We start from the raw sequence: 56064 nt of genomic DNA on the forward strand, positions 1-56064 counted from the left end.
TTCAGCATGTTATGCCCGAACACAAAATTTCTGACAGTCCCACTGGCCGACGTGCCCGAACTCATCCAGGTACGCGACGTAATGCGTCATAGTGACCGGACTCCTTGTCATAGAAACACGAAAGCCCGCAGAGATTTCTCTCAAGCGGGCCTCGGAAGGTAGGCACGAGAGTTAAACCCTCATGCGTTGGGGACAATTATTATTGCGGAACAAACACTATGTCAATCAAGTTTGATGAATGCCCATGATCTTGAGGGCCTTTCCGTAACGCCGTATTTCCGAGCAAAAAAACGGGCCTGCATTCCCACGCAGCCCCGTTTTTTCACCACCTGATCAGCTCAAAACGCCGGCAAAACCGCCCCTTTGTACTTCTCAAGAATAAAAGCCTTCACTTCCGGCGTATGCAACGCCGCCACCAGCTTCTTCATCGCCTCACTGTCCTTATCATCCTCACGAGCCACCAGGATGTTCACATACGGCGAGTCGTTCCCTTCAATCACCAACGCATCCTTGGACGGATCAAGCTTGGCCTCCAACGCATAGTTGGTATTGATCAACGCCAGATCTACCTGAGTCAGCACCCGTGGAATGGTCGCGGCTTCCAGCTCACGGAACTTCAAATCCTTCGGGTTCTCAACAATGTCCTTGGTCGTCGACAGGATGTTGTTGGAATCCTTCAGCTTGATCACCCCGTGCTTCGCCAGCAGCAACAGCGCACGGCCGCCGTTGGTGGCGTCGTTAGGGATGACCACGTTGGCACCGCCTGGCACTTCTGCCAGTGTCTTGAACTTGCTGGAGTACGCGCCCAAAGGTTCCAGGTGCACGCCGGTCACGCTCACCAGGTGGGTGCCCTTGGCTTTGTTGAACTCATCCAGGTACGGCTGGTGCTGGAAGAAGTTGGCGTCCAGGCGCTTTTCCGCGACCTGTACGTTCGGTTGGATGTAGTCGGTGAAGACTTTGACCTTGAGGTCCACGCCTTCTTTGGCCAGGGCCGGTTTGACGAATTCGAGGATTTCCGCGTGCGGCACCGGTGTCGCCGCGACGGTCAGGGTCTCGGCGGCGTGGGCGGAAAATGCTGCGGCGGCAGCGAAGGCAACCAGTAGTTTTTTCATTCAGCTAACTCCTTGTGGGGCGCCCGCTCTTGGCGCCTGCCAGCGAATGGCCGGCTCATGGTTTATTGGCCGCGAGGCCTTACTTTCTAGAGAAATGCACAACCAGTTTGTCGCCCACGGTTTGCAGGACCTGGACCAGCACCAGCAGCAACACCACCGTGACTACCATCACATCGGTCTGGAAGCGCTGGTAACCGAAACGGATCGCCAGGTCACCCAAACCACCGGCACCGACCACACCGGCCATGGCCGTGTAGGACACCAGCGTAATCGCTGTCACCGTAATCGCGGCAAAAATGCCTGGACGGGCTTCCGGCAGCAAGGCGTTGACGATGATCTGCCGCGTGGTCGCGCCCATGGCCTGGGTCGCTTCGATGATGCCGCGATCGACTTCGCGCAAGGCGGTTTCCACCAAGCGGGCGAAGAACGGTGTTGCGCCGACCACCAGTGGCGGGATTGCGCCGGCCACGCCCAGGGATGTGCCGGTGATCAATACCGTGAACGGAATCATCACGATCAACAGGATGATGAACGGCAGCGAGCGCAAGATGTTGACGATCAGCGACAGCAGCGCATAAACGCCGCGGGCTTCGAGCAACTGGCGCGGGCTGCAGAGGAATAACAACACGCCCAGCGGCAGGCCGAGTAGCACGGTGAAAAGCAGCGAGCCAAAGAGCATCAGCAGGGTGTCGCCGGTCGCCAGCCAGATTTCCAGCCAATCGATGTTGGCGAAGAATGAATTCAACAGTTCCATCAGCGCAGCACCTCCATGTGGACGTCAGCCGCGGTGAAGCGGGCGAATGCCGCCTCCATGTCACCGCCGGTGACGGCGAGGGTCAGTTGCCCGTAGGGGGTGTCTTTGATGCGGTCGATACGACCGGCCAGAATGCTGTAGTCCACGCCGGTTTCCCGGGCGACGGTGCCGAGCAATGGCGCGTAGGTCGCTTCGCCCTGGAACGTCAGACGCACGATGCGCCCTGGTACGTGGGCAAAGTCGTCGCGCTGTTCGCTTTCGTCGATCTGCTCGTCTTCCTGGACGAAACGCTTGGTGGTCGGGTGCTTGGGATGCAAGAAGACCTCGGCCACGGGTCCTTGCTCGACGATCACGCCGGCGTCCATCACCGCCACTTCATCGCAGACGCGGCGGATCACGTCCATTTCATGGGTGATCAGCACGATGGTCAGCTTCAGCTCGCGGTTGATTTCCGCCAGCAGTTGCAACACCGATGCGGTGGTTTGTGGGTCCAGTGCGCTGGTGGCTTCGTCGCACAGCAGGATCTTGGGCTTGGTCGCCAGGGCGCGGGCGATGCCGACGCGCTGCTTCTGGCCACCGGACAACTGCGCCGGGTATTTTTTGGCGTGGTCGGACAAGCCCACCCGCGCCAGCAATTCGGCGACGCGCTGGTCGATTTCGCTGCGGGACAATTCACCCGCCAGCGTCAGTGGCAGCGCCACGTTGTCGGCCACGGTCTTGGACGCCAGCAAATTGAAGTGCTGGAAAATCATCCCGACCTGCTGACGGAAACGCCGCAAGCCGCCGGCGTCCAGGGCAGTGACTTCCTCGCCGTCGACGATGATCTTGCCGCCGCTGGAGTCTTCCAGGCGATTGATCAGGCGCAACAGGGTACTTTTTCCCGCACCGGAATGGCCAATCAGGCCGAAGACCTGACCGTTCTCAATCGTCAGACTGGTCGGGTGCAGGGCGGGGATATCCCTACCGGCGACCCGGTAGGTTTTATGGACGTTTTGAAACTCGATCACGTAGCGAACCTTGTGGGGCGCGTTGGAAAAGGATCAGCGGTTAGCCGGGCGCGCATTTTAGCCTGTCCGTATAGAGGTTCTTAGCATTTATTTGCGATTGAACCAGCCATTTGGCAATAAGGCGATCAAAGGACATAAAAAAGGAACGCGGCGAACCGGTATCGGTCACTCACTAAGCAACTCGAAAATGCCCGGGTACCGTGCCTGCGGCATCGAACTCAAGAGTCCTGGCCACGGCGGGGATCGCAACGAGGAGTTATGTCTGATGAGTACCAACAAGCCCACCGGCACCGAAAGCCAACTGGCCGGGACCGACACGCTGGATCGCGGCAACACCAACGCCAAGCTTGAAAGCCTGGAACAGTTTCGCTCCGACGCCACCGAGCAGGCGCTGCGCACCAATCAGGGCGTGAAGATTGCCGACAACCAGAACACCCTCCGGGTCGGGGCGCGCGGGCCTTCATTGCTGGAAGACTTCATCATGCGTGAGAAGATCACGCACTTTGACCATGAGCGCATCCCGGAGCGTATTGTCCACGCCCGCGGCACCGGCGCCCATGGCTACTTTCAGAGCTATGAAGCGCATTCGGCGCTGACCAAGGCCGGTTTCCTACAGGACCCGAGCAAAAAAACGCCGGTATTCGTGCGCTTTTCCACGGTGCAAGGTCCACGAGGATCTGGCGACACCGTGCGAGATGTGCGTGGCTTTGCGGTGAAGTTCTTTACCGACGAAGGCAACTTCGACCTGGTGGGCAACAACATGCCGGTGTTTTTCATCCAGGATGCGGTGAAGTTTCCAGACTTCGTCCATGCGGTGAAACCCGAACCCCATAATGAAATTCCCACGGGCGGTTCGGCCCACGACACCTTCTGGGATTTTGTCTCGCTGGTGCCGGAGTCGGCCCATATGGTGATTTGGGCCATGTCTGACAGGGCCATTCCCAAGAGCCTGCGGTCCATGCAGGGTTTCGGCGTACACACCTTCCGGATGATCAACGCCGAGGGCCGGAGCAGCTTCGTCAAATTCCACTGGCGCCCCACAGTCGGCACCTGTTCGCTGGTGTGGGACGAAGCGCAGAAGCTCGCCGGTAAAGATACCGACTACCACCGTCGCGATCTTTGGGAATCTATCGAGATGGGGGACTACCCGGAATGGGAATTTGGCGTACAAATTGTCCCCGAGGAAGACGAGCATAAGTTCGACTTCGACCTCCTCGACCCCACCAAGCTCATTCCCGAAGAGCTCGTTCCTATCACGCCCCTGGGCAAGATGGTATTGAACCGCAACCCGGATAACTTCTTTGCCGAGGTCGAGCAAGTCGCGTTCTGCCCTGGGCATATCGTGCCGGGCATCGACTTCACCAATGATCCGCTGCTGCAAGGCCGGCTGTTTTCCTACACCGATACGCAAATCAGCCGACTCGGTGGGCCGAATTTTCATGAGCTGCCGATCAACCGGGCGATTACCCCGGTGCACAACGGCCAGCGTGACGCCATGCACCGCACCACCATCGACAAGGGCCGCGCTTCCTACGAGCCGAACTCCATCGATGGCGGCTGGCCGAAGGAAACCCCGCCCGGCCCGCAGGACGGCGGCTTCGAAAGTTATCCAGAGCGCATCGATGCCCACAAGATTCGTCAACGCAGCGAGTCGTTTGGCGATCACTTTTCCCAAGCGCGGCTGTTCTACAACAGCATGAGCCCCCACGAGCAGGAACACATCATCGCCGCCTACAGTTTCGAACTGGGCAAGGTGGAGCGGGAGTTCATTCGGGCACGACAGGTCAATGAAATCCTCGCCAACATTGATCTGAAGTTGGCCGAGCGGGTGGCAATAAACCTCGGGCTGCCAGCACCGACCGCCTGCACCGTGGACGTACCGAAACCTTCGTTGGAACAATCCCCCGCCTTGAGTCAGGCGAACCTGCTGTCCGGGGACATCAAGACCCGCAAGGTGGCTGTGCTGGTGGCCAACGGTGTCGATGGGGCGATTATCGATGCGCTCAAGCAAGCCTTGGAAGCCAAGGGTGCTCACGCCAAAGTGCTGGGGCCGACCTCCGCCCCCGTCACCACAGCCGCTGGGCAAAAACTGCCGGTGGATGCGTCCATGGAAGGTATGCCGTCCATTGCCTTTGACGCGGTGTTCGTCCCAGGTGGCGCTGAATCGATCAAAGCCTTGAGTGCGGACGGCGTGGCGTTGCATTACGTACTGGAAGCCTACAAGCACCTGAAAGCCATCGCGCTCAACGGCGAGGCCCGGCAATTGCTGGTGCTATTGAAGCTGGAGGCGGATGCGGGGCTGATTCCCGACGCGGATGCCAGCCAGTTCCCGGCATTCTTCGACGCTATTGCCCAACATCGGGTGTGGGCGCGGGAGCCTAAGGCCAAGGCGATTCCGGCTTGATGGGCGGCTGACAGAGCTTTTGTTGGTAGGACGCAATCGCGAGCAGGCTCGCTCCCACAGTGGTTTTGTGTCGATCACAAAACCTCATGTGGGAGCGAGCCTGCTCGCGATGCTTTTTAGGGATTGCGCGGTGTCAGCACCATTTGCGCCGGTACGTTGCGCAGAATCTGCTTCTGCAGTTTCAAATCAAACCCCGGGTCCAGTTTCTGGACCCGCTTGGTCAGCAAAGTCGCCAACCACGGATAATCGTCGGTGCGCGGCGCCTGGATGCTGACGTCACATTGAAAATTCACCACGTCGGCGGCAATGGCATCCAGTTGTCGACGCATTTTCTGTATATCGCCGATATTCAGCGCAACTGTCGTGCTTTCAGCACTCGGGTCGATCACTTTGGCGACCGGTTTGGCTTCGGCGGCCTTGAGGGCGGCCTCGGCTTTTTCCAGCTCGACCTTGCGGGCCTCGGCAATGGCGCTGTTGACCTCACCGGAGAGCGCTGGCGCCTTGGGCATCAAGGCTCGGGCTCGGCTCAGGGCGGTGGCGGCGGCGTTTACATCGCCTTTTTGCAGGTCAATTTGGCTGCGGCGCAGATACGCCTCGGCCAGTTGCCGTTGGTAGGGTTCCAGCGCCGGGTCTTCCGGCGACTGGGCCTGCAAGGCGGCCAGTTGGTCTTCAGCAGTGGCCAGCTCATTGCCGGCCAGACTTTGTTCAAACTGCGCGAGGGCCGGGCCCCGGGTGTCGGGGGCTTCGGCGACTGGCGGCGAACTCTGGCAGGCGCCCAGCAGCAGGGAAAATGCGACAAGGAGCAGATAACGGGAGGCGAACGGCTTCATTCCTGCGACTCTCTATTTGCGCAAAAAGCGAGCAAGTCTACACCCCTCGGCGGGGCAGGACAAAACTCAGCAGAAATAGCGCGGCGGCGCTGACCACAATCGACGGCCCGGCCGGGGTGTCCTTGAACCACGATAGCGCCAGCCCACCGCACACTGCGAGCATGCCCAGCAGGCTGGCGCCCAGGGCCATCTGCTCCGGGGAGCGGGCGTGCCGCTGTGCTGCGGCCGCCGGGATAATCAGCAAAGAAGTAATCAGCAATACACCGACGATTTTCATCGCCACGGCAATGACCACCGCAATCAACAGCATCAACGCCAGCCGCAAACCCACCACGGGCAAGCCTTCGACCCGCGCCAGTTCCTCATGCACAGTAACCGCCAGCAACGGGCGCCAGAGCGCTACCAGCAGCAGCAGGACGGCCGCGCTGCCACCCAGGATCCACGAAAGATCCATGGGGCTGATGGCAAGCAGATCACCAAACAGGTAGGCCATCAGATCAATCCGCACGTCATGCATGAAGCTTAGTACCACCAGCCCGAGAGACAGGGTGCTGGGCGCCAGAATGCCCAGCAGCGTGTCGGACGCCAGCGGTTGACGCTGTTGCAGCGTCACCAGTAGCACCGCCAGCAACAGGCAGCCGACGGTCACCGCCACTGCGGGGCTGACGTCCAGCAAAAAGCCCAGGGCCACGCCCAGCAAGGCCGCGTGGGACAAGGTATCGCCGAAATAGGCCATGCGCCGCCAGACCACGAACGAGCCCAGGGGGCCGGCCACCATCGCGAGGGCCAAGCCTGCGAGCAGGGCGTACAACAGAAAATCAGCCATGCTTGCAGCCATCTCCATGAACATGGGTAGAAACAGACGAGCCGCTGACCACCGAACCATGCAGGTCATGGGCGTGGTCGTGATGGTGGTGATAAATCGCCAGGCTTTGTGCGTTCTTTCCGAACAGTTCGACGAATGCCGGATCGCCGCTGACCTGCTCGGGATGCCCGGAACAGCAGACGTGGCGATTGAGGCAGACCACCTGGTCAGTGGTGCTCATGACCAGGTGAAGGTCATGGGAAACCATCAGCACGCCGCAGCGGTGACGGTCGCGCAGGCGGGTGATCAGGCTGTACAGCTCGGCCTGACCGGCCACGTCGACCCCTTGTACGGGCTCGTCGAGCACCAGCAGCTCGGGTTCGCGCAGCAGAGCGCGAGCCAGCAACACGCGCTGCATTTCACCGCCGGAAACACTTTGTACCGGACTGTCGATCACCTGTTCGGCACCGACTTCGTTGAGCGCCGCCAGGGCCCGTGCGCGATCCACGCCAGGCACCAGGCGCAAGAAGCGCAGGACCGACAGGGGCAGCGTCGGGTCCACATGAAGCTTTTGCGGCATGTAGCCGACCCGCAGCTTCGGCTTGCGCCAGACGCTGCCGCTGTCGGGTTTGAGCAACCCCAGCACGGCACGCACCAGGGTCGTCTTGCCGGCGCCGTTGGGGCCGATCAGGGTGACGATCTGCCCCGGCTCGACGCTCAGGTGGATGTTATCCAGCACGCTCTGGCCGGCGAACGTCACGCCTACGTGCTCGAGACGGATCAACGCATTGCTCATCAGGCCCCCTGGCAACCGGAGCAGAGCCCGACCACTTCGACGGTCTGGGTATCAACCACGAAACCCACTTCTTTGGCGCTGGCAACGATGGCATCGCTGATGGACTTCTGCTCCAGCTCGATGGCTGCGTGGCATTCGCGACAGATCAGGAACTGGCCCTGGTGCGCATGTTCCGGATGATTGCAGCCAACAAAGGCATTCAACGACGAGATGCGATGCACCAGGCCGTTTTCCAGCAGGAAATCCAGCGCCCGATAAACCGTGGGCGGCGCGGCGCGGCGGCCGTCCTGCTCACTGAGCACCGCGAGTATGTCGTAGGCGCCCAGCGGCTTGTGGCTTTGCCAGACCAGCTCCAGCACGCGTCGACGCAAAGCGGTCAGGCGTAACCCTTGGCGCGCACAGATGGCGTCGGCCTCGGACAGCGCGGTGTGCACGCAGTGAGAATGGTCATGGGGACGACTGGCAAGGGGCGTAATAGGCATGGGCAGCGACGATTTTAGTGAGAGACGTTATTATGTTACCCGTTCTCGCCTCTTCGAGTGGTCATCGTGTCCCGAAATTTTTCGATCTTTGTCGCTTTTGTCGCCAGTTTTCTGCTGATCGGCCCGGCCCAGGCCGAAGTCAAAGTGCTTACCAGCATCAAGCCATTGCAACTGATTGCCGCCGCGGTGCAGGACGGCGTGGCGGTTCCTGAGGTCCTGCTGCCGCCCGGCGCTTCACCTCACCATTACGCCCTGCGGCCTTCCGACGTACGGAAGGTGCAGTCGGTGGATTTGCTCTACTGGATTGGCCCCGACATGGAAAGTTTCCTGCCGCGCGTGCTGAACGGTCGTACGTTGCCGTCCGTCGCGGTGCAGGATGTGCCGGGGCTCAAGTTGCGTCACTTCGCCCAGGACAGTCATTCCCACGCCGAAGATGAGCATGGCGCCGATGAGCATGATCACGACCATCGCCCCGGCACCATCGATGCCCATCTGTGGCTCTCGCCAACCAATGCCCGGGTGATTGCCGCCAAGATGGCTGCCGACCTGAGCGCGGCCGATCCGGCCAATGCCAGCCGCTATCAAAGCAACCTCAAGGGTTTCAACCAGCGTCTCGATGCGCTGGATGCGCGTTTGAAGACCCGTCTGGCCGGCGTCGCGGGCAAGCCGTATTTCGTGTTCCACGAAGCGTTCGACTATTTCGAAGACCACTACGGCCTCAAGCACGCCGGAGTTTTTGCCGTGGCCACCGAAGTCCAGCCCGGCGCCCAACACGTGGCGGCGATGCGCAATCGCTTGCAGGCCGTGGGCAAGACGTGCGTCTTCAGCGAACCGCCCCTGCGCCCGCGCCTGGCCGAAACCCTGGTGGCCGGGTTACCGGTGAAATTGGCGGAGCTGGATGCGCTGGGCGGCTATACCCCTGCGACGGCGCAAGGGTATGAGCAGTTGCTGGAGAAGTTGGGGAATGACTTGGCTGGGTGCCTGGAGTCGCTATAACTGCCGAGCGCAAACCCTGTGGCGAGGGAGCTTGCTCCCGCTCGGTTGCGCAGCGACCGCAAAATCTTAGGGCTGCTGCGCACCCCAGCGGGAGCAAGCTCCCTCGCCACAGAGGCATTCAGTTGCGTCAGAGGGCGAACGGCAACATCGCACTGACCGTCTGCCGCTGCGCCAACCGCTGCTGAAACTCCATCGGATCGTGGATCAGTACATCCTGCCCGGCAAAAGACTCGGCGGCGATCAGCCGCGACAGCCAGAAGCGCACGCATGCCACGCGCAGCATCGTCGGCCATGACTCGGCCTCGGCGGCCGTGAATGGGCGCAGCGCCGCATAAGCCCCCAACAAGGCCCGCGTCCGTGGGCCATCGAGCACACCGTTGTCATCCGAACACCAGTCGTTCAGGGCGATGGCAACGTCATACAGCATTGGCCCGGAGCAGGCGTTATAGAAGTCGATCAGCCCGGTCAGGTGTGTGCCCTCGAACATCGCATTGTCGCGGAACAGGTCCGCGTGGATGTTGGCCCGGGGCAGCGCCAGAATTTTTAACTTCTGTTGGGCGATTTCATCCAGCGCAGCCTCCAGCAACCGACGGGGTTCGGTATCCAGGTGCGACAACAGCTTCGCGCCCTCCTCCTGCATCCAGTCCAGGCCGCGATCAGTCTTGCGCTTGATCATGTTGTCCTTGGTCGCCAGGTGCAGATGGGCCAGCAACTCCCCCACCTGGGCGCAATGCTGTGCGTTGGCCTGCTTGATGTGCTTGCCGGCCAGGCGCGGTTGCAGCAGCGCCGGCTTGCCAGCCAGTTCTCGCAGCGCAATGCCGTCGGTGGTACGCAAGGCGTAAGGCACCGGCAGGTCGGCGTCATGCAGCACATCCAACAGCTCGATGAAGAACGGCATTTCCTGCACCGGGCCGCGTTCCACCAGGGTCAGGACAAATTCACCCTGCTCCAGGCTGATAAAAAAATTGGTGTTTTCGCTGCCGGCGGCGATCCCCTGGAAATCAAGCAGGCGGCCGAGCCCATAAGGGGCGAGAAAGGTTTCCAGCTCGGGCCGAGCCAGGGGAGTGAACACAGACATGGTTAAAAACTGCCAGTACGGGCGCCCATCAGCGAGCGCCGGTTGAAGTCGAGAGCGGTATTACCACTCAAAGATTTTCCACGATGGAATCAGCATATCCGGCTGATCCGAGCGGATGAAATTCCCGTCGCTGCCATCGGCACGGACCAGGAAATAAGGCTTGCCGTTTTTGGGCGTGACCTTGATCGCGTACAAAAAGCCGTTTTGCCGGTACTCCTGAATGGTTCTATCGCCTTCGGTGCGGATGGTGACATCCGGGTCCGCCGAGGGGGCGTCGTCCGCCGCCATGACGGCCAGCGGGGTGATTGCAAACAAGCCAGCCAGTAACAGGCGATTTAGTGTACGCATGATAACCTTGTCCCTTTGTCGTCAACGGTCCCGCTATTCTAGCCCCGGACCCGCCGAAAAGGTTGATCCTGCTCATGAGCCAAGCCCCCCTCGTCCTGGTGGACGGTTCTTCTTATCTTTATCGCGCCTTTCACGCGCTACCACCGTTGACCACCTCCAAAGGCCTGCCGACAGGCGCGGTCAAGGGCGTGCTGAACATGCTCAAGAGCCTGCGCAAACAGTATCCGGACAGCCCGTTCGCCGTGGTGTTCGATGCCAAGGGTGGGACCTTTCGCGATGAGCTGTACGCCGAATACAAGGCCAACCGCCCCAGCATGCCCGACGACATGCGCGTGCAGATTGAGCCGCTGCATGCCAGCGTCAAGGCCCTGGGCTTCCCGCTGCTGTGCGTGGACAACGTCGAAGCCGATGACGTGATTGGCACCCTGGCCCGCAGCAGCGCCGCAGCCGACCGTCCGGTGGTGATCTCCACCGGCGACAAAGACATGGCGCAACTGGTTGACGGGCACATTACCTTGGTCAACACCATGACCGGTAGCGCCCTGGACGTGGCTGGCGTGAAGGAGAAGTTTGGCGTCGCTCCGGAGCAGATCATCGATTATCTGGCATTGATGGGCGATTCTTCCGACAACATTCCCGGTGTTCCGGGCATCGGTCCGAAGACCGCCTCGGGCCTGCTGGTGGGCGTCAATGGCGGCCTGACCGAGCTGTATGCGCAACTGGAGATCGTCGCCACCTTGCCGATTCGTGGCGCCAAGACCCTGGCCGCCAAACTCGAAGAACACAAGGAAATGGCCCTCCTCTCCTACGAGCTGGCGACCATCAAGACCGACGTGCCGTTGGATGTCGGTCTCGACGACCTGCAAATGGGCCAGCCGGATCACGAGAAACTCGCCGAGCTGTATACCCTGCTGGAGTTCAAGAGCTGGTTCGAAGAAAACCAGCGCGATGCCAAGCGTGCCGGTCAGGAGATCGTCGAAGCTGCCGACGAACAACCCGGCGCCGCTGAGGCCAAGTACGAGATCATTCTCGACCAGGCACGTTTCGACGCCTGGCTCGCCAAGCTTGAACAGGCGCCGCTGTTTGCTTTCGTCACCGAAACCAATGGTAACGACGCCCAGCATGCGCAACTCGTAGGGTTGTCGTTTGCCGTCGCGTCCTTTGAGGCGGCCTACGTTCCCTTGACCCATTCCTACATGGGCGTGCCGGAGCAACTGGATCGCGACACGGTGCTCAAGGCGCTCAAGCCATTGCTGGAGAACCCGAACAAGCTCAAGGTCGGCCAGCATGCCAAATTCGAAACCAACATCCTGGCCAACTGCGCCATCGGTGGTGATCAAAACAACGGCATTCTTGTGCAAGGCATTGCCTTCGACACCATGCTTGAGTCCTACGTACTGGACTCCACAGCAACCCGTCACGACATGGACAGCCTGGCGCTCAAGTACCTGGGACAAAGCAAGACCGATATCCAGGACATCGCCGGCAAAGGCGTCAAACAGCTGACCTTTGACCAGATTGCCCTGGAACTGGCCGGCCCTTACGCCGCCGAAGACGCGGACGTGACTTTCCGCCTGCACCAGGCCTTGCAGGAAAAACTGGCTGCCACGCCAAGTCTGGGCAAGGTGCTCAACGAAATCGAAATGCCGTTGATGCCGGTCCTGGCACGCATTGAGCGCCAGGGTGCGCTGGTCGATGCCAACCTGCTGGGGGTGCAGAGCGTTGAGTTGGGCGAGAAGCTCGTGGCCCTGGAGCGCGAGGCATTTGCCATCGCCGGGGAGGAATTCAACCTGGGTTCACCCAAGCAACTGGGGGTGATCCTCTACGAAAAACTTGGCTTACCGGTGCTCAGCAAAACCGCCAAGGGCCAGGCGTCTACCGCCGAAGCGGTGCTGGCCGAGCTGGCCGAGCAGGATTATCCGCTGCCCAAGGTATTGATGCAGTACCGCTCGCTGAGCAAGCTCAAGAGCACCTACACCGACCGCCTGCCAGAGCAGATCAACAGCCGCACGGGCCGCGTCCATACCAATTATCAGCAAGCCGTCGCCGCTACCGGGCGGCTGTCCTCGATCGACCCCAACCTGCAGAACATTCCGATTCGCACCGCCGAAGGCCGCAGGATTCGTCAGGCGTTCGTTGCGCCGAAAGGCTACAAGCTGCTGGCGGCGGACTACTCGCAGATCGAACTGCGGATCATGGCGCACCTGGCCAAGGATGAAGGCCTGCTCCACGCCTTCCGCAATAATCTGGATGTGCACCGGGCCACCGCCGCCGAGGTTTTCGGCGTAGAGCTGGACGCCGTCACTCATGACCAGCGCCGCAGCGCCAAGGCGATCAACTTCGGCCTGATCTACGGCATGAGTGCTTTCGGTCTGGCCAAGCAGATCGGTGTGGATCGCAAGCAGTCCCAGGCTTACATCGACCGCTACTTTGCCCGCTACCCAGGCGTACTGGCCTACATGGAGCGCACCCGTGCCCAGGCAGCCGAGCAAGGTTACGTCGAAACCATTTTCGGGCGTCGGTTGTACCTGCCGGATATCAACGCGAAAAATCCGGCTTTGCGCAAAGGCGCAGAACGCACGGCCATCAACGCGCCGATGCAGGGCACTGCGGCAGATATCATCAAGAAAGCCATGGTGGCGGTGGATCGCTGGCTGACTGCGTCGGGGCTGGATGCCAAGGTCATCCTGCAGGTCCACGACGAATTGGTGCTGGAGGTGCGCGAGGATCTGGTCGACCAGGTGCGCGAGGAAATACGCCAGCACATGAGCGCCGCCGCCATGCTGGATGTGCCGCTCCTGGTGGAAGTGGGCGTGGGCAATAACTGGGATGAGGCGCACTGAGTCTCAACTGCTGAAATTGCGGGGACCTGTGTGGGTCAGGGGGATATGGTAGGCCCTGTGGCGAGGGAAATCCCCTCGCCAAATCGAATCCTGGCCTCATTAGTTCGGAAAATTCCTAAGGTTATTTCCAAAAATAATCTGAACTAAAACCGTGAATTGCTACTCAGAGTTTCTGAAAGGCTGGTGAAGCCCTTCAATGCTCCTATGTTGTGTTAAGTGTTGGCAGATATCTGGACCCCGCCCTAGCGGTCCGGAACTTGGACCCCGAACTTCCCCCTCCCCATACGAAGTCCGGGGTTTTTTTTGCCCGCGATTTGGCTTATTCCGCCTCTTCGCTGCCCTTGTCTGCCAATTCCATCCAGTCGGCCAATACAGTGTAGGCCTCTTCCAGGCCCATGCGCTTGGGCGCCGAGAACAACTGGATGGTGATCGTCTCGCCCCACCCCTTGCGGATTTCCGACTGCACTTTGAGCAGGGTGTTCTTGGCTGCGCCGTAGGTGAGCTTGTCTGCCTTGGTCAGCAGGATGTGCATCGGCATACCGCTGGCGACAGCCCAGTCGAGCATCAGCAGATCGAAGTCGGTCATCGGATGGCGGATGTCCATCATCAGAATCAAGCCTTTCAAACTCTCGCGGCTGCCCAGGTAGGCTTCCAGATGGCGCTGCCAGTGTTGTTTGAGCGGGATGGGGACTTTCGCGTAGCCGTAACCGGGCAGGTCGACCAAACGGCGTTCATCGTCTAGCTTGAAGAAGTTCAAGAGCTGCGTGCGACCCGGGGTTTTCGAGGTGCGCGCCAGGCTTGCATGGGTCAGGGTGTTCAGTGCGCTGGATTTACCGGCGTTGGAACGCCCGGCGAAAGCCACTTCAAAGCCTTCATCGTCGGGGCATTGATCGACTTTGGCGGCGCTAAGCATGAAGGTGGACTGTTGGCACAGGCCGAGGATGGGGTTCTTCAGTTGCATGGGATTTCCGATGTGGGTGGCGTCGGGAATGGACGCGGCAAGCTGTGTCGTTTCCGTTTCAGTGACGCCAGTATATAATGCCGCAGATTTTGTGTGCGCTTTGTCCCAGCGTAGGATGAAGCTCACGGGAGCGACCGACTGAAATTGCGCACTAGAACGCAGCTCGCTCTCAACCCTGAAAAGGTCGTTTTATGACGAAATGGCTGCTAGCTGCCGGTGTCTTGATGCCGCTTTACAGCGCTCAGGCTACACAGGATCCGGAAGCTGTGTACAACCGTGTTTGTGGTGCCTGTCATTCCGGCCAACTCCCCATGGCACCCCGCAAGGGTGATCAGGAAGCTTGGACGCCGAGGTTGGCGAAAGGTATGGAGACGCTGGTGCAACACGTGACCCAGGGTTTCAAGGCGATGCCGCCGCGTGGTTTGTGCATGGACTGCAGTGCCGAGGATTACCGAGCCATCATCCAGTGGATGAGCGAGTAAACCCGGTCCATAACTCTTTAACCCTTAGCCGTAGTTGGATTAGCTGATGAACAAACTGATCGTGAGTCTGCTGTTGACATTGGGGATATCCGGCGTAGCCCATGCCGCTGGCGATGCCGCCGCCGGCCAGGCGAAAGCCGCCGTATGTGGGGCCTGCCATGGTCCGGATGGCAACAGCATGGCACCAAACTTTCCAAAACTGGCGGGCCAGGGTGAGCGTTACCTGACCAAGCAGTTGAAGGACATCAAGGACGGCAAGCGTGTCGTGCTGGAAATGACCGGCCTGCTGACCAACCTGAACGATCAGGACCTGGCGGACATGGCGGCTTATTTCGCCAGCCAGAAGGGCAGCGTTGGCGCCGCCGATCCAAAACTGGTCGCACGTGGTGAAGCGCTGTTTCGCGGAGGCAACCTGGAAAAGGGGCTTCCAGCTTGCACCGGTTGCCACTCGCCTGACGGCAAAGGTAACGCAGCGGCCGGCTTCCCGCACCTTGGGGGCCAGCACGCTCAGTACATTGCCAAGCAGCTGACTGACTTCCGCAAGGAAGCAGACGGTCGTAACAATGATGGCGAGGCGATGATGCGCACCATTGCCCGCAAGCTGAGCGACGAAGAGATCGCGGCGGTGGCCAGCTACATTCAGGGCCTGCACTAAGACCGTTGGCCGGGCGTTGTGAGGGTTTACATCTCTTGCAACGTTAACGCTCGATTAATCTGTCGATGCGAACATCAAAAGGGTGGCTTTGGCCGCCCTTTTTTGTGGCCGCTACCGTTACACTAGCGAACTTGAACCCGTCACGGCCTGTCTGAAAAACACGCCTCGCGAGGTCACCTCATTGTCCAGGAGTAAAGCATGCGTAATCTGATCATCAGCGCCGCGCTCGCCGCTGTCAGCCTGTTCGGCATGGCCGCCCAAGCCAACGCCGAGGAATCGAAAGCCCCTTACGTCGAATTGAGCAATCCCGTTCCGGTGGCCGTGCCTGGCAAGATCGAAGTGGTGGAACTGTTCTGGTACGGCTGCCCGCATTGCTACGCGTTCGAGCCGGTCATCAACCCATGGGTCGAGAAACTGCCTTCGGACGTTAACTTCGTACGCATTCCGGCCATGTTCGGCGGCCCATGGGACGCCCACGGCCAGATGTTCCTGACCCTCGAAGCCATGGGCGTCGAGCACAAGGTTCACGCTGCAGTGTTCAATGAGATCCAGGTTGAGAAGAAGCGTCTGACCGATCCTGAAGAAATGGCTGAATTCCTCGCCACCCAAGGTGTGGACAAGGACAAGTTTCTGGCGACGTTCAACTCCTTCGCCATCAAGGGCCAGATCAACAAAGCCAAAGAACTTGCCAAGAAATACGAGATCACTGGCGTACCCACCATGGTCGTCAACGGCAAATACCGCTTTGATATCGGTTCGGCCGGTGGTGCTAACCAGGCGCTGGAGCTGGCCGACCAGTTGATTGCCAAAGAGCGAGCGGCAACCAAGGCCGCCGCCAACTAAGCGCGGCGCTGACCATGGCCCGCTGGAGCACCGAACGCGTCGTTGGCCTGCATGAACCGCGGGTCAATGAGCATCATATCGCCTCCACGGGCCTGCCTGCCGACAACTGCCTGCGGCTGCTCAGTTTCAATATTCAGGTGGGCATCAGCACAGAGCGTTACCGGCATTACCTGACCCGTGGCTGGCAACATCTGCTGCCGCACACCGGACGCGCCGTCAACCTGCAGAAGATCGGCGACCTACTGAAAGATTTCGACCTGGTGGCCTTGCAAGAGGCCGACGGTGGGAGCCTGAGATCGGGCTACGTCAATCAGGTGGAGCATCTGGCTCAACTGGGTGCTTTCCCCTACTGGTACCAACAACTCAATCGCAACCTCGGACGCCTGGGCCAGCACAGCAATGGTGTGTTGAGCCGCCTGCGGCCGTGGGCGATAGAAGATCACCCGTTACCCGGTCCCAAGGGGCGCGGAGCGATCCTGGCGCGCTTTGGCGAAGGTCCGGAGGCGTTGATCGTGGTCATGATGCACCTGGCCCTTGGGGCTCGTACCCGAACGATGCAACTGGCCTACATCCGCGAGCTGATTGGTGACTACAAGCACCAGGTATTGATGGGCGACATGAATACCCATGCCAACGACTTGCTGCAAAATTCGCCGTTGCGTGATCTTGGGCTGCTCGCCCCACAACTCGAAGCCACATTCCCCAGCTGGCGCCCCCAGCGCTGTCTGGACCATATTCTGCTGAGCCCCACCTTGACCCTCGAACGGTTCGAGGTGCTGGCTCACCCCATTTCCGACCACCTGCCTGTCGCGGTCGAAATTCGTCTGCCGGGTTCGCTCACGGCGGATGCATTCCCCGCACTGAGTCCTGCCCCTCGCGGATCCCATGAATGAGCGACGAAGCCGAACGCTGGAGAGAGAAGTACTTCAAGAGCATCGAACAGCAAGAAAAGCTCGAGCGCCGCTGGGCGGCTCGGCTCGACTTGCTGCGTCGCGGCCTGGTGCGCAGTACGCTGGCCGCCGAAGGCACTGACCGGGCGGTCGATCAGTGCATGAAAGAAATGCGCGAAGTGGTGCGCAGCGATGACATGGATGCCGCCCTCGCCGCTCTTTTGCCCCGCCTGGAAAAAGCTGTGCTTGATTCCGAGCAGCGTCGCGAGACTCGAGTCGAACAGGTGAGCGCTGCATTGACTTCCCTGGTCGCTCAGTTGCAAACCTTGCCGCTGCCAAAGGAAGTCAGCCGGCCCTTGAAAAAGTTTTCCAAGCAGTTGGAAGACCGGGTGGACCAGGCTCGGGAGATTCCTTTGCTGCTCAGTGAACTGAGCAGCTTGCAGGGCCAGGCGCTGAGTGTGCTGGAAGCGCCCACTGAACCGAATCGTCCCGGCCTGCTGCAACGGTTGTTTGGTGGCCACGGCCAGGAAGAAGCGGCGCCTCCGTCGCACGAACCTGCCCAGCGCAGCGCGGTAACGGTTTTGGAAGCGACACCGCCGGCACCGGCACAGTTAGCGACTGACGCTGCGCCTGTCATAACTCCAGTTCCAGCCCCGGCAGTGTTAGCCGGACCCGCGGCAACGGTCGATGAAGCGCCTGAACCGGTCGCGTTCATTCCGCCAATGGTCGATCCCGATCCAGAACGCTCTCCGTCGCCGGTATCCGAAGCTGCCGAGCCGACTCTGGAACGAGATGAAGCTACCGAGCAGGAGGAGGCAACCGAGCCGGCGCCGATTCCCACGGAACAGGCGGTGCCGGTAGCCGCCCTTGGGAACCCTGATGAGCTGATGCCCGAGGAGCCGCCGCAAGCGCTGGACGAGTCGCTGCCCCTCCCGGAAGAGCCCGTCGAACCCTCGGCCGCGGTCGAGCCGGCAGCGTCTGAGCCGGAGGACGACCATTATGAACTGCCCGACTCACCGGAGCCGTCCTACAGTTCGGTGGCCAGGCATATAGAAGACACCCTGTTGGGCCTGCTGGGCGATCTAACCCTGCCCGAGCGTCATCGTCCCCAGGCCGAGGCCATGCGCGAACGGCTGCAAAATGGCTTGAACTGGTATGAATTACTGCCAATTCTCGACGATCTTGCCGTGCTCATGCTGGCAATTACCGACACCGGCCAACATGAATTCGAAGCGTACCTGCAGCGCCTCAATGATCGGCTTGAGTCCTTCCAGAGCAGTTTACGGGCAGCCAGTGAAGACCATGCCGATAACCAGTCGGCCTCCCGGGAAATGGACACGCAGATTCGCGAGCAGGTGGATGGCTTGCAAAGCAGCGTGCAGGAAGCTGATGACCTGGAAGGTCTCAAGCAAGTGCTGGAGAACCACCTCGAAGGCCTGCTTGGCACGATGGACCTGCACCAGAAGCAGCGCGATCAGCGCGAGCAGGAAGTGTCGGCTCGCCTCAAAAGCCTGGCCGAGCGCGTCGCGCTGATGGAGCAGGATGCCCAGGTTGTCCGGGATAATCTTGAAGAGCAGCGGCAAAAAGCGCTTATCGATCCGCTCACTGGGCTGCCTAACCGCGCCGCCTGGTCCGAGCGTCTCGAACAGGAAGTTGCCCAATGGCAGCGGCACGGCAACAGTCTGCTGCTGGCCATGCTCGATCTGGATCACTTCAAGCGCATCAACGATAACTACGGCCACCTGGCAGGTGATCGGGTGCTGAAGATCATCGCTTCGGTGCTGCGCAGACGTTTGCGTGGCAGCGATTTTATCGCCCGCTTTGGCGGTGAGGAATTTGTCCTGCTGGTGCCCGACACGCCGCTGGCGGCCGGAGCAAGACTGGCCGAGTCCCTGCGCGCAGCCATCGAGGCCTGCCCGTTTCACTTCAAGGGTGAGCCGGTCACGATCACCGTGTCTGTGGGCATGACCGCGTTCAAAAGCGGGGAGCACAGCGATTCGGTGCTTAAAAGAGCCGATCAGGCGCTATATAGAGCCAAAAATGCCGGGCGCAACCGAGTGGAATGGGGCTGAAGGCAATTGTTCCATTTTGTGAATCCCGTTATGCGAGCCAGATCATCGCAACGCGATACGTTACACTGTTGCATTACCCCAGCGCGTAATGCACCTGCCATGAAATTTTTTTCGCTCATTGCCTTCTTACTGGTTCTGGCCGGTTGCGCCAGCGGCCCCAGGCTCGATACCAGCCACCCTTCAGTCAATCATGACAACCGTATCCAGTTCGTGGTGCTGCATTACACTTCCGCTTCCCTGGAGCGGTCCCTGGCTCTGCTCACCCACGGCGAAGTCAGTGCGCATTACCTGATCGGCGATGATAAAAGCGCGACCGTCTACAAGCTGGTAGATGAAGGCCGGCGCGCCTGGCACGCCGGAGACAGTGAATGGGATGGCCGGACCTGGCTCAATTCCAGCTCCATCGGCATTGAGATCGTCAATCCCGGTTTCGTCGATACGCCCACCGGGCGCCTCTGGTATCCCTACAGCGAAGCTCAGGTCCAGGCCTTGATCGCCTTGCTCAAGGACATCTCCCAGCGTAATGGGATCAACCCGCGCAACATCATTGGGCATAGCGATATTGCCCCGATGCGCAAGCTTGACCCTGGGCCGCTGTTTCCCTGGAAGCGCCTGGCGCAAGCTGGGGTGGGGATTTGGCCAGACGAGCAGGCGGTAATCCGCCAGCAGGCGGTTTTCGCGGCGCAGGTACCGAACGCCAGTTGGTTCCAGGCCGAGCTGGCCCGTTTCGGTTACCCGACGCCCCGCACCGGCGAATGGGATGTGGCCACTCATCATGTGCTCGCTGCCTTCCAGATGCGCTTCCGGCCGACCCGGTTCGACGGCATGCCGGATGCGCAAAGTGCGGCTATCCTGCAGGTGCTCAACCAGACAAAATAATGACGCCCGTCCGACGGTCAGGGCTAAATCCAAATCAGAAGCTATAACTCATTGGTAACTTTCGGATTACCAATGATGACGCCTGCCCGCGAAACCCTGCAAAGCTGGCTCCATCGCCCGTTTCTCCTGGCGATGATGGCGGCTGTCCTGAGTACCGTGCTATTGCTGGGCGCCAGTCTGTTCGTGGTGATGCAGCAAATCCAGCAGCGCGAAAGCGACCAGATGAATGCTCAGGGCGAGCGCTTTCTGCAGCGACTCGAGCAGCTTTTCGGACAGTTGCGCGAAAGCCTCGACGATCTGCAAAACCAGCCTTTGCGCAGATGCGACGACGACATGATCGCGACGTTGCAGCAGGTCAGCTTCAATTACCGTTTCGTCTACGAAGCGGCGTATATCGATAGCAGCGGGGTTTGTTCCAATCGTCCACGCCGCAGCGGGTTATCGGTGATCCGACCGCCTGACATCCGGGGCCCGACCTACAGCTACTGGCTCAATACCACCACCGAGCCGGATGAAAACCGTGCTGCATTGATGCTGGGGCGTGGCAATTTTCGCGTTGCGACTTCCCGCGGGCATCTGACCGACGTGGTCGACCTGCCCCCCGGCAGTAGCCTGCTTGTGGTGCTCGATCATGGCGAGCGGGCGATACCGGTGCTGGGCACCGATCAGTACTGGCCGCCCACGGAGCCTTGGCCCTCGAAAAGCCGCAATGCATTGCAAGTGACGCAGAACCGCCTGATCTATCGGATGCAGACCGACAGCCCGGAATATCAACTGGTGCTGATTGCTCAACGCAATGGTTTCAATATTCCCTCCAACGCCTGGTGGTTGCTGCCCATCAGCCTGATGCTGGGCCTGGGGATTGGTTTCCAGGTATTCCTGCTGGCGCGTCAGCGCCAATCGATGGACGCCGAGCTGCACGGGGCCATCCGGCGCGGGGAATTGCAGGTGCTGTACCAGCCGATCTTCGACCTGCGCAGTCGCAATTGCGTCGGTGCTGAAGCCCTGTTGCGCTGGCGGCGCCCGGACGGCACCCTCACCAGCCCGGATCTGTTCATTCCGATGGCAGAGAACACCGGGCAGATCCGTCAGATCACAGACTTCGTGCTGCAACGCCTGTTCGACCAGTTGGGTCAGCTGCTGCGGGCCAATCCGCAGCTCTACATCTCGGTGAACCTGGCAGCGTGCGACGTCATGGTGCCACGTATCGGCGAAGTGATCGCCCGCCTGCTGGCGTTGCATCGGGTGTCGGCGCACCAGATAGCCTTTGAAGTGACCGAACGCGGATTGGTCGATGTCCTGGTCGCCCGGGATAATCTGCAATCGCTGCGCGATGTCGGGCATCAGGTGTTGATCGATGATTTTGGCACAGGCTATTGCAGCCTCGCCTATCTGCAAACCTTGCCGGTGGACTGCTTGAAAATCGACAAAGCCTTCATTGACGCCCTGGGGCACGATGCCGCCAGCAGCGGTGTGGCCCCGCATATTATCCGCATGGCCCACGCGTTAGAGCTCAAGGTGATTGCCGAGGGCATCGAGCATGAAGCCCAGGCGTCTTACCTGAGCAGCGAAGGCGTGACTTTCGGGCAGGGTTGGCTGTTTGCCCATGCGCTCAGTGCCGTGCAGTTGATCGAGCTGATTACCCGCGGCCGGCGCCTGTTGGGGCGACGCCTGGACGATGAGGCCTGAGCCGACTCAGACCGCCAGCGCCATATAGAACTGGGTGCCCTGCCCCGGCCGTGAATAAACGCCCATGCGCCCACCGTGGAGCTGGACGATTTCCTTGCACAGCGCCAGCCCCAGCCCTGCGCCGCCCTTTTTGCGACCGACCTGGACGAAAGGTTCGAAGATCCGTCCCTGCTGGCCGTAGGGAATGCCCTCTCCATTGTCCTCGACGCTGATGATCACCCGCTCGCCGTGACGACGGGCCTGCAGGCGGATCTGACCGTGGTCGCCCGTGTGACGCATGGCATTGTCGATCAGGTTATCCAGCACCCGGTCCAGTTGCGCAGCGTCGGCATGCAGGCGCGGTAAGGGTCCCTGGATCGCCACGAGCAATTGGATGCCCTTGGCCTGGGCCTGTGCGGCAAACCGCAGCCGGGCCGACTCCAGCAGTTCTTCGATGGAACAAGGTGCCAGCGTCAGCTTTTGCAGGCCGTTCTGGTAGCGGGAGAAGTTCAGCAGGTCATTGATGAGCTGCATCAGGCGCTGCATTTCTTCGTTGACGGTGTTGAGCAGATCGGCTTCGCGCGATTCCTCAGGAAAATGCACGCGCTCCTGCAACAGGCCGAACGCCATGTGCATGCCGGTCACTGGGGTACGCAGCTCGTGGGACGCGCGCAACACGAATTCACTGCGCACCCTTTCGAAAGCGCGTTGTTCTGTGACATCGTGCAACACCATCACCGCCCCGAGGATGTGCCCCTGGGTATGGCTTACGGGGGTGAGGCTATACGTCAGCAACCGCGACTCGCCATCCACTTCGATGCTCAAGTCGTCCGGCGCCCGCTCCAGCGTTCCCCCGCGCAGCACCAGTTGCAGTTCCTCATCCAAATCCTTGCGTTCCAGCGCCTCGCCCAATCCCTGGCCCAGGCGCTCCTCGTCCCAGCCCAATTGACGCTGGGCCACCGGGTTGAGGTGCTCCAGGCGACCCTGGCGATCGATCATCAGCAAGCCGTCGTCGATGCTGTCGAGTACCGCTTGCAAGCGTTGCTGGCCGGCGAGCAGCTCATCGACGTTGGTGGCCTGATGCTCGCGCAGAGCCTGGGCCATGATGCCGAAACGACGGGTCAGCAAGTTCAGTTCCGAGGCCGAGGAGATCGGCAGCGTCACCTCGAAGTTGCCCTGGCCGATATTGTCCGCCGCCGCCGCCAGCGCCTCGATCGGCGCCCCGAAACGTCGGGCGATACCGTGGGCTGTGATGAAGCCGATGATCAGCACTGCCAACCCTACCAGCCCCAGTAATCCGGAAATCAGCAACGCGCGCTCGCGAGCTTTGTTCTGGGTGTCGCTGATGTTGTTCAGCGCCTGCCGATACGCGTCGATCAAGCCCGTGCGCAGCACGTTGAATTTTTCGGTGAGGTTCTGGATACCGGACAGTTGGGCCGGTAGCTGGCGAGAGGCTGAAAAAGCCTCCAGAAAACTGATGTAATCGGCTTTGGCCCTGCTGAAGCTGTCGGCTGAATCGTCCAGCACCTGTTCGTGGGCGATGCCCTCGTCGAGCAACTCGAAGTATTGCCGTTTGGATGCTTCCAGTGCCACCAGGTCGGGCTTCTCATCGAGCATGATCATCAACTGGTCGCCCAGGGTCTGACGCAGCTTGAGGCCCAGGTCGAGCAGGATGAAGTTGTCGCGCACCGATTGTTCTTGGGTATTGGCCATCTGCACCACGCTGACCAGGCCAAGCAACAGCCCCAGCAATGCCACGGTAATCAGCGCCGAGATACTCAGAAACAGCCGTGTGCGCAGCTTCATCGCCAGTTTCATAAGATGACGCTCACAGGTTGTACTGCTTGCGTTTGCGATACAGCGTGGAGGCATCGATTCCCAGAGTCTTGGCGGCCTGATCCAGCGTGTCGGCCGTGGCCAGCACTGCGCCAATATGCGCCTTTTCCAATTCGTCGAGGCTTAGCGCAGCCCCGATTCGCGGTGCATTGTTGACGGGTTGCTCGGCCATGCCCAAGTGGCTGATTTCGACTTTTTCCTGCGCGCAGATGATGCTGGCGCGCTCGACCACGTTGCGCAGCTCCCGGATGTTGCCAGGCCAGCGATAGCCTAGCAGCGCTTCACGAGCCTCGTCGCTGAAGCCGCGCGCCGGGCGGGCGTATTCCTTGACGAAGCGCGCCAGGAAGCGGTCGGCCAACGTCAGAATGTCTTCGGCCCGCTCGCGCAGTGGTGGCAGATGCAGGGTAATCACATTCAGGCGGTACAGCAGGTCTTCGCGAAAGCGCCCGTCGCGCACCATGTCCTCAAGGTTGAGGTTGGTCGCCGCGAGGATCCGCACATCGGCACGACGGGTCACCGGATCGCCGACCCGTTCGTATTCCTTGTCCTGAATGAAACGCAGCAACTTGGGCTGCAATGTCAGGGGAAAATCGCCGATTTCGTCGAGAAAAAGCGTACCACCGTCGGCCTGGTTAACCCGTCCCAGCGTGCTTTCACTGGCACCGGTAAATGCACCGCGGCTGTGGCCGAACAGTTCGCTTTCCATCAATTCAGCGGTCAACGACGGGCAGTTGATCGTGACGCAGGACTTCTTCGCGCGTTTGCTCCAGCCATGGATGGCTCGGGCCAGTTCGCCCTTACCGGTGCCGGACTCGCCAAGGATCAGAATGTTGGCGTCAGTGCTGGCGACCTGGCGAGCGGTTTCGAGCACGACTTTCATCGCCGGGCTGTGGGAGTCGAGGCCGTCATTGGGTTTGCGCACTTCCCCTTCCAGGGCTTCCAGTCGCGCCGATAACTGGCGCACCTCTAACTGTTTGGCGGTCGCCAGGCGCAGTTGATCGGGGCTGCAAGGCTTGACCAGATAATCGGCGGCGCCCGCCTGGATCGCATCAACGGCGGTGTCGACCGCCGAGTGGGCGGTGACAATCACCACCCGCATCCAGGGTGCCTGGATGCGCATTTGCGCCAGGACATCAAGGCCGTTGTCTTCTCCCAGGCGCAAGTCCAGAAAGCACAGGTCAAACACCTGCCGCTGCAGCAGGGTGTCCGCCTGGGCGGCGCTGTTGGCGGTGGCGACGCTGTAGCCTTCGTCTTCCAGGCAATAACGGAATGTACGCAGGATGGCGGACTCGTCGTCTACCAGCAGAATGCGGCCTTGATGCTCAGTGGCGGATTCCATTTTTCCTACGCTCCTTTAATGAATGATGTTGGTTAGTGTCAGAAAAATCGGGCAAGTTGCATGGTCGTTTCTGAGGGGATATTACCCACCGACAGCGTACTTGCGAGTGTCTGACTCCTAAAAGGTTGATTTAGGTCCCTTTTTTGCGCCCGCGGCCGCCTCGTACGGTATGGCTTGCCCATTCCGACATCTATTTCCGACGGGCAATTCAAAAAGATTCTATCGCGTCTATCTCCGCCGTTCGTGCATTACGCACGACCTTTGTCGTGGCCATCGTGCAGGATGCGCTCCGGCTGGCTCGCAAGTCATCCATAACTAATTGATTTTAAAGATATTTATATCGCCAAAAATTCTGGCATGCCGAGTGCAATGGTTAGCTCAACGTGGCGTCAAGGCGCCTCAACCAGGTCACCACTCGGGGTGGGGAGGAATTTCAGGATGAATCGTCAACGTGCCGCTCAGTTTCGAATCTCTGCCCTGCATGTTCAGCAGGGTTTGTGGGCAGCAGTGGCCCTGCTGATCACGCTTGTGGCTGGCCAGCAGTTGATGCTTTGGCATCAGAGCCAACAGCCTGAAGCGCCTCTGTTGTCAATTCAGCGCGCCCCGCAAACTCATTTCAGCGCTGTCAGCAGCCTCTCGGATATTTCCGCCTCGATGCGAATGATGGAAGTCGATCAGGCTGAGAGCGGCATGCCCCGCGAGGAGCGCTGGGTGTTTTAACTCGATGAACCGGTCGTCCACTGCACCGGAACCATCACTGCAAGACCCTAACTAAATAGAAAAGCGTAAGGAGAATCACCATGTTGAGCTGGGCAATTACTTTCCTGATCATTGCCATCATCGCCGCAGTACTGGGCTTCGGTGGTATCGCAGGCACCGCCACGGGCATCGCCAAGATTCTCTTTGTCGTGTTCCTGGTGATGTTCATCGCTTCCTTCTTCTTTGGCCGCCGCGGCCGAGGCTGACCATGAGCGTCGCACTCAAAGGATTGGTCGCTGCCCTGCTGCTGGGCGGCGGCACCATGGCCATGGCTGCCAACGACGGACAGATGCGGGTCAATCAGTTGCTCAAGGCCGACCCGCAATATGTCGAGACTTGGCAGCAAGTGGTTAAAAAGGAAGAACGCCTGCCGGAATGGGTGATGAACCTGTCAGGCGATTCGCAGTAGATGAATGCTGTCGAGGAAGATGGCGACAAATACTTGGTCGGTCCGTTGTGCGAAACCCAGGCGACATGCCGCAGCAAGCGCTTGTTCGTCGCTTTCAGTTTCGACAAGGACGAGGCTTATGCATTGCTGGTTGAAGTCCCTGCCGGACTTCCGGCCGACAAGTCGCCGACACGTCATGCTGATTACCGGTTCCTCGGCAATCCTGATGAAGGTATGCAAGAACTGTTAATGGAGCAACTCAAGAAAGATCCGAACTGGTACTGATTCTGAAAGCGAGAAAAGCACGTTGTTTTTCTCCTCTGCACAGTCCGAAGAGGGCCGATGCATGACCAGGGGGCCGGGACGCTCTGCCCGTCTAAGGGCGCAGTGACCTACGGGCACAAGGGGTGCCTGCGAAAGGGCCGGGTCAGGAAAAAGCTTCCACGCAGGCTCGCACAGTCATGACGACTGGCGAACTTGCGTGGAGCTTCGTGCGTTGTAAAGTTCATGCCAGAGCGGTTGGCTATCCTGGCGTCTGCGCCACCCCTGCGTACCACCATCGTTTTTCCACACTGCTCCACTCCCCCGCATCCGACCGTATATCGGAGATTTATCCGCCCGGTCCGCTCTTTCAAGTGTGCTTCATTCTTCCGTCCTTTGAGCGCTTTTTACGAGGCCGGACAAAACCCCGTTGCGCGGAAAATGGCCGGTTCACGGCATTTTTGCCTGCCGAAATGGCGTATTCGAACCGATGGGTACGCACGTTTTATTTCAAAGACATCATGCCGATTCGGCATAGGGTAGGCGTTTACGGCATTAGACGCCCCTCCTTTGCATCGCAATAGTTGCGCCTTTTTTCGCCTGCCAGTGCGCCTTTGGCGCGTACTCGGGGTGACCTTATATGGGGGCAGCGGCACGCATTCGTATCGCCATCGGGTGGTTCGGTTTGTGGCCAGTTGCCCGAGTCCAACTGAAGTAAGGGTAAAGATATGAAGAAGGCAAGACTAAGCCTCGCCTGGCAGATCCTCATCGGTCTGGTGCTCGGGATTGCAATTGGCGCGCTGCTCAACCATTTCAGTACCGAGAAGGCCTGGTGGATCAGCAACGTGCTGCAACCGGCAGGCGATATCTTTATCCGTCTGATCAAGATGATCGTGATCCCGATCGTGATTTCTTCGCTGATCGTCGGTATTGCCGGGGTCGGTGACGCCAAGAAACTCGGGCGTATCGGCCTCAAGACCATCCTCTACTTCGAAATCGTCACCACTGTCGCCATCGTCGTCGGTTTGCTGTTGGCCAATTTCTTCCAGCCGGGCAGCGGCATCGACATGAGCACCTTGGGTACGGTGGATATTTCCAAGTACCAGGCCACGGCCGCCGAGGTTCAGCATGAACATGCGTTCATCCAGACCATTCTCAACCTGATCCCGTCGAACATCTTCGCGGCGGTGGCGCGTGGCGAGATGCTGCCGATCATTTTCTTCTCCGTATTGTTTGGCCTGGGTCTGTCCAGCCTGCAATCGGATCTGCGCGACCCTCTGGTGAAAATGTTCCAGGGCGTCTCGGAAAGCATGTTCAAGGTCACCCACATGATCATGCAATACGCCCCGATCGGCGTGTTCGCCCTGATCGCGGTGACGGTTGCCAACTTCGGCTTCGCTTCGCTGTTGCCATTGGCGAAGCTGGTGATCCTGGTTTACGTCGCCATCGCGTTCTTCGCCTTCGTGGTGCTGGGGTTGATTGCACGTCTGTTCGGCTTCTCCGTGGTCAAACTGATGCGCATCTTCAAGGATGAGCTGGTGCTGGCCTACTCCACCGCCAGCTCCGAAACCGTGTTGCCACGCGTGATCGAGAAGATGGAAGCCTACGGTGCACCCAAGGCGATTTGCAGCTTCGTGGTGCCGACCGGTTATTCGTTCAACCTCGACGGTTCGACCCTTTACCAGAGCATCGCGGCGATTTTCATCGCTCAGTTGTACGGCATCGATCTGTCCATCAGCCAGCAATTGCTGTTGGTGCTGACCTTGATGGTGACCTCCAAAGGCATCGCCGGCGTACCGGGTGTCTCTTTCGTGGTGTTGTTGGCAACCCTTGGCAGTGTCGGTATTCCGCTGGAAGGTCTGGCGTTCATTGCCGGTGTCGACCGCATCATGGACATGGCCCGCACCGCGCTGAACGTGATCGGCAATGCCCTGGCCGTGCTGGTCATTTCCCGCTGGGAAGGCATGTACGACGATGCCAAGGGCCAGCGCTACTGGAATTCCCTGCCCCACTGGCGCAGCAAAGAGCCGATGCCGGCGGGAGAAACTGCCAGCCGTTGAGGCGCATGATCCCTGTGGGAGCCGAGCTTGCTCGCGATTGCGGTGTGTCAGCCAACATCAATGCTGACTGATCCGGCCCCATCGCGAGCAAGCTCGGCTCCCACAGGATCTGCCATAGGATTTTTGTAGCCCCTGCGCAGTGCCAAGCAAACCCCGGAGAAATCCGGGGTTTGTCGTTTCTGCCAGCCCCGCTATCATTCGCGGCATCTTCCGGGGGACTTAACCGATGCTCAATGGCCTGTGGCTTGGCTTCTTTATCGTGGCAGCCGTGTCGGCGCTGGCGCAGTGGCTGATCGGCGGTAACGCCGGGATCTTCGCCGCCATGGTGGAAAGCATTTTCGCCATGGCCAAGCTGTCAGTGGAGGTGATGGTCCTGCTGTTCGGCACCTTGACCCTGTGGCTGGGGTTTCTGCGGATCGCCGAAAAGGCCGGTATTGTCGACTGGCTGGCCAAGGCGCTCGGGCCATTGTTTTTGCGGCTGATGCCGGAGGTGCCAGCGGGTCATCCGGCGATTGGCCTGATTACCCTCAACTTTGCGGCAAACGGCCTGGGGCTGGATAACGCGGCGACCCCGATCGGCCTGAAGGCCATGCGAGCCCTGCAGGACTTGAACCCCAGCCCGACCATCGCCAGCAATGCACAAATCCTGTTCCTGGTGCTCAACGCCTCATCGCTGACGCTGTTGCCGGTGACCATTTTCATGTATCGCGCCCAGCAAGGGGCGCCGGACCCGACCCTGGTATTCCTGCCGATCCTGCTCGCCACCAGCGCCTCAACCCTGGTGGGGCTGCTGTCGGTGGCCTTCATGCAGCGCCTGCGCCTGTGGGACCCGGTAGTGCTGGCTTATCTGATTCCGGGTGCGTTGGTACTGGGCGGTTTCATGGCGCTGCTGGCGACGCTCTCAGCCACGGCGCTGGCCGGGCTGTCTTCGATCCTCGGCAACCTGACGCTGTTCGGCTTGATCATGATGTTTCTGGTGGTGGGCGCGCTGCGCAAGGTCAAGGTTTATGAAGCCTTCATTGAAGGTGCCAAAGAGGGCTTTGACGTCGCCAAGACGTTGCTGCCATACCTGGTGGCTATGTTATGCGCCGTCGGCGTGCTGCGGGCCTCGGGTGCGCTGGACTTCGGCCTGGACGGCATCCGGCACCTGGTGCAGTGGGCCGGCTGGGACACCCGTTTCGTCGACGCCTTGCCGACTGCCATGGTCAAGCCATTCTCCGGCAGCGCCGCGCGGGCGATGCTGATCGAAACCATGAAGACTTCCGGCGTGGACAGCTTCCCCGCGCTGGTGGCCGCGACCATTCAGGGCAGCACCGAAACCACCTTCTATGTGCTGGCGGTGTACTTCGGCGCCGTCGGTATCCAGCGGGCGCGGCATGCGGTGGGCTGCGCGCTGCTGGCCGAGTTCAGCGGCGTCGTGGCGGCGATCGGGGTTTGCTACTGGTTCTTTGGCTGAACCATATCCCCTTGCCACAGGCCCGGATTGCAGTCACGGGCCTTTAGGGGCGTGCGGGTATCGCCAAGCGCTGGCCTTGTTCTACCGTCCAGTTCACAACCTCGGCGGTCAGTCGATCGCTGGCCTGGCCGAAACCTTGCACCACTGCCGGCACTTGCACGTCGCTCAAGGGCTGGCGGACTTCAAAACGATGACTGGCAAGGATGCGTTGGTCAAATCCCCGCACCAGCAATGCGTCCAGGCGAATCACCACGCTGGCCCCCGCGCCTTGATATTCGGTCTGGAAGGCCTGCAATTGGCCACCCAACTCCAAATCCGTTTGCAAGTTGCTGTCGGCGACACTCAATAGCCCGACACGTCCATCCTGTGCGAAGCCATCGAGCAAGCGATTGCGCAGCAACACCGGTGCCGGGTCGCTCCAGCGTGAGGCTGCGTAGCTGCTCAACAGATTGCCGTGGGGAATGACCGCGATTTTAGGGCTGTTGAGCACTTCGCTGGCCTGCGGGCTGGCCAGGCGCAACGACCACTTCACGGGCGTGCCCGGGGCTGCGGGCGCCAGAGTCGCGGGTAAGCGATAGACGTCCGCGGGCTCGGCCTGGGGCAGAATCGAGCAACCGCCCACCAGGACACATCCTGCCAGCAAGAGGATAGGGCGGACGAACCGAGCAAACGGCTTCATGGCGTGAATTCCTTGTTCTTGTCATTGCCCAGCAAATAGCCGCTGGGGTTGGCATCCAGGCGCCGGGAAATACCCCGCAGCGCGCTCAGGGTGTCGCGCAGTTCCCGCACCGCCGGCGACAGGGCATTGAGCCCCTGCATGCCATTGTTCAGCGCGTCGCGATTGTCGTTGAGCAGTTTGTCGAGGGTTGCGGTGCTGCGGGCCAGCGATTGCATGGCCTGGTCTGCGCTGCTCATGACCTCTTTGCCCTGATCGTTGAGCAGACCGTTGGCGCTGCGCATCAATGCCGTAGTCTGCTCCAGGGTGGCGCTGGCCTGTTTGCCGACAGAAGCCAGTTGCTGCATGGCCTGGCGAATATCGCCGCGTTGATCGGCGATGACCCCGGTGGTTTGCTCCAAGTGTTCAAGGGTCTTGCCCAACCGCTGGACATTGTCCGAGGAAAACACCGCGTTGGCGTTATGCAGCAGCAGGTTGATGCTGGTCATCAGGTCATCGCTGTTGTTCAGCAGGCGGGCGATGGGCGAGGGCGCTGCGATGATCACTGGCGGCTCGCCATCGTGCCCGGTCAGTGGCGGGCTGTTGGGGGTGCCGCCACTGAGTTGGATAATCGAGGTGCCGGTGATGCCGGTCAGTGCCAGTTTGGCCTGGGTGTCCTGCTTGACCGGTGTTTCAGCACTCAAGCGTACCCGCGCCAGTACCCGGCGCGGGTCGTTCGGGTCCAGGCGCAGATTGACCACGTCTCCGACCTTGATGCCGCTGTACTCCACCGAGCTGCCTCTGGACAAGCCACTGACCGCTTCGTTGAACACCACTTCGTAATCCTTGAATTCGCTGTCCACGCTGGACTTGGCCAGCCACAACCCAAACAGCAGGGCGCCGACCACCACGATCACGGTGAACAGGCCGATCAATACATGATGGGCTCGGGTTTCCATGTCAGACCTCGTTCAATTGTGTAGCGGCCGTCAAGGCCGCGCGGCCGCGAGGGCCGTGGAAGTATTCATGGATCCAGGCATCGTCGGTTTCCGACACTTTGTCGATGACATCGGCCACCAGCACTTTTTTCTGGGCCAGCACCGCCACCCGGTCGGTGATGGTGTAGAGGGTGTCCAGGTCATGGGTGACCAGAAATACGCTCAAGCCCAAGGCGTCGCGAAGCGTCAGGATCAATTGGTCGAACGCTGCCGCGCCGATGGGGTCGAGGCCGGCGGTGGGTTCGTCGAGAAACAGAATGTCCGGATCCAGGGCTAGCGCCCGGGCCAAGGCTGCACGCTTGATCATGCCGCCGGACAGCGAGGCGGGGTATTTGTCCGCCGCCGATAGCGGCAGCCCGGCCAACGCCAGTTTCACCGCCGCCAGATGTTCGGCATCGGCCCGGCTGAGCCCGGCGTGTTCGATCAGGGGCAGGGCGACATTCTCTGTCACAGTCAGCGAAGAAAACAGCGCGCCTTTCTGAAACAGCACCCCAAAGCGTCGTTCCACTTGCGAACGCTGTTGCTGGGGCAGGCTCGGCAGATCCTGGCCGAATACTCGCACGGCCCCTTCACTGGGCCGGTTCAAGCCGACAATGCTGCGCAACAGCACCGATTTGCCACTGCCGGAGCCGCCGACCACCGCGAGGATCTCGCCCTTGTATACGTCCAGGTCGAGGTTTTCGTGCACGCTCTGCAGGCCAAAGCGATTGCACAAGCCACGTACCTGTATCACCGCCTCGGTGGGCGGCCTGGAAGGTCGACTCACCATTGCATCTCCATGAAAAACAGCGCGGCTACCGCATCGAGCACGATCACCACAAAAATCGACTGCACCACGCTCGAGGTGGTGTGAGCCCCGACAGACTCGGCGCTGCCGCTGACTTTGAAGCCTTCCAGGCATCCCACCGCAGCAATCAGGAAGGCAAAGATCGGCGCCTTGACCATTCCCACCACGAAATGCTGGACGCCGATGTCCGACTGCAACAGCGTCAGGAACATCGCCGGAGAAATATCCAGCGACAGGGCACACACCACACCGCCGCCGACAATGCCCGAGAGCATGGCCACAAAGGTCAGCATCGGCAGCGCCACCAACAGGGCCAGCACTCGCGGCACCACCAGCAACTCGATGGGATCGAGGCCCAGGGTACGAATCGCGTCGATTTCTTCGTTGGCCTTCATCGAGCCGATCTGGGCGGTGAAGGCGCTGGCGGTGCGACCTGCCATAAGAATCGCAGTCAGCAACACGCCGAATTCGCGCAGAAACGAGAACGCCACCAAGTCCACGGTAAAAATACTGGCGCCGAAATCGGCCAGCACCGTCGCCCCGAGAAACGCCACCACCGCGCCCACCAGAAAAGTCAGCAGGGCGACGATAGGGGCCGCGTCCAGCCCCGTCTGTTCGATGTGAACAACCATCGGGGTAATGCGCCAGCGTTTCGGGCGAAACAGGCCCCGGGCCAGCGTTTCTAGGATCAAGCCGACAAAGCCCAGCAATTGCAGGGTATCTTGCCAGACCTTGTCCACGGCTCGACCGATGCGTGTCAACAACTGGGTCACGACACTCACCGTCGGCTCTTTGACCGGCACGCAGAAGTCGGTCAGCGAGCAATAGACCGTCTGCAACAGTGCCCGATCGGCGGACGACAACGTGCAGTCGCGGTGCTCGGCGGTCTTGCCCAGCCGCTCGGCGCCCAGCAGTTCCACCAGCAACGAGGCGCCAGCGGTGTCGAGGGCACCCAAGCCATTGAGGTCGATCAGGGTGTTGTCGTCGTACTGGCCGCGCAGCGAGTCGCTCAAACGCTTGAGCTGCGTGTAGTGAGCCAGTGTCCAGTCCCCGCTGATCCATAGCTGCGCCGGGGAGTGAGAGCGATCCAGTCGGGCACTGCCAGCCAGAGTGCCAGGGGTCATAAGCGCCATGCTCGTTCGGCTCGAAAAGTGTTACCTAATAGCACGCCCGGCATTATTTTGTCCCAGGCTCGAGCGCAGCGCTGACCTTGAAGCGCAATACACCAATCACCTGGCCATTTTCCGTCAGCACCCGCACCTGCCATTTACCGGTGGGGTCTTCCGGGAAGTTCTGCTTGTGGGTCCAGGCGCGATAGCCTTCCTTGCGCCCGCCATGAATGTCCAGGGCGATACGGTCCACCTCTTTGCCGTTGAATTGCCAGACGTGATAAATCCGCTCATCGAGCCCTCGCGGCGCATTGATAGCGGTGTAGGCATACAGACCGTTGCCGCGTATCTGGTCAGCGGTGACTTCCTTCAGGCTGGCGCCCGGCGTGCGGTCCTCCAGTTGGGTGCTGATTGCCACCTCGGTCATCCACAAGGTTGCCGGCGGCACCCAGGAGCGCAGCACCCACCCGGCCGCGCCGATCCCCACCGTGATGCACAGAATCGCCAGGGCGTTGCGCACGGTGCGGATCGGAAAGATCGAAGCCAGGCTGGGGAACGACAACAGCATGGCAGTGCCCAGCGCCAGCTTGAAGCTCTGGTCGGTGGTCAGGTGCAGGATGATCGGCAGTGCGGTGAGCAGGGCGGCAAACAGCGTCAGGGTGTGCAGCGCCAGGAACGCCCAGCGCCGGGGCGCCAGCCATTTGTAGTACAGCGGATCAATGATTGAGACCAGTGCCGAGGCCGCCAGCAGGCCGGTGAAAATCACTTGGCTGCTGTTCCAGGTGGTGGTGATGAAAAAGAACGGCAAGACGAAAAACAGGCTTTCCTGGTGAATCATCTGCGTGGCGTAACGCAGCAGCGGCTGGGGGATTTCCCGTTTGAATATGCGGGTAAAAAGCCGGGTCAGGCTGTTCTCCAGCATCAGCCAGAGCCAGCTCACCAGCATGATGATGGTGATCCAGGTCGCAAGACCCTGCTGGCGGTCCACCAGCATGAAACTGCCGACTCCAGAGATGAAGCCACCGAGTGCGATGACCCCTGGATAGCGCTTCATCAATTCGAGAAGGCGCTGGATGTAATGAGTCAGGTTCGGCATTCGGCAGTTCACAGTGAGTCGTAGGAAATATCCCTGACAGAGTATCGCCAGGACATCGATGTGACGAGCGCTCTAAGCCCTGCGACGCAATCTCCACCCGACCAGGACCAACAGCAACCCCAGCAGCCCGGCCACGCCCCAAACCAGCTCATCGTCGCCGAGCATGGGTTTCTCGATGCGCAGGTAGCCCGGGTCCTTGAGCAGTTCACGCAGGGCCTGGTTGGCCTGTTCCAGGCTCACCGCCTGAAGGCGCACGGCCGGATTGGTGAAGCGGCCGTCGTCGTAATCGCCAAGGGCACCCCAATAGTAATCGGCCAGTGCGCTGTTGCCTTGAACCGCCCACGACTGATGGGCGATGGCGGCGCGTTTGATGCGCACGAAACTCTCCGGGTCGAGGCCATCCTTGAGCAACGTGGTGCGCATTTGCTCCAGCGCCTGCTCGGCCTGGGGCAGGTCATCACGGGCCAGGTCCGCGTTCAGGCTGAAGAAGCCAACGCCGCCAAACACCTCTCGCTCCACCCACGGCCCGTAGGACAGGCTGCGGGCCAGGCGCAGCTGGCGATAGAGCGCCCAGTCCAGATAGTCCTTGAGCAGGTCGAAGGTTTCGTCGTGTTGCTGTTCCAGCACCGGCTCCGGAAACAGCCAATGAAGCTTGGCGCTATTGCCCACCAGGCCGCGCATCAGGTTGCGCTTGGTGACCGCGCTGTAGCGGATCTGCGGTAACGCTGCGTGAGCGCTGGGCTCGACCGGCTCCAGTTCGCCGAAGGTCCGCTCCAGATAGGCCGGTAGCAACCGGTCCAGGTCGCCGACCACGATCAGCGTCATGTTGTTCGGTGCATACCAGGCCTTGCGTGCCTGCTCGATCCTGGCAAGGGTGAGGTGCCCGACTTCGGCGCGTTCGGCACAGCGCAGACCCAATTCCACTGCCAGTTGATTGCCCGCCTTGTGGCCCAGGTCCTGATGATCGAGCCAGCGTTGCAGATGGGTGTAGTGGCCGCCATCCTCGCGCTCCACTACACGTTTGGCCGCTTGCAGGGCGTTGTCGTCGATGCGGGTACGAGTCAGCAGGGCGATCAACAGGTCCAGGACCTTGCGTTGATTGCGCGCCGGTGCCTCGATGACGAACGTGGTGTCGGCGTTGCTCGTGAAGGCGTTCCACTCGCCGCCCAGCGCCTGCATACGCTCTTCCAGCCCGCCTTCGCCGCCGTCATCGACACCGCTGAACAGCAAATGCTCAAGCAGGTGGGGCAGTTCCTTGTCGGCGCAGTTGAAGTCGTCCAGTCCCACGCCCACTACCAGCCGGATCGCCACATGCCCGCGCTCGCTGCCCGGCTTGAGCAGCAGTTGCATACCGTTGGGCAGCACATACCCCTCGACCTGGAATCGATCCAGCGCGACCGACGGCAGTGAACCGAGCAAAAGAACGGCGAGCAACAGACAACGCATAGCGAGCTTCCTGGCGGCTGATTGGAGGTCCATGTGCCGGGCAGGCCGTCATCGCAGGCAACTTCGCGCCCCACCTCGAACCCAATGGATCTCCATGGCGACGTGGGGCCGGCTTGCGTGCGAATGGTTTAAGCCCAGGCCAATCTTACTGACTGAGCAATGCGCCAGTCGTTCAAGGCGAATGGGTGACGTCGGAAATTTCATCAACCGCGAGCGCACCTGTCTCGGAAGTCCCCAGCACCACGTAGGCGCTGCCGCAGAACAGCGAGTTGAGGCGTTTCATGTCGGCGATCAGTTCTAAGTGCAGGGAACTGGTCTCGATGCTTTGTACGATTTTTCGCTGTAGACGGCTGACGTGTGCGTGGGCCAGTCGTCTTTCCTGCGCTCGAAAGCGACGTTTCTCACGCAACAGCTGACGGGCGCTCTCCGGATCGGCACTGAGGAACACCGACAATCCCAGCCGCAGATTGGCGATCAACTGGCTGTGCAGCGTCGCCAACTCTTCCAGGCCAACCTCGGAAAAGGATCGACGCTGCGCGGTTTTCTGTTGCTGGACCTTGCGCAACATGCGTTCGATGAGGTCGCTGGCCAACTTCAGGTTGATCGCCAGCTCAATGATTTCCGCCCAGCGGCGGCTGTCCTGTTCACTGAGGTCCTCACGGGGCATTTGGGCCATATACAGCTTGATGGCGCTGCACAGCGCCTCGACGTCATCGCCCATGCTCCGTACTTGTTGGGTGACTGCGGTCTGCCCGCCGCGCAGTACGTCGAGCATGGCTTCGAGCATGGTTTCGATCAGATCACCGATGCGCAGGGTTTCCCGGGCAGCATTCGCCAGGGCCAGGCTCGGCGTGGCGAGGGCGGTGAGGTCCAGGTGGCGGGGCTTGGCCGTGCCGTTGGTGTCAGGACGCTCCGGCAGCAGCCAGGCACACAGCCTGGCCATCGGCCCGACGCTGGGCAGCAGCACCAGGCAGCGCACGGTGTTGTAGAGCAGGTGAAAACCGATCACCGTTTCCTGGTGGCTGAAATCCAGGCCGTCCAACCAGCCCACCAACGGATCGAGCACTGGAATGATCAACAACAGGCCGATCAACTTGTACAGCAGGCTGCCCAGCGCCACCTGGCGGCCGGCGGCGTTCTGCATGCTGGTGCTGAGAAAGGCCAGCACGCCGCTGCCGATGTTGGCGCCGATCACCAGGCCGATGGCCACCGGCAGACTGATCACCGCTGCGCCGGCCAGTGTCGCGGTCAACAGCACGGCGGCGAGGCTGGAATAGGAGATCATCGCGAACAGCGCACCCACCAGCGCATCGAGCAGGATGTCGCCGGTCAGCGAGGCAAAGATAACTTTCACGCCCTGGGCCTGGGTGATGGGCGCGGCGGCTTCGACAATCAATTGCAGCGCCAGGATGATCAAACCCAAGCCGATGCCGACCCGGCCCATTTGCCCCAGGCGGGTCTGTTTGCGCGACAGGAAAAAAATCACCCCGAGGAAAATCAGCAGCGGCGATAACCAGGACAGATCAAGGGTCAGTACCCGCGCCATCAGCGCCGTGCCGACATCGGCGCCGAGCATGGTCGCCAGGGCAGGGGTCAGTGCCATCAGGCCCTGGCCGACGAATGAGGTGACGAGCATGGCCGTGGCGTTGCTGCTCTGGACCATGGCAGTGACCATGATGCCTGCGACGAACGCCAGCCAGCGCTTGGACATGTTTTGGCCAATGACATGGCGCAGGTTCGTGCCATAGACCCGCAGAATGCCGGTACGGACGATGTGCGTGCCCCAGATCAGCAGGGCCACGGCGGAGAGCAAGTTCAGCAGGGTCAGCATGAGAAGCCCCCTGTTAGCGTCCCAAAGGGACCAATTGACGGTGCCACATTTTTCTTCGTTGTACTTAAGCTGTAGTTGGCCAACGGTTCGAGCGCCAGCATTGCACAGCTAAAGATGGGTTTGAAACAAAACTGTCATAAAAAGCCATTGACCAAAGACACCACGAAACCCAGTGGGAGCGAGCCTGCTCGCGATAGCGGACTGTTAGCCAATGAAGATGTTGAATGTTGCGGCCTCATCGCGAGCAGGCTCGCTCCCACCGGTTTTGCATCCGCTTACTTTCCGACAGGCATGAAAAAGGGGCTCGAAAGCCCCTTCGTTCATTGCCCTGTGCCGCTTACTGGCCTGGCATATCCTTACGCAGTTTTACCGGATCCTGCTGCTTGCGCTTGCGCGCCATGGCAGTGCGCATCTTGATGTTGAACGCTTCGACCGCCAGGGAGAAGGCCATGGCGAAGTAGACGTAGCCTTTTGGCACGTGCACGTCCAGGGACTCAGCGATCAGCACGGTACCGACCACCAGCAGGAACGACAGCGCCAGCATCTTCAGCGACGGGTGCTTGTCGATGAACGAGCTGATGGTGCCCGCCGCCAGCATCATCACCAGCACCGCCACGACGATTGCCGCGACCATCACCGGTACATGGGAGACCATGCCCACGGCGGTGATCACCGAATCCAGGGAGAACACGATGTCGATGATCGCGATCTGGACGATGGTGTAGATGAAGCTGCCGCCCGTGCCCGCAGGCGTCTCGCCGGTTTCGTCTTCGCCTTCCAGCGCGTGGTACATCTCCTGGGAGCTTTTCCACAGCAGGAACAGACCACCGAAGAACAGGATCAGGTCACGACCGGAAATGCCCTGGCCGAACACTTCGAACAGGTCGGCGGTCAGGCGCATGACCCAGGTGATGGACAGCAGCAACAGGATCCGCGTGATCATGGCCAGGGCCAGACCGAAGATCCGGGTGCGTGCCTGCATGTGCTTGGGCATGCGGCTGACCAGGATCGAGATCATGATGATGTTATCGATGCCCAGGACAATTTCCAGGGCGGTCAGGGTGAAGAAGGCAACCCAGATTTCCGGGTTGGTCAGCCATTCCATGTGAGTTCCTTTAGCGAGTGTTGGGCCGCGCCGCGCCTTCGATTATCGAAAGGGGCGACGCAGCGGGCATTGCTTTTATAGAGTGCTGAACAGCGGAAAAATCCCCATCAGCAAGGCGGCAAACATTATGCACAGGCAAACCAATACTGCCCACTTCAAGGTGAAGCGTTGGTGATCGCCAAACTCGATCCCCGCCAGGGCCACCAGCAGGTAAGTCGATGGAACCAGTGGGCTCAGCAGGTGGACGGGCTGGCCAACAATCGAGGCGCGGGCCATTTCAACGGCAGTGATGCCGTAATGGCTGGCCGCTTCGGCCATGACCGGTAACACCCCGTAATAAAATGCATCGTTCGACATGAAGAAGGTGAACGGCATGCTCGCCAGCGCGGTAATCACTGCCAGGTATGGGCCCAGGAAATCCGGGATCACCGCCAGCAGGCTCTTGGACATGGCGTCGACCATGCCGGTCCCGGACAGGATGCCGGTGAAGATACCCGCCGCGAAAATCAAACCGACCACCGCCAATACGCTGCCGGCATGGGCCGCAACGCGGTCTTTCTGCTGTTGCAGGCAAGGGTAGTTGACGATCATCGCGATACTGAACGCCACCATGAACAGCACCGGCAGCGGTAACAGGCCGGCGATCAGCGTGCACATCAGGCCCAGGGTCAACGCACCGTTGAACCAGATCAGCTTCGGACGACGGGCGTCCGGGAACTGGGAAACGCTGATTTCGCTGTGGTCGATGTCATCACCGGCGAGGTGCAATTCACCCAGACGGGCGCGCTCGCGTTTACCGTACATGTAGGAAATCGCCAGGATCGCCGCTACACCCGCGAGCATCGCAGGAATCATCGGAACGAAGATGTCGGACGGATCGACATGCAGCGCGCTGGCTGCACGGGCCGTCGGGCCGCCCCAGGGGGTCATGTTCATCACGCCACCGGCGAGAATGATCAGGCCGGCCATGATCCGTGGGCTCATGCCGATGCGGCTGTAGAGCGGCAGCATGGCGGCCACGCAGATCATATAAGTGGTCGCGCCGTCACCATCGAGGGAAACGACGAGCGCCAGAACGGCGGTGCCGACCGAAACTTTCAACGGGTCGCCCTTGACCAGCTTGAGGATCTTGCGCACGGCCGGGTCGAACAGGCCGGAGTCGATCATCAGGGCAAAATAAAGAATCGCGAACATCAGCATCACCCCGGTCGGGGCAAGCTTGGTGATGCCTTCGAGCATCATCGGACCGATCTTCGGTGCAAAACCACCGAACAGAGCGAACAGGATCGGGATGATGATCAGGGCAATCAGCGCGGACAGGCGCTTGGTCATGATCAGGAACATGAACGTGATGACCATGGCAAAGCCAAGGAAAGTCAGCATAGGAAATACTCCAGGCGTGGCGCGACGGGCAAAGGCAGACCGAACAGGTCAGCGCAGAATGCAAAGCACGGGACGGACGGAGGGAGTGGGTTCAGCGGGGCGGGTAGCAGCGGACATCAGAATCACCATTGTTGTTGTTAAAAGGGCCTAACGAGCCTTAGCCGCTCGCTTCTGGCCACCGGTCTGTTGCCGGTAGTGGGGGCGATCCTAATCGCGCAAGCTTTCAGCCACCTTTCGCCGCTGTAATGGAGTTTTTCTGTAGGGCAAGGCTTACCTGTAGGAGCAAGCTTTGTTCCCACAGACAATCTGCGCTCCACCGATAAATCAAAACACCGAAAGATCCAACGGCCGCACCGCGCCCATCCAGATCGCATGCTCGGTGTGGTCCGTCAGGTCGTCGCCGGTGTCCGGGTGAAGAAATATCACCAGGCCTTTGCGATTGAGCGCCAGCCACGGCAAGACGACGCCGATGTGCTGTGGATCGAACGCCAATTGGCAGCTCCAGTCCGGGTGCGGCCCGACTGGGCGTTGGTGGATACGGCCCATTTTCAGCCCAAACAGTCGCGACGCTTCCTCGCACAGTGCCCGCGCCTGGTCGATGGTGTTGGCGTCGAAATAGACATGGGCGTGGTAGCCCTTGATCCGCTGCATGTGCTTCTCCTCGAAAACTGGCCGAACCGAGGTTGTCTCCCGCGGGTCAGAGCCTTTACATGCGGGGCAAAAAAGGAAAAACAGCCATGAAAAATGCCGAAACCCCGGTCACCAAAGTGGTGCTCTATGGTGCCATGAGTAGCCTCGGCAGTGCGTTGATGGCTGAAATGCTGCGGCGCCAGCACGAAGTCATCGCTGTTCTCGACGACCTTACGGCCCTGGCGCCGCGCCCCGGCCTGCGGGCCAAGACCGGCGACCTCTACGATCCCCAGCGGGTCAAGCAAAGCGTGGCCGGCGCCAATGCCGTGGTGTGTCTGTTGAACGCTCCAGGGTTGCCGATGAACAGCGAGCACGTGGAGCGCACGCTTATTCCTGGTCCCGTGGAGCAGGTGTTGGCGGTGGATGCGCTGATCGCCGGGATGGAGGCGGCGAGTATTTCCCGGCTGTTTCTGGTGGGCGATTTCGCCGTGCTCGACGAGGAGCCGGCAGACGATGTATTGCAGCGCCATGCCGCCGAAGAAGTCCTCGATGCCCTGAACAACAGCACGTTGCAATGGACCCTGATTGACTCACCCTACGCAACGCCCGGTTTGAGCATCGAGCACTTCAGCCAGGTCAGCACCAGCCTGGAGGCCGGCATGGCCGAATCACTGGAGCGGCTTGGCCGTGTGGCCGTCGGCATTGCCGATGAGCTGCGCCTGAACCTGCATGTGGGCCAGCATGTCAGTTTTGTCGCCGCTGATTAGCCTGTGCGGTCGCCGTCTCCCGAGTTGGCGCAGGGGCGGGCTGGTTACACCGCAATGGAAGGCAAGGCCAACCCCGTGAGCGATTCGGCGCTGTTGGCCTGCTCCTCCATCAACCAGTCCACAAACTGCCTGATCAATACCCCGCGCCGTTTACGCTGGGGCAAAACCACGTAATACCCTGACCGCGACAACACTGTTTCAGCGACCGGACGGCACAGCAGCCCTTGGGCCAATAAGTTATCCACAAGGTATCGCCAGCCGATGGCAACGCCCTGACCGCCAATCGCCGCCTGGATGAGCAAGGTGTAGTTGTCGAACCGCAACTGCCCGGGCGCCGGGGGCGAGGTAATGCCCAGCTCACGGAAAACGCCACTCCAATCGAACCAATGGCTACTGTTTTCCCCGCGCAAATGCAGGAGCGGGAACTCCGACAAGGCTTGAGCCGACAAGGGCAGGGAGCGTTCCTTGAGCAACAGCGGGCTGCACACCGGAAAGACTTCTTCGCTGAAAAGCCAGCGACTTTCGCCTTGTTTGAAGCGACCGTCTCCAAACAGCACCGCAACGTCGATATCCGTGCGCAGCATGTTGTGGTTGCGTTCGCTGGTCACCAGGCTGACGTCCACCTGTGGGTTGGCGGCGTGAAACCGATGCAAGCGGGGCATCAGCCAATAGGCGGCAAACGCAAAATCGGTGGCCACTTGCAGCACCTCATGCTGGTCATGGGCGGTGATCGCGCTCAATCCTGCGTCGATATTCTGCAAACCGGCCTGCACCTGCTCGAACAGGATTGTTCCGGCCTCGGTCAGCTCGATGCCGCGATAGATGCGATCGAACAATCGCGTACCCAGTTGTTCTTCCAGGCGCTTGATCTGCTGGCTGATGGCCGGTTGCGTGGTGCCCAGTTCGATCGCCGCTGCCGTAAAGCTGCGGTGGCGGGCCGCGGCTTCAAAGGCGCGGAACAGGTCAAGGGACAGGTCACCCAGGGCTTCATACATAAGCTGTGCTTATCCTAGTCATTGCCTTACGTGGGCTTTACCCATAAAGGTGGGGGCTACATGCTCAATCGCAGCAATTTCGCATAACTGTTTACTATGGAATGCCGCGAATACATGAAGCGCAAGAACATTCTTTTCATCATGGCCGATCAAATGGCCGCGCCAATGTTGCCGATCTACGGTCCTTCGCCGATCAAGCTGCCGAACCTGTCGCGCCTGGCCGAGCAGGGCGTGGTGTTCGACGCCGCGTATTGCAACAGCCCACTCTGCGCACCGTCGCGCTTTACCCTGGTGAGCGGCCAGTTGCCCAGCAAGATCGGCGCCTACGATAACGCGGCGGATTTTCCTGCGGACGTCCCGACGTACGCCCACTACCTGCGGCGTCTGGGTTATCGCACGGCGCTGTCCGGCAAGATGCATTTTTGCGGGCCGGACCAGTTGCATGGCTATGAAGAACGCCTGACCAGTGACATTTACCCGGCCGATTACGGCTGGGCCGTGAACTGGGACGAGCCCGACGTGCGGCCAAGCTGGTATCACAACATGTCTTCGGTGTTGCAGGCTGGTCCGTGCGTGCGCACCAACCAGTTGGATTTTGACGAAGAAGTGGTGTTCAAGGCCCAGCAGTATCTGTTCGACCACATCCGCGAGGATGGCGACCAGCCGTTCTGCCTGACGGTGTCCATGACCCACCCACACGACCCGTACACCATTCCCAAGACCTTTTGGGATATGTATGACGACAAGGACATCCCGCTGCCGCAAACCCCGGGGCAAACAGAGCTGGACCCGCATTCCCAACGCCTGTTGAAAGTCTATGACCTGTGGGACAAGCCACTGCCTGTGGATAAGATCCGCGATGCGCGCCGCGCGTACTTCGGTGCGTGCAGCTACATTGACAGCAACGTCGGCAAGTTACTGCAAACCCTGGAAGACACCGGCTTGATGGACGACACGATCATCGTGTTCTCCGGCGATCATGGAGACATGCTCGGTGAAAAAGGCCTCTGGTACAAAATGCACTGGTTCGAGATGGCGGCTCGCGTTCCCTTGCTGATCAGCGCACCGGGCCAGTTCGCCAGCGGGCGGGTCGGGGCGGCGGTGTCCACTGCCGACTTGCTGCCGACCCTGGTGGAGTTGGCCGGTGGCCGGCTTGAGCCCGGACTGCCGCTGGATGGCCGGTCGCTGGTGCCCCATCTGCAGGGGCAGGGCGGTCATGACGAGGTCTTTGGTGAATACATGGCCGAAGGCACCATCAGCCCGTTGATGATGATCCGTCGTGGACCCTGGAAATTCATCTACAGCGAAGACGATCCGTGCCTGCTGTTCAATCTGCGCAATGACCCCAAAGAACTGGAGGACCTTAGCCAATCGGCTGAGCACCAGTCCCTGTGCGCGGATTTTCTCGCCGAAGCGCGAGCTAAATGGGATATCCCAACCATTCACCAACAGGTGCTCGCCAGTCAGCGACGTCGACGTTTCGTCGCCCACGCGTTGACCCTGGGCAAACTCAAGAGCTGGGATCACCAGCCGCTGGTGGACGCCAGCCAGCAGTACATGCGTAACCACATTGACCTCGACGATCTGGAACGCAAGGCCCGTTATCCACAACCCTGCCAAAACCAATAACGTAAGGGGAAGCACATGCAAAAGTTATCCACAGTACTGACCGCTGGGCTGTTGGCGCTTAGCAGTTCGGCGTGGGCCGAGCAAAGCTGCGAGACGGTAAAGATGGCCGACCCCGGTTGGAGTGACATCGCTGCGACCAACGCGATCACGGGTTTTCTGCTCGATGGCATGGGCTACAAGGCCAAGGTCGACACCCTCGCAGTGCCGATCACCTTCGGCGGCCTCAAGGACGGCCAGGTTGATGTATTTCTGGGTAACTGGATGCCGGCGCAGCAAGGGTTCTACGACAAGTTCGTGGCCACTGGCGATGTCACGCAGTTGGCCAAGAACCTGGACGGCACCGAATTCACCCTGGCGGTCCCGGATTACGTGTGGGATGCCGGTGTGCATAACTTCGCTGACCTGAACAAGTTCGCCGATAAGTTCGACAAGAAGATATACGGGATCGGCTCCGGCGCCCCGGCCAACCTCTCCCTGAAGGAAATCATCAAGACCAACGATTTCGGCATGGGCGAGTGGAAACTGGTGGAATCGAGCGAGCAGGCCATGCTCGCGGAAGTCTCCCGGGCGGTGAGGAAACAGAAGTTCGTGACCTTCCTTGGCTGGACGCCACACCCTATGAACGTGCAACTGAAAATGCACTACCTCAAGGGCGGCGAGAAGTATTTTGGCGACACGGGCAGTGTCTATACATTGACTCGCAAAGGTTATGCACAGGCCTGCCCGAACGTAGGCAAGCTGTTGACCAACCTGAGTTTCACCCAGGAAATGGAAAACAGCATCATGGCCGAGGTGGTGAACAACAAGGTCAGCAATGCCGATGCGGCCAAGGCCTGGATCAAGGCGAATCCGGCGGTGCTGGATAAATGGCTGGATGGTGTGAAGACGCTGGATGGCAAGGATGCGTTGGCGGCGGTGAAGGCCAAGCTCTGACAATCATGTGGCGAGGCAATCTATGTGGGAGCAAGGCTTGCCCGCGATGAAGACGACTCGGTCTTTCAGAGACCGAGCTGCCTGTTTCGCGAGCAAGCTTTGCTCCCACATTAATCTCCTCGCTACAGGGAGAACGGTGCCTTGTCCTGATACTCTTGCGCCAAACCCCACCCTTGAGGCCCCATGGCATTGCCCACCCGCCATTCACTCTTTCCGTTCCTGAGCTGGCTGCCGCGGCAGACCCGCGCCAGTGTCGGCCGTGACCTGATCGTCGGCCTGAGCGGTGCGATTCTCGCGTTGCCGCAGTCGATTGCCTACGCCCTGATTGCCGGACTGCCGCCGGAATACGGCTTGTATGCGGCGATTGTGCCGGTGCTGATCGCCTGCTTGTGGGGGTCGTCGTGGCACCTGATCTGCGGTCCTACGGCGGCGATTTCCATTGTCCTGTATGCCAGCGTCAGTCCCCTGGCCATGCCGGCCACCCAGGACTACGTCACCTTGATCCTGTTGCTGACGGTGCTGGCGGGGGTTTTCCAGTGGCTGCTGGGGTTGTTGCGTTTCGGCGCGCTGGTGAACTTCGTCTCACACTCGGTGGTGCTGGGTTTCACCCTGGGCGCGGCGGTGGTGATCGCCCTGGGGCAGTTGCCCAACCTGCTGGGTCTTGATCTGCCCAACGAAGCCACGGCGTTGAAAGGGCTGCTGATGTTGGTCAGTCATATCGAGGCTGTGGATAAGCCTTCTCTGTTTCTCGGTTTGGGCACGCTGGTGCTGGGCGTGGTGCTCAAACGGCTGCTGCCGCGCTGGCCGAGCCTGTTGATAACTTTGGTCATCAGCAGCCTGGTGGTCTGGCTGTGGCCAGGGATGTTCGGGCATGTCGCGCTGGTCAGCGCCTTTGCCGGGCGCTTGCCGCCGTTCTCTGCGCTGCCGCTGGACCTGGATCTGATCCTGCGCCTGCTGCCCGGCGCGGTTGCGGTGGGCATGCTCGGGTTGGTGACCAGCCTGTCCATTGCTCGCTCGTTGTCAGTACGCTCCGGGCAGTTACTCGACGCGAACCAGGAGGTCAGGGCGCAGGGGCTTTCCAATATTGTGGGAGGGTTCTTTTCCGGATCCTTGTCAGCGGGTTCCTTTACCCGTTCCGGCCTCAGTTATGAAGCCGGCGCTTGCTCGCCCCTGGCCGGGGTTTTCTCGGCACTGTGGGTGGCCTTGTTTGCGGTAACCGGTGCCAAGCTGATTTCGCACATTCCGATACCGGCCATGGCCGGCAGCATCCTGTTGATCGCCTGGGGGCTGGTGGATTATCGCGGCGTCCGGGCGTTGTTTCGCGTGAGTCGCGCCGAATTCGTGGTGATGAGCCTCACTTGCCTGGCCACGCTGCTGCTGGAGCTGCAGACCGCTATCTATGCCGGCGTGCTGGCGTCGCTGTTCTTCTACCTCAAGCGCACCTCGCAACCGCGGGTGCAACACGCCCGTGAGGGTGAAGCTGACATCCTGCGGGTTGGCGGTTCGATCTTTTTTGGTGCCAGCCATTACCTGCAAGTGCGTCTGCAACGGTTGCAGGCACAACGGGTGGTGATCGATGCCCAGCAGATCAACTTCATCGACTACTCCGGCGTGGAAATGCTGCACCAGGAAGCCCGGCGCTTGCGCACCCAAGGGCGCAGCCTGACGTTGCGCAGGGCCAGGCCCCATGTGGTGGAAGAGTTGAAGAAGCTGGAAGGGCCGGAGCACTGTCCGATCCATTTCGAAGACTAGGGCTTAAGGTAGACGCACCCTGTGGCGAGGGGATTTATCCCCGCTGGGGCGCGCAGCGGCCCTGGTTTTTTGGGACTGCTTCGCAGTCCAACGGGGATAAATCCCCTCGCCACAACAGTCTGTAGCCTCCTACAGTGCGAGCTGGCGCCGCAATTCGGCCAGCACTGGCGCGGTGTCCGGGCGTACCCCGCGCCACAGGTAGAACGCTTCGCCCGCCTGCTCGGCGAGCATGCCCAAGCCATCCATCGCCACCGCCGCGCCGTGTTCGCTGGCCCAACGACAGAACGAAGTGGGCTCCTTGCCATACATCATGTCGTAGCAGAACGTCATGCCGGGCTCGATCAAACTTGCGGCAATCGGCGGTACATCACCGGACAGGCTCGCCGATGTGGCGTTGATAATCAGGTCCACCGGCTCTTGCAGCCAGTCGAAACCGCTGGCTGAGACCGGGCCCAGGTCCGCGAACAACTCGGCCAGCAACTCGGCTTTTTCCACCGTGCGGTTGGCGATGATCACCGAGGCCGGCGCTTCGGCCAGCAGCGGTTCCAAGGCACCGCGCACAGCACCGCCGGCGCCCAGCAACAGGATGCGTTTGCCCTTGAGGTTTAAACCTGCGTTGACGGTCAGGTCCCGTACCAGTCCGGCACCATCGGTGTTGTCACCCAACAGACGGCCATCGGCCAGCTTGCTCAAGGTGTTCACCGCCCCGGCGCGCTGGGCCCGCTCGGTCAGGCTGTCGGCCAGGCGGAAGGCGTCTTCCTTGAACGGCACGGTGACATTCGCCCCACGCCCCTCGCGGAAGAATTCCCGCGCGCAGCCGGCGAAATCGTCCAAAGGCGCGAGCAGCGTGCTGTAGTCCAGTGTTTGCCCGGTCTGCTCGGCGAAGAGACGGTGGATCAGCGGTGATTTGCTGTGGCCGATCGGGTTACCCATTACAACGTAGCGGTCCATGGATAATCCTCGTTCAGGCCGTCGCCAGCCAATCGCGATCCTGCAGGAAATACTCGGTCAGCCGCGCCTCTTCGCTGCCCGGTTCAGCTTTCCAGTCATAGCCCCAGCGCACTTGTGGCGGCAGGGACATCAGGATCGACTCGGTACGCCCGCCCGATTGCAGCCCGAACAGGGTGCCGCGGTCGTAGACCAGGTTGAACTCCACGTAGCGTCCGCGGCGAAACTCCTGGAATTCCCTTTGTTTGGCGGTAAACGGGTCCTGCTTGCGGCGGCGCACGATAGGCAGGTAAGCCTCGATGTAGGCATCGCCGATGGCGCGCATGAAGGCGAAGCTGGTGTCGAAATCCCACTCGTTCAGGTCGTCGAAAAACAGGCCGCCAATGCCACGGGGCTCGTTGCGATGCTTGATATGGAAATAGCTGTCGCACCAGGCTTTGTAGCGCGAATACACGTCGGGGCCGAACGGGGCACAGGCCTGTTGGGCAACGCGGTGCCAATGCACGCAGTCTTCTGCCACGCCGTAGTACGGTGTCAGGTCGAAGCCGCCGCCGAACCACCAGACCGGCTCTTCGCCTTCCTTTTCAGCGATGAAAAAACGCACATTGGCGTGGGACGTAGGCACATGAGGGTTGTGGGGATGGATGACCAATGACACGCCCAGCGCTTCGAAGCCGCGCCCGGCCAGTTCCGGCCGATGGGCGCTGGCCGAGGGGGGGAGACCGCTGCCGAAGACGTGGGAAAAGTTGACGCCGCCCTTTTCGATCACCGTACCGTTTTCAATCACTCGCGTGCGACCGCCACCACCGGCGGGGCGGGTCCAGGCATCTTCGACGAAACGAGTGCCGCCGTCTTCGGTTTCCAGGGCCGCACAGATGCGGTCTTGCAGGTCGAGCAGGTAGGCTTTCACGGCCTCGGTGCGAGTGGTCATGACATCACCTTGATCAGGGCTACGCTACGCGGCTTGCAGCGGGCCGGTGGCAAATGGGCGCACAGGATACCACCGCACTTGCCTACGCCACAGTTGACGAAGGTCAAGCTTAGGAGTCCGATAGCAGGCTTGGTAAAAAGTCCACGACAAGGAGAAAGTGAAGATGGCCAAACGTATTCAGTTCAGTTCCCACGGCGGCCCCGAAGTGCTCGAGTACGTGGGCTACCAGCCTGCCGAACCGGGCCCGCAGCAGGTGCGGGTCAGCAACAAGGCGATCGGCCTGAACTTCATCGATACCTATTATCGCAGCGGTCTTTACCCGCCACCGGCCTTGCCGTCGGGCTTGGGGGCCGAGGGGGCGGGTGTGGTCGAGGCCGTCGGTTCAGACGTCACGCGGTTCAAGGTCGGTGACCGGGTAGCTTATGGCAGCGGTCCGCTGGGGGCCTACAGCGACGTGCATGTGTTGCCCGAGGCCAATCTGGTGCATTTGCCCGAGTCCATCAGTTTCGAACAGGCGGCCGGCGTGATGCTCAAGGGCCTGACCGTGCAATACCTGCTGCGTCAGACCTATGAGCTCAAAGGGGGGGAAACCATCCTGTTCCATGCCGCTGCTGGTGGCGTGGGCTCTTTGGCCTGCCAGTGGGCCAAGGCCCTGGGCGTGCGATTGATCGGCACCGTCAGCTCAGCGGAAAAAGCCGCAATCGCCAAATCCCACGGCGCTTGGGAAACCATCGACTACAGCAAGGAAAACGTCGTACAGCGGGTGCTGGAGCTGACCGACGGCAAGAAAGTCCCGGTGGTCTATGACGGTGTCGGCAAGGACACCTGGCTGACCTCCCTGGACTGCGTAGCGCCCCGTGGCCTGTTGGTGAGTTTCGGCAATGCTTCCGGTGCGGTGGACGGCGTGAACCTGGGGATACTCGCGGCCAAAGGCTCGCTGTACGTCACCCGTCCGACCCTGGCCACTTACGCCAATAACGCCGAGAACCTGCAGCGCATGGCCGATGAGCTGTTCGGCATGATCAGCAGCGGCAAGATCAAAGTGGATATCAACCAGCGTTATCCACTGGCCGAAGCGGCCAAGGCCCAGGCCGAGTTGTCGGCGCGGCGCACAACCGGGTCGACGATTCTTTTGCCCTGATTTAGAGGGTGCTAAAGAACCTGTGGGAGCGAGCTTGCTCGCGATAGCGGTATGTCAGCCAACATCAATGCTAACTGACCTGATGCTATCGCGAGCAAGCTCGCTCCCACACTGGTTTTGTGCAAGATGCAGAAGGTGTGTTCGGGCTCAGTCCGGCCGCACCACGTTGCCGGTCGCCAGGTCGCGAATCACGCTGGGGTTCTTGCGCCCACCCAGGTTACCGCCCAGCACCAGGTCGATCTGCCCACGGAAATATTGCTCGACGCGAATTCGCGTGCGCGCCGCCGGGCGGCCCTGAGGGTTGGCCGAGGTGGACACCAGCGGCCCCACCAGTGAGCACAAGTCGCGCACGGTGGGGTGATCGCTGACCCGCAGCGCAACCGTGTCGTGCACACCGGTAATCCATTGCGGCAGCAGATTCTGGTGCGGCACCAGCCAGGTATTAGGCCCAGGCCAGGTGCTGGCCATTCGATCCATCCAGGTTTCAGGGAAATCTTCGAACAGAAAGTCGAACTGGTGGATGTTGTCAGCCACCAGGATCAAACCCTTATCGGGCAGCCGCGACTTGATCGCCAGCAGGCGCTCCACCGCGTCTTCGTTCCACGGGTCGCAGCCCAGGCCCCAGACCGCTTCGGTTGGATAGGCAATCACCGCCCCGGCGCGAATTTCTCGCGCGGCTTGTTGCACACGCCAACTGTTGACCATGAAAGACTCTCCACAACGCAAATAAGGCTGTGCGCAGTTTACCGATCTTCCCCATAAAACCTAGCGCGCAAACCAGCGCCCGTTGTCACAGACCGCCCGTCCCTCCATTTCCAGCTCAGTCAGCGCCGCCAGGACTTTGGGCAAGCTCCAGCCGCTGGCGGCGGCCAGCGCTTCGCTGCCAAGCGGCGCGGCATGGAGCAAGCGCAACAGCGGATGGGTGACGGGCGTCGGTTCCATGGACAGCGGCAACTGCTGCCAGCCCCGCAATGCTTCAAGGATGTGCTCGACGGTTTCCACCAGCGCCGCGCCGTCGCGGATCAACTGATGGCAGCCCTTCGCGCCGGGGTGGTGGATCGACCCCGGAATGGCGTACACCTCGCGGCCTTGTTCGGCCGCCAAGCGTGCGGTGATCAGCGAACCGCTGGCGACACTGGCCTCCACCACCAGTACACCGAGGGACAGACCGCTGATGATCCGGTTGCGACGAGGAAAGTTGCTGGCGTGGGGCGGCGCGTCCAGCGGGAACTCCGACAGCACCGCGCTGCCTTGGGCGATCATCGCGTCCGCCAGCCGACGATTGCGCTGTGGATAAAAATTTTCCAGCCCGGTGCCCAACACGCCAATTGTTTGCCCGCCCACATCCAGCGCCGCTTGATGGGCCGCCGCGTCGATGCCCAGGGCCAGGCCGCTGGTGATGACAAAACCGGCACCGGCCAGGCTTCGGGAAAACGCCGCGGCGGTGTCCATGCCCGGTCGCGATGCCCGGCGGCTGCCGACCATCGCCAGCTGTGGTTTTTCCAGAATGGTCGCGTCGCCGGCGACGAACAACAGCGGTGGCGCATCGCTGATCTGCGCCAGCAGCGCGGGGTAGTCAGGCTGGTCCCACATCAGTAAACGCTGGGCCGAACCCTCCAGCCAGGCCAATGCATGGGCGGCGCCGTCACGCACATCCGGGTTGCGCCGAGCCTCGGCACACGCCGCGGGCAACCTCAGCGCTCGCCAGGCGCTGGCCGGTGCGCTGATGGCTTTGGAGGCCGAGCCAAAGGCCTCCATCAGGGTCATGAAACGTTTGGGGCCCAGTTCCGGCAAGCGGTGCAGGCGCAGACGGGCCTCCAGTTCCGCAGGGGAAACCGAAGCAGATTCAGGCAATGACATGGATCATCCTTGATCGTTATAAGCCCCGTCGAAACGGGAACAAGCTGTGGATAACTCTGTTGGTAACTTGTGAGACCCGTTATGGATTGCGCACTTTGTCGAGTACCGCCAGCGAGCGCGAGGCGTATAGCACCAAGCCATAGCTGAGCTTGTCGTAGGTGCGAAAAACCATCAGCAGGCCAGCACGTTCATCGGGAATTTTCACCTGCTCGCCGGTGATGCGGTCGCGCACGGTCTCGCCGGTCTTCATCACCGCCAGCACATTGCCTTCGGCCAGCCCGTCGCGACGGCCCTTGTTCAGGGTGACTACATCCAGGGCGCCGATCTGGGTGACGCCGCGGGGTACATCGAGGATCAGCCCGTTGATCTCCGATTTCGGTGCGCTGGGCATGAACGTCGAGTTGATCGAGCGTTCTTCGCCACTGAACAGACGATCGCCGAGGCGCACCTCCTGGGTCGTGCGTTGCAGGGCCAGGGTTGTGATGTCGCCTTCGCTCGCCACGACTTCACCGCTGCCGATGTCATCGGCGTTGATGCCCAGGAACTCCTTGGTTTCGGGATCGGTGTAGACCTTGCCCTGCCGGAAGATGCCATACGCCGACTGGTTTGCGTCGAAGGGGCCGCGGGCAAAGATCCGGTCTCCCGTGCCGCTGAGGACCCGTTCGGCATCGCCGGCAACGATGTAGGGCGCCTTGTCGAAATCCTCGGCCGTGTCGACGATGCGGTTGCTCAGCAAAAAGCTGTTGATGGCCTGCAGCGGGATGCTCGGGATCGCGTCGGCCACCGGCGAGCTGCGAATGCGCGGTGACAGCTTGATGGTGCCCCGCGAAGCGCCGCGATTGAGGGTCAGGCGCGGTTGACCGTTGACGTAGACCAGCGACAGGGTGTCGCCGGGATAAATCAGGTTGGGGTTCTCGATCTGTGGGTTGGCTTGCCAGAGTTCGGGCCATTTCCACGGTTCACGCAAGTATTTGCCGGAGATGTCCCACAGCGTGTCCCCCGTCACCACTGTGTATTGCTGGGGAAAACCTTCCCGAAGTTGCACTTGCCCGTGCGCGATACCGGCCGAGGCCAGAAGCAGCAGGGCGAGTAGTGATTTCCTCATGCGGTGAATCCCTTTATTATGTGCGTTCGCGTAAAACGCCAGAGCCCCCGTGGCTCGCTCCGTGATTGAGGAGCAACGTTTTACAACGGTAGCCTGCATCCCAAGACACGCCAGGCCAGCCACCCGACTTTACTTCACACGTGCATTTATCAAGCTTATGGCCATTTTGAACATTCTCGAATTTCCGGACCCGCGCCTGCGCACTATCGCCAAACCGGTGGCCGTAGTGGACGACGAAGTGCGTCAGTTGGTCGATGACATGTTTGAAACAATGTATGAGGCGCCAGGCATCGGCCTCGCCGCGACCCAGGTCAACGTGCACAAGCGTATCGTCGTGATGGACCTTTCCGAAGACCGCAGCGAGCCCCGGGTGTTCATCAATCCCGAGTTCGAAACCCTGACCGACGAGATGGACCAATACCAGGAAGGCTGTCTCTCGGTGCCCGGCTTCTACGAAAACGTCGACCGCCCGCAGAAGGTCAAGATCAAAGCCCTGGACCGTGACGGCCAGCCTTACGAGCTGATCGCCGAAGGGTTGCTGGCGGTGTGCATCCAGCATGAGTGCGATCACCTCAACGGCAAGCTGTTCGTGGACTACCTGTCTACCCTCAAGCGTGACCGGATCAAGAAAAAACTGGAAAAACTTCATCGCCAGAATGCTTGACGCCCCCTTCAAAGGCTTGCCGCGGCAAGCCTTTTTCTTTTGCGACTGCTTTGTAAATGAGAGCTTCCCATGACTGAGCCACTGCGCATCGTCTTTGCCGGCACTCCCGAGTTCGCCGCCGAACACCTCAAGGCCCTGCTGGCCAGCCCCCATGAAATCATCGCGGTCTACACCCAGCCGGATCGGCCGGCCGGTCGCGGGCAAAAACTGATGCCCAGCCCAGTCAAGCAATTGGCCCTGGAGAACGGTTTGCAGGTCTTGCAGCCGCCGACCCTGCGCGACGCTCAGGCCCAGGCCGACTTGGCCGCACTCAAGCCCGACTTGATGGTGGTGGTCGCCTACGGCCTGATCCTGCCCCAAGTGGTGCTGGACATTCCGCGTCTGGGTTGCATTAACAGCCACGCCTCGCTGCTGCCACGCTGGCGCGGTGCGGCGCCGATCCAGCGCGCCGTGCAAGCCGGCGATGCCGAGAGCGGCGTCACCGTGATGCGCATGGAAGCCGGCCTGGACACCGGGCCGATGCTGCTCAAGGTCAGCACGCCCATCAGCGCCGAAGACACCGGCGGCAGCCTGCATGACCGCCTCGCACTGATCGGCCCGCCGGCCGTGGTCCAGGCCATCGCCGGCCTCGCCGCCGGCACGCTGGAAGGCGAAGTGCAGGATGACAGCCTCGCCACCTACGCCCACAAACTGAACAAGGACGAAGCACGCATCGACTGGAGCCGCCCGGCCATCGAGCTGGAGCGTCTGGTGCGTGCCTTCAACCCGTGGCCGATCTGCCACAGCACCTTGAACGGCGAGGCCCTGAAAGTGCTGGCGGCAAGCCACGCCGAGGGGCAGGGCGCGCCGGGTGAAATCCTTGGTGCCAGCAAGGACGGCCTCGTCGTCGCCTGTGGCGAGCAGGCGCTGTGTCTGACACGTCTGCAATTACCCGGTGGCAAGGCGCTGAACTTCAGCGATTTGTACAACAGCCGTCGTGAGAAATTTGCCGTCGGCACGGTGCTGGGCCAAGCGGCGGACGCTTCATGAACCCGCGTCTGGCCGCCGCCAAGGCACTTGCCGCGGTCCTGAGCGGAAAAGCCTCACTCAACAGTTCCCTGCCGACCCAACTGGACAAGGTTGAAGACCGTGATCGCGGTTTCACCCAGGACCTGGCGTTCGGCACCGCCCGTTGGCAGCCACGGCTGTCGGCCCTGGCGGCGAAGCTGCTGCAGAAACCGTTCAAGGCCGCCGATGCCGACGTCGAGGCACTGCTGCTGGTGGGGCTCTATCAATTGCTCTACACCCGCGTGCCTGCCCACGCCGCCATCGGTGAAACCGTGGGCTGCGCCGACAAACTGAAAAAGCCGTGGGCCAAGGCCCTGCTCAATGCCGTGCTGCGCCGCGCCCAACGGGAAAGCGAAGCCCTGCTGGCCGAGCTGGAACACGACCCGGTGGTGCGCACCGCCCACCCGCGCTGGCTGCAAAAATCCCTGAAAGCCTTCTGGCCCGAGCAGTGGGAGGCTATCTGCGCGGCCAACAATGCCCATCCGCCGATGATCCTGCGGGTCAACCGTCGCCACCATACGCGCGATGCCTACCTGGCGTTACTGGGCGAGGCTGGCATCCCGGCCATCCCGTGCCAGTACAGCCGCGACGGCATCGTGCTGGAAACCCCCGGCGATGTACGCGCGCTGCCGGGCTTTGCCGACGGTTGGATCAGCGTCCAGGACGAAGCCGCGCAACTGGCTGCCGACCTGCTGGAGCTGGCGCCCGGCCAACGCGTGCTGGATGCCTGCTGCGCACCGGGTGGCAAGACCTGCCACATTCTCGAGGCCGAGCCGAAGCTGGCCGGCGTGGTGGCGGTGGACCTGGAAGCCAAGCGCCTGGTGCGCGTGAAGGAAAACCTCGAACGCCTTGGCCTGGACGCCGAACTGATTGCCGCCGATGGCCGCGACACCGCCAGCTGGTGGGATGGCAAGCCATTTCAACGCATCCTGCTGGACGCACCGTGTTCGGCCACCGGCGTGATCCGCCGTCATCCCGACATCAAGCTCACCCGCCAGCCGGACGATATCGCCGCACTGGCGGTGTTGCAGGGGCAATTGCTCGATGCGTTGTGGATAACCCTGGAAGTCGGCGGCATGCTGCTGTATGCCACGTGTTCGACATTGCCGACCGAGAACACCGAAGTGATCGAAGCATTCCTCGCCCGTACCCCCGGTGCCCGGGAGCTGGACATTGCCAGCCAGGCCGGGGTGAAGCAGCCCCATGGTCGGCAGTTGCTGGCCCAAGAGGGCGGCCACGACGGGTTCT

At 60.8% G+C, this 56064-nt stretch carries 50 protein-coding genes and 1 pseudogene (1 of these 51 only partly in view); 23 read left to right on the plus strand and 28 right to left on the minus strand.

Annotated elements, in window-relative coordinates:
- Positions 1-338 precede the first annotated feature (338 nt).
- The 3 genes from PSEUDOMOFG3G_RS24135 to PSEUDOMOFG3G_RS24145 form a co-directional block, all read right to left on the minus strand.
- The gene (locus PSEUDOMOFG3G_RS24135; RefSeq protein WP_139048714.1) at positions 339-1112 is read right to left on the minus strand and encodes a MetQ/NlpA family ABC transporter substrate-binding protein; all 774 of its coding nucleotides are present in this window, start codon (positions 1110-1112) and stop codon (positions 339-341) included.
- Positions 1113-1191: 79 nt separating this feature from the next.
- Complete coding sequence (locus PSEUDOMOFG3G_RS24140; protein WP_047229776.1) at positions 1192-1866, minus strand: methionine ABC transporter permease; 675 nt, start codon at positions 1864-1866, stop codon at positions 1192-1194.
- Complete coding sequence (locus PSEUDOMOFG3G_RS24145) at positions 1866-2873, minus strand: methionine ABC transporter ATP-binding protein (RefSeq protein ID WP_047229777.1); 1008 nt, start codon at positions 2871-2873, stop codon at positions 1866-1868. The genes PSEUDOMOFG3G_RS24140 and PSEUDOMOFG3G_RS24145 overlap by 1 nt, the downstream gene beginning before the upstream one ends.
- Before the next feature lie 265 nt (positions 2874-3138).
- On the opposite strand from PSEUDOMOFG3G_RS24145, the gene katE reads away from it, so the two are divergent.
- The gene (katE, locus tag PSEUDOMOFG3G_RS24150) at positions 3139-5277 is read left to right on the plus strand and encodes a catalase HPII (RefSeq protein ID WP_047229778.1); all 2139 of its coding nucleotides are present in this window, start codon (positions 3139-3141) and stop codon (positions 5275-5277) included.
- Positions 5278-5393: 116 nt separating this feature from the next.
- On the opposite strand, the gene PSEUDOMOFG3G_RS24155 is transcribed toward katE, so the two are convergent.
- From PSEUDOMOFG3G_RS24155 to zur, 4 genes are read right to left on the minus strand one after another with little or no spacing between them, the layout of a single operon-like run.
- Positions 5394-6107 carry a PA5502 family lipoprotein gene (locus tag PSEUDOMOFG3G_RS24155; RefSeq protein WP_139048715.1) on the minus strand — a complete coding sequence of 238 codons (714 nt, stop codon included), beginning with the start codon at positions 6105-6107 and terminating at the stop codon, positions 5394-5396.
- A 37-nt stretch (positions 6108-6144) separates the two neighbouring features.
- Positions 6145-6933, minus strand: a complete 789-nt coding sequence (znuB, locus tag PSEUDOMOFG3G_RS24160) for a zinc ABC transporter permease subunit ZnuB (RefSeq protein WP_047229780.1) — start codon at positions 6931-6933, stop codon at positions 6145-6147.
- Positions 6926-7708 carry a zinc ABC transporter ATP-binding protein ZnuC gene (gene znuC, locus PSEUDOMOFG3G_RS24165; RefSeq protein WP_139048716.1) on the minus strand — a complete coding sequence of 261 codons (783 nt, stop codon included), beginning with the start codon at positions 7706-7708 and terminating at the stop codon, positions 6926-6928. The genes znuB and znuC overlap by 8 nt, the downstream gene beginning before the upstream one ends.
- Positions 7708-8190 (minus strand): zinc uptake transcriptional repressor Zur, encoded by a 483-nt coding sequence (gene zur, locus PSEUDOMOFG3G_RS24170; protein ID WP_047229782.1) that lies wholly within the window; start codon positions 8188-8190, stop codon positions 7708-7710. Before zur ends, znuC begins: the two co-directional genes overlap by 1 nt.
- A gap of 66 nt (positions 8191-8256) precedes the next feature.
- Here zur and znuA point away from each other — a divergent pair, with 66 nt between their 5' ends.
- Positions 8257-9186 (plus strand): zinc ABC transporter substrate-binding protein ZnuA, encoded by a 930-nt coding sequence (znuA, locus tag PSEUDOMOFG3G_RS24175; protein ID WP_139048717.1) that lies wholly within the window; start codon positions 8257-8259, stop codon positions 9184-9186.
- 127 nt (positions 9187-9313) lie between these two features.
- Here znuA and PSEUDOMOFG3G_RS24180 read toward each other — a convergent pair whose 3' ends face one another.
- Both PSEUDOMOFG3G_RS24180 and PSEUDOMOFG3G_RS24185 read right to left on the minus strand, forming a co-directional pair.
- A complete protein-coding gene (locus tag PSEUDOMOFG3G_RS24180) occupies positions 9314-10264 on the minus strand; it encodes a homoserine kinase (protein ID WP_139048718.1) in 951 nt (316 codons plus the stop codon).
- A gap of 60 nt (positions 10265-10324) precedes the next feature.
- Positions 10325-10612, minus strand: coding sequence for a DUF2782 domain-containing protein (locus PSEUDOMOFG3G_RS24185; protein WP_047229784.1), 288 nt, complete (start codon positions 10610-10612; stop codon positions 10325-10327).
- A gap of 74 nt (positions 10613-10686) precedes the next feature.
- Here PSEUDOMOFG3G_RS24185 and polA point away from each other — a divergent pair, with 74 nt between their 5' ends.
- Entirely contained in the window at positions 10687-13455 is a 2769-nt protein-coding gene (gene polA / locus PSEUDOMOFG3G_RS24190; protein ID WP_139048719.1) for a DNA polymerase I, read from the plus strand.
- A 319-nt stretch (positions 13456-13774) separates the two neighbouring features.
- Here polA and yihA read toward each other — a convergent pair whose 3' ends face one another.
- On the minus strand, positions 13775-14416 hold the full coding sequence (gene yihA, locus PSEUDOMOFG3G_RS24195; protein ID WP_047229786.1) for a ribosome biogenesis GTP-binding protein YihA/YsxC: 642 nt from the start codon (positions 14414-14416) through the stop codon (positions 13775-13777).
- Between the two features lie 191 nt (positions 14417-14607).
- On the opposite strand from yihA, the gene PSEUDOMOFG3G_RS24200 reads away from it, so the two are divergent.
- The 7 genes from PSEUDOMOFG3G_RS24200 to PSEUDOMOFG3G_RS24230 all read left to right on the plus strand — a co-directional run bounded on the left by PSEUDOMOFG3G_RS24200 (position 14608) and on the right by PSEUDOMOFG3G_RS24230 (position 21926).
- Positions 14608-14898, plus strand: coding sequence for a cytochrome c5 family protein (locus PSEUDOMOFG3G_RS24200; RefSeq protein WP_003196231.1), 291 nt, complete (start codon positions 14608-14610; stop codon positions 14896-14898).
- A gap of 46 nt (positions 14899-14944) precedes the next feature.
- The gene (locus tag PSEUDOMOFG3G_RS24205; RefSeq protein WP_047229787.1) at positions 14945-15553 is read left to right on the plus strand and encodes a cytochrome c; all 609 of its coding nucleotides are present in this window, start codon (positions 14945-14947) and stop codon (positions 15551-15553) included.
- Positions 15554-15751: 198 nt separating this feature from the next.
- On the plus strand, positions 15752-16396 hold the full coding sequence (locus PSEUDOMOFG3G_RS24210) for a thiol:disulfide interchange protein DsbA/DsbL (protein ID WP_047229788.1): 645 nt from the start codon (positions 15752-15754) through the stop codon (positions 16394-16396).
- A 14-nt stretch (positions 16397-16410) separates the two neighbouring features.
- Positions 16411-17289 (plus strand): endonuclease/exonuclease/phosphatase family protein, encoded by an 879-nt coding sequence (locus tag PSEUDOMOFG3G_RS24215; RefSeq protein WP_047229789.1) that lies wholly within the window; start codon positions 16411-16413, stop codon positions 17287-17289.
- Positions 17286-19358: a GGDEF domain-containing protein gene (locus PSEUDOMOFG3G_RS24220; RefSeq protein ID WP_139048720.1), complete on the plus strand. Its 2073-nt coding sequence runs from the start codon at positions 17286-17288 to the stop codon at positions 19356-19358. Before PSEUDOMOFG3G_RS24215 ends, PSEUDOMOFG3G_RS24220 begins: the two co-directional genes overlap by 4 nt.
- A 99-nt stretch (positions 19359-19457) precedes the next feature.
- The gene (locus PSEUDOMOFG3G_RS24225) at positions 19458-20237 is read left to right on the plus strand and encodes an N-acetylmuramoyl-L-alanine amidase (RefSeq protein WP_047229791.1); all 780 of its coding nucleotides are present in this window, start codon (positions 19458-19460) and stop codon (positions 20235-20237) included.
- Between the two features lie 75 nt (positions 20238-20312).
- A complete protein-coding gene (locus PSEUDOMOFG3G_RS24230) occupies positions 20313-21926 on the plus strand; it encodes an EAL domain-containing protein (protein WP_076386507.1) in 1614 nt (537 codons plus the stop codon).
- 6 nt (positions 21927-21932) lie between these two features.
- Here the strand turns inward: PSEUDOMOFG3G_RS24230 and PSEUDOMOFG3G_RS24235 are convergent, their stop codons facing one another.
- Together PSEUDOMOFG3G_RS24235 and algB are read right to left on the minus strand one after the other, a co-directional pair.
- On the minus strand, positions 21933-23723 hold the full coding sequence (locus PSEUDOMOFG3G_RS24235; protein ID WP_139048721.1) for an ATP-binding protein: 1791 nt from the start codon (positions 23721-23723) through the stop codon (positions 21933-21935).
- A gap of 10 nt (positions 23724-23733) precedes the next feature.
- Positions 23734-25080: a sigma-54-dependent response regulator transcription factor AlgB gene (algB, locus tag PSEUDOMOFG3G_RS24240; protein ID WP_047229793.1), complete on the minus strand. Its 1347-nt coding sequence runs from the start codon at positions 25078-25080 to the stop codon at positions 23734-23736.
- Positions 25081-25518: 438 nt separating this feature from the next.
- Here algB and PSEUDOMOFG3G_RS24245 point away from each other — a divergent pair, with 438 nt between their 5' ends.
- From PSEUDOMOFG3G_RS24245 to PSEUDOMOFG3G_RS24265, 5 genes and pseudogenes are all read left to right on the plus strand, one after another.
- On the plus strand, positions 25519-25800 hold the full coding sequence (locus PSEUDOMOFG3G_RS24245) for a hypothetical protein (protein ID WP_139048722.1): 282 nt from the start codon (positions 25519-25521) through the stop codon (positions 25798-25800).
- An 80-nt stretch (positions 25801-25880) separates the two neighbouring features.
- A complete protein-coding gene (locus PSEUDOMOFG3G_RS24250; protein WP_003177151.1) occupies positions 25881-26045 on the plus strand; it encodes a DUF1328 domain-containing protein in 165 nt (54 codons plus the stop codon).
- A gap of 2 nt (positions 26046-26047) precedes the next feature.
- Positions 26048-26512, plus strand: a pseudogene (locus PSEUDOMOFG3G_RS24255) (inhibitor of vertebrate lysozyme family protein).
- A 704-nt stretch (positions 26513-27216) separates the two neighbouring features.
- Positions 27217-28548, plus strand: a complete 1332-nt coding sequence (gene gltP, locus PSEUDOMOFG3G_RS24260; RefSeq protein ID WP_047229796.1) for a glutamate/aspartate:proton symporter GltP — start codon at positions 27217-27219, stop codon at positions 28546-28548.
- A gap of 226 nt (positions 28549-28774) precedes the next feature.
- Positions 28775-30004 carry a nucleoside recognition domain-containing protein gene (locus tag PSEUDOMOFG3G_RS24265; protein WP_139048723.1) on the plus strand — a complete coding sequence of 410 codons (1230 nt, stop codon included), beginning with the start codon at positions 28775-28777 and terminating at the stop codon, positions 30002-30004.
- A 43-nt stretch (positions 30005-30047) separates the two neighbouring features.
- Here the strand turns inward: PSEUDOMOFG3G_RS24265 and PSEUDOMOFG3G_RS24270 are convergent, their stop codons facing one another.
- From PSEUDOMOFG3G_RS24270 to PSEUDOMOFG3G_RS24315, 10 genes are all read right to left on the minus strand, one after another.
- The gene (locus PSEUDOMOFG3G_RS24270; RefSeq protein ID WP_139048724.1) at positions 30048-30683 is read right to left on the minus strand and encodes an ABC-type transport auxiliary lipoprotein family protein; all 636 of its coding nucleotides are present in this window, start codon (positions 30681-30683) and stop codon (positions 30048-30050) included.
- Positions 30680-31618: an MlaD family protein gene (locus tag PSEUDOMOFG3G_RS24275; protein WP_047229799.1), complete on the minus strand. Its 939-nt coding sequence runs from the start codon at positions 31616-31618 to the stop codon at positions 30680-30682. The genes PSEUDOMOFG3G_RS24270 and PSEUDOMOFG3G_RS24275 overlap by 4 nt, the downstream gene beginning before the upstream one ends.
- Position 31619: 1 nt before the next feature.
- Positions 31620-32426 (minus strand): ABC transporter ATP-binding protein, encoded by an 807-nt coding sequence (locus PSEUDOMOFG3G_RS24280; protein WP_171061294.1) that lies wholly within the window; start codon positions 32424-32426, stop codon positions 31620-31622.
- Positions 32420-33568: an ABC transporter permease gene (locus PSEUDOMOFG3G_RS24285; RefSeq protein WP_047229800.1), complete on the minus strand. Its 1149-nt coding sequence runs from the start codon at positions 33566-33568 to the stop codon at positions 32420-32422. Before PSEUDOMOFG3G_RS24285 ends, PSEUDOMOFG3G_RS24280 begins: the two co-directional genes overlap by 7 nt.
- 52 nt (positions 33569-33620) lie before the next feature.
- Positions 33621-34649: a DUF5924 family protein gene (locus PSEUDOMOFG3G_RS24290; protein WP_047229801.1), complete on the minus strand. Its 1029-nt coding sequence runs from the start codon at positions 34647-34649 to the stop codon at positions 33621-33623.
- 72 nt (positions 34650-34721) lie between these two features.
- Positions 34722-36095 (minus strand): pitrilysin family protein, encoded by a 1374-nt coding sequence (locus PSEUDOMOFG3G_RS24295; RefSeq protein WP_047229802.1) that lies wholly within the window; start codon positions 36093-36095, stop codon positions 34722-34724.
- A gap of 172 nt (positions 36096-36267) precedes the next feature.
- The gene (locus PSEUDOMOFG3G_RS24300; protein ID WP_047229803.1) at positions 36268-37926 is read right to left on the minus strand and encodes a Na/Pi cotransporter family protein; all 1659 of its coding nucleotides are present in this window, start codon (positions 37924-37926) and stop codon (positions 36268-36270) included.
- Between the two features lie 337 nt (positions 37927-38263).
- The gene (locus tag PSEUDOMOFG3G_RS24305) at positions 38264-39031 is read right to left on the minus strand and encodes a TerC family protein (RefSeq protein ID WP_076383142.1); all 768 of its coding nucleotides are present in this window, start codon (positions 39029-39031) and stop codon (positions 38264-38266) included.
- Positions 39032-39106: 75 nt separating this feature from the next.
- Positions 39107-40414 carry a CitMHS family transporter gene (locus PSEUDOMOFG3G_RS24310; protein ID WP_047229805.1) on the minus strand — a complete coding sequence of 436 codons (1308 nt, stop codon included), beginning with the start codon at positions 40412-40414 and terminating at the stop codon, positions 39107-39109.
- A 324-nt stretch (positions 40415-40738) separates the two neighbouring features.
- Positions 40739-41065, minus strand: a complete 327-nt coding sequence (locus PSEUDOMOFG3G_RS24315; protein ID WP_047229806.1) for a DOPA 4,5-dioxygenase family protein — start codon at positions 41063-41065, stop codon at positions 40739-40741.
- Positions 41066-41151: 86 nt separating this feature from the next.
- Here PSEUDOMOFG3G_RS24315 and PSEUDOMOFG3G_RS24320 point away from each other — a divergent pair, with 86 nt between their 5' ends.
- Positions 41152-41811, plus strand: a complete 660-nt coding sequence (locus PSEUDOMOFG3G_RS24320) for an NAD(P)-dependent oxidoreductase (protein WP_047229807.1) — start codon at positions 41152-41154, stop codon at positions 41809-41811.
- A 44-nt stretch (positions 41812-41855) separates the two neighbouring features.
- Here the strand turns inward: PSEUDOMOFG3G_RS24320 and PSEUDOMOFG3G_RS24325 are convergent, their stop codons facing one another.
- Positions 41856-42806: a LysR family transcriptional regulator gene (locus tag PSEUDOMOFG3G_RS24325; RefSeq protein WP_076383140.1), complete on the minus strand. Its 951-nt coding sequence runs from the start codon at positions 42804-42806 to the stop codon at positions 41856-41858.
- Between the two features lie 114 nt (positions 42807-42920).
- Here PSEUDOMOFG3G_RS24325 and betC point away from each other — a divergent pair, with 114 nt between their 5' ends.
- The 3 genes from betC to PSEUDOMOFG3G_RS24340 all read left to right on the plus strand — a co-directional run bounded on the left by betC (position 42921) and on the right by PSEUDOMOFG3G_RS24340 (position 47120).
- A complete protein-coding gene (betC, locus tag PSEUDOMOFG3G_RS24330) occupies positions 42921-44435 on the plus strand; it encodes a choline-sulfatase (protein WP_139048725.1) in 1515 nt (504 codons plus the stop codon).
- A 15-nt stretch (positions 44436-44450) separates the two neighbouring features.
- The gene (gene choX, locus PSEUDOMOFG3G_RS24335; protein WP_047229810.1) at positions 44451-45368 is read left to right on the plus strand and encodes a choline ABC transporter substrate-binding protein; all 918 of its coding nucleotides are present in this window, start codon (positions 44451-44453) and stop codon (positions 45366-45368) included.
- 183 nt (positions 45369-45551) lie between these two features.
- Complete coding sequence (locus PSEUDOMOFG3G_RS24340) at positions 45552-47120, plus strand: SulP family inorganic anion transporter (protein ID WP_139048726.1); 1569 nt, start codon at positions 45552-45554, stop codon at positions 47118-47120.
- A 129-nt stretch (positions 47121-47249) separates the two neighbouring features.
- On the opposite strand, the gene aroE is transcribed toward PSEUDOMOFG3G_RS24340, so the two are convergent.
- On the minus strand, positions 47250-48071 hold the full coding sequence (aroE, locus tag PSEUDOMOFG3G_RS24345) for a shikimate dehydrogenase (protein ID WP_107323188.1): 822 nt from the start codon (positions 48069-48071) through the stop codon (positions 47250-47252).
- Between the two features lie 13 nt (positions 48072-48084).
- Positions 48085-48999, minus strand: coding sequence for an oxygen-dependent coproporphyrinogen oxidase (gene hemF, locus PSEUDOMOFG3G_RS24350; protein WP_047229813.1), 915 nt, complete (start codon positions 48997-48999; stop codon positions 48085-48087).
- A gap of 163 nt (positions 49000-49162) precedes the next feature.
- On the opposite strand from hemF, the gene PSEUDOMOFG3G_RS24355 reads away from it, so the two are divergent.
- Complete coding sequence (locus PSEUDOMOFG3G_RS24355; RefSeq protein WP_047229814.1) at positions 49163-50140, plus strand: NADPH:quinone reductase; 978 nt, start codon at positions 49163-49165, stop codon at positions 50138-50140.
- A 147-nt stretch (positions 50141-50287) separates the two neighbouring features.
- Here PSEUDOMOFG3G_RS24355 and PSEUDOMOFG3G_RS24360 read toward each other — a convergent pair whose 3' ends face one another.
- The 3 genes from PSEUDOMOFG3G_RS24360 to PSEUDOMOFG3G_RS24370 all read right to left on the minus strand — a co-directional run bounded on the left by PSEUDOMOFG3G_RS24360 (position 50288) and on the right by PSEUDOMOFG3G_RS24370 (position 53105).
- On the minus strand, positions 50288-50845 hold the full coding sequence (locus PSEUDOMOFG3G_RS24360) for an L-threonylcarbamoyladenylate synthase (RefSeq protein ID WP_047229815.1): 558 nt from the start codon (positions 50843-50845) through the stop codon (positions 50288-50290).
- A gap of 60 nt (positions 50846-50905) precedes the next feature.
- Positions 50906-52000: a DNA-processing protein DprA gene (gene dprA, locus PSEUDOMOFG3G_RS24365; RefSeq protein WP_047229816.1), complete on the minus strand. Its 1095-nt coding sequence runs from the start codon at positions 51998-52000 to the stop codon at positions 50906-50908.
- A gap of 79 nt (positions 52001-52079) precedes the next feature.
- Positions 52080-53105: a LysM peptidoglycan-binding domain-containing protein gene (locus PSEUDOMOFG3G_RS24370; protein WP_107323189.1), complete on the minus strand. Its 1026-nt coding sequence runs from the start codon at positions 53103-53105 to the stop codon at positions 52080-52082.
- A 157-nt stretch (positions 53106-53262) separates the two neighbouring features.
- On the opposite strand from PSEUDOMOFG3G_RS24370, the gene def reads away from it, so the two are divergent.
- The 3 genes from def to rsmB all read left to right on the plus strand — a co-directional run.
- On the plus strand, positions 53263-53769 hold the full coding sequence (def, locus tag PSEUDOMOFG3G_RS24375) for a peptide deformylase (protein ID WP_003196300.1): 507 nt from the start codon (positions 53263-53265) through the stop codon (positions 53767-53769).
- A 69-nt stretch (positions 53770-53838) separates the two neighbouring features.
- Positions 53839-54798, plus strand: coding sequence for a methionyl-tRNA formyltransferase (fmt, locus tag PSEUDOMOFG3G_RS24380; RefSeq protein WP_139048727.1), 960 nt, complete (start codon positions 53839-53841; stop codon positions 54796-54798).
- Positions 54795-56064, plus strand: the 5' portion of a protein-coding gene (rsmB, locus tag PSEUDOMOFG3G_RS24385) for a 16S rRNA (cytosine(967)-C(5))-methyltransferase RsmB (RefSeq protein WP_139048728.1). 41 nt of this gene lie beyond the right edge of the window; only the first 1270 of its 1311 coding nucleotides appear in the window; it begins with the start codon at positions 54795-54797; its stop codon lies beyond the right edge, outside the window. Before fmt ends, rsmB begins: the two co-directional genes overlap by 4 nt.

The sequence above is a fragment of the Pseudomonas sp. FG-3G genome (genome assembly GCF_901007645.1).
In the GTDB taxonomy this organism is placed as follows: Bacteria; Pseudomonadota; Gammaproteobacteria; order Pseudomonadales; family Pseudomonadaceae; genus Aquipseudomonas; species Aquipseudomonas rhizophila.

Coding starts and splice junctions, on each gene's coding strand:
- PSEUDOMOFG3G_RS24135 (WP_139048714.1), bottom strand. CDS start 1,112: ATGAAAAAACTACTGGTTGCCTTCGCTGCCGCCGCAGCATTTTCCGCC.
- PSEUDOMOFG3G_RS24140 (WP_047229776.1), bottom strand. CDS start 1,866: ATGGAACTGTTGAATTCATTCTTCGCCAACATCGATTGGCTGGAAATC.
- katE (WP_047229778.1), top strand. CDS start 3,139: ATGAGTACCAACAAGCCCACCGGCACCGAAAGCCAACTGGCCGGGACC.
- PSEUDOMOFG3G_RS24155 (WP_139048715.1), bottom strand. CDS start 6,107: ATGAAGCCGTTCGCCTCCCGTTATCTGCTCCTTGTCGCATTTTCCCTG.
- znuB (WP_047229780.1), bottom strand. CDS start 6,933: ATGGCTGATTTTCTGTTGTACGCCCTGCTCGCAGGCTTGGCCCTCGCG.
- znuC (WP_139048716.1), bottom strand. CDS start 7,708: ATGAGCAATGCGTTGATCCGTCTCGAGCACGTAGGCGTGACGTTCGCC.
- zur (WP_047229782.1), bottom strand. CDS start 8,190: ATGCCTATTACGCCCCTTGCCAGTCGTCCCCATGACCATTCTCACTGC.
- PSEUDOMOFG3G_RS24180 (WP_139048718.1), bottom strand. CDS start 10,264: ATGTCTGTGTTCACTCCCCTGGCTCGGCCCGAGCTGGAAACCTTTCTC.
- PSEUDOMOFG3G_RS24185 (WP_047229784.1), bottom strand. CDS start 10,612: ATGCGTACACTAAATCGCCTGTTACTGGCTGGCTTGTTTGCAATCACC.
- polA (WP_139048719.1), top strand. CDS start 10,687: ATGAGCCAAGCCCCCCTCGTCCTGGTGGACGGTTCTTCTTATCTTTAT.
- yihA (WP_047229786.1), bottom strand. CDS start 14,416: ATGCAACTGAAGAACCCCATCCTCGGCCTGTGCCAACAGTCCACCTTC.
- PSEUDOMOFG3G_RS24200 (WP_003196231.1), top strand. CDS start 14,608: ATGACGAAATGGCTGCTAGCTGCCGGTGTCTTGATGCCGCTTTACAGC.
- PSEUDOMOFG3G_RS24205 (WP_047229787.1), top strand. CDS start 14,945: ATGAACAAACTGATCGTGAGTCTGCTGTTGACATTGGGGATATCCGGC.
- PSEUDOMOFG3G_RS24210 (WP_047229788.1), top strand. CDS start 15,752: ATGCGTAATCTGATCATCAGCGCCGCGCTCGCCGCTGTCAGCCTGTTC.
- PSEUDOMOFG3G_RS24215 (WP_047229789.1), top strand. CDS start 16,411: ATGGCCCGCTGGAGCACCGAACGCGTCGTTGGCCTGCATGAACCGCGG.
- PSEUDOMOFG3G_RS24220 (WP_139048720.1), top strand. CDS start 17,286: ATGAGCGACGAAGCCGAACGCTGGAGAGAGAAGTACTTCAAGAGCATC.
- PSEUDOMOFG3G_RS24225 (WP_047229791.1), top strand. CDS start 19,458: ATGAAATTTTTTTCGCTCATTGCCTTCTTACTGGTTCTGGCCGGTTGC.
- PSEUDOMOFG3G_RS24230 (WP_076386507.1), top strand. CDS start 20,313: ATGACGCCTGCCCGCGAAACCCTGCAAAGCTGGCTCCATCGCCCGTTT.
- PSEUDOMOFG3G_RS24235 (WP_139048721.1), bottom strand. CDS start 23,723: ATGAAACTGGCGATGAAGCTGCGCACACGGCTGTTTCTGAGTATCTCG.
- algB (WP_047229793.1), bottom strand. CDS start 25,080: ATGGAATCCGCCACTGAGCATCAAGGCCGCATTCTGCTGGTAGACGAC.
- PSEUDOMOFG3G_RS24245 (WP_139048722.1), top strand. CDS start 25,519: ATGAATCGTCAACGTGCCGCTCAGTTTCGAATCTCTGCCCTGCATGTT.
- PSEUDOMOFG3G_RS24250 (WP_003177151.1), top strand. CDS start 25,881: ATGTTGAGCTGGGCAATTACTTTCCTGATCATTGCCATCATCGCCGCA.
- gltP (WP_047229796.1), top strand. CDS start 27,217: ATGAAGAAGGCAAGACTAAGCCTCGCCTGGCAGATCCTCATCGGTCTG.
- PSEUDOMOFG3G_RS24265 (WP_139048723.1), top strand. CDS start 28,775: ATGCTCAATGGCCTGTGGCTTGGCTTCTTTATCGTGGCAGCCGTGTCG.
- PSEUDOMOFG3G_RS24270 (WP_139048724.1), bottom strand. CDS start 30,683: ATGAAGCCGTTTGCTCGGTTCGTCCGCCCTATCCTCTTGCTGGCAGGA.
- PSEUDOMOFG3G_RS24275 (WP_047229799.1), bottom strand. CDS start 31,618: ATGGAAACCCGAGCCCATCATGTATTGATCGGCCTGTTCACCGTGATC.
- PSEUDOMOFG3G_RS24280 (WP_171061294.1), bottom strand. CDS start 32,426: ATGGTGAGTCGACCTTCCAGGCCGCCCACCGAGGCGGTGATACAGGTA.
- PSEUDOMOFG3G_RS24285 (WP_047229800.1), bottom strand. CDS start 33,568: ATGACCCCTGGCACTCTGGCTGGCAGTGCCCGACTGGATCGCTCTCAC.
- PSEUDOMOFG3G_RS24290 (WP_047229801.1), bottom strand. CDS start 34,649: ATGCCGAACCTGACTCATTACATCCAGCGCCTTCTCGAATTGATGAAG.
- PSEUDOMOFG3G_RS24295 (WP_047229802.1), bottom strand. CDS start 36,095: ATGCGTTGTCTGTTGCTCGCCGTTCTTTTGCTCGGTTCACTGCCGTCG.
- PSEUDOMOFG3G_RS24300 (WP_047229803.1), bottom strand. CDS start 37,926: ATGCTGACCCTGCTGAACTTGCTCTCCGCCGTGGCCCTGCTGATCTGG.
- PSEUDOMOFG3G_RS24305 (WP_076383142.1), bottom strand. CDS start 39,031: ATGGAATGGCTGACCAACCCGGAAATCTGGGTTGCCTTCTTCACCCTG.
- PSEUDOMOFG3G_RS24310 (WP_047229805.1), bottom strand. CDS start 40,414: ATGCTGACTTTCCTTGGCTTTGCCATGGTCATCACGTTCATGTTCCTG.
- PSEUDOMOFG3G_RS24315 (WP_047229806.1), bottom strand. CDS start 41,065: ATGCAGCGGATCAAGGGCTACCACGCCCATGTCTATTTCGACGCCAAC.
- PSEUDOMOFG3G_RS24320 (WP_047229807.1), top strand. CDS start 41,152: ATGAAAAATGCCGAAACCCCGGTCACCAAAGTGGTGCTCTATGGTGCC.
- PSEUDOMOFG3G_RS24325 (WP_076383140.1), bottom strand. CDS start 42,806: ATGTATGAAGCCCTGGGTGACCTGTCCCTTGACCTGTTCCGCGCCTTT.
- betC (WP_139048725.1), top strand. CDS start 42,921: ATGAAGCGCAAGAACATTCTTTTCATCATGGCCGATCAAATGGCCGCG.
- choX (WP_047229810.1), top strand. CDS start 44,451: ATGCAAAAGTTATCCACAGTACTGACCGCTGGGCTGTTGGCGCTTAGC.
- PSEUDOMOFG3G_RS24340 (WP_139048726.1), top strand. CDS start 45,552: ATGGCATTGCCCACCCGCCATTCACTCTTTCCGTTCCTGAGCTGGCTG.
- aroE (WP_107323188.1), bottom strand. CDS start 48,071: ATGGACCGCTACGTTGTAATGGGTAACCCGATCGGCCACAGCAAATCA.
- hemF (WP_047229813.1), bottom strand. CDS start 48,999: ATGACCACTCGCACCGAGGCCGTGAAAGCCTACCTGCTCGACCTGCAA.
- PSEUDOMOFG3G_RS24355 (WP_047229814.1), top strand. CDS start 49,163: ATGGCCAAACGTATTCAGTTCAGTTCCCACGGCGGCCCCGAAGTGCTC.
- PSEUDOMOFG3G_RS24360 (WP_047229815.1), bottom strand. CDS start 50,845: ATGGTCAACAGTTGGCGTGTGCAACAAGCCGCGCGAGAAATTCGCGCC.
- dprA (WP_047229816.1), bottom strand. CDS start 52,000: ATGTCATTGCCTGAATCTGCTTCGGTTTCCCCTGCGGAACTGGAGGCC.
- PSEUDOMOFG3G_RS24370 (WP_107323189.1), bottom strand. CDS start 53,105: ATGAGGAAATCACTACTCGCCCTGCTGCTTCTGGCCTCGGCCGGTATC.
- def (WP_003196300.1), top strand. CDS start 53,263: ATGGCCATTTTGAACATTCTCGAATTTCCGGACCCGCGCCTGCGCACT.
- fmt (WP_139048727.1), top strand. CDS start 53,839: ATGACTGAGCCACTGCGCATCGTCTTTGCCGGCACTCCCGAGTTCGCC.